The organism is Streptomyces crystallinus (assembly GCF_039521265.1).
Classification (GTDB): domain Bacteria; phylum Actinomycetota; class Actinomycetes; order Streptomycetales; family Streptomycetaceae; genus Streptomyces; species Streptomyces crystallinus.
Genome location: NZ_BAAACA010000012.1, coordinates 57,672 through 100,869 on the forward strand (window position 1 = coordinate 57,672; position 43,198 = coordinate 100,869).

General features: G+C 71.5%; 33 protein-coding genes, 1 tRNA gene and 1 riboswitch (1 of these 35 running past the window's edge). Of the genes, 25 read left to right on the plus strand and 9 right to left on the minus strand.

Translation table 11 applies throughout. The annotated features are described in order from the left end of the window. The 3 genes from ABD236_RS10190 to ABD236_RS10200 form a co-directional block, all read left to right on the plus strand. Window positions 1-4,102, plus strand: partial view of a LamG-like jellyroll fold domain-containing protein gene (locus ABD236_RS10190; protein ID WP_344072651.1) — the 3' end only. The gene continues 6,674 nt to the left of window position 1, outside the view; the window shows 4,102 of its 10,776 coding nt (coding positions 6,675-10,776); the start codon falls outside the window, past its left edge; the stop codon is at window positions 4,100-4,102. Window positions 4,103-4,106: 4 nt separating this feature from the next. Beyond that, a complete protein-coding gene (locus tag ABD236_RS10195; protein WP_344072653.1) occupies window positions 4,107-4,481 on the plus strand; it encodes a hypothetical protein in 375 nt (124 codons plus the stop codon). A gap of 112 nt (window positions 4,482-4,593) precedes the next feature. Then, window positions 4,594-5,454, plus strand: a complete 861-nt coding sequence (locus ABD236_RS10200; protein ID WP_344072655.1) for a glycoside hydrolase domain-containing protein — start codon at window positions 4,594-4,596, stop codon at window positions 5,452-5,454. Between the two features lie 19 nt (window positions 5,455-5,473). On the opposite strand, the gene ABD236_RS10205 is transcribed toward ABD236_RS10200, so the two are convergent. Continuing rightward, window positions 5,474-7,930: a YfhO family protein gene (locus ABD236_RS10205; RefSeq protein ID WP_344072657.1), complete on the minus strand. Its 2,457-nt coding sequence runs from the start codon at window positions 7,928-7,930 to the stop codon at window positions 5,474-5,476. Between the two features lie 190 nt (window positions 7,931-8,120). On the opposite strand from ABD236_RS10205, the gene ABD236_RS10210 reads away from it, so the two are divergent. From ABD236_RS10210 to ABD236_RS10275, 14 genes are all read left to right on the plus strand, one after another. After that, a complete protein-coding gene (locus ABD236_RS10210; protein WP_344072659.1) occupies window positions 8,121-9,110 on the plus strand; it encodes a glycosyltransferase family 2 protein in 990 nt (329 codons plus the stop codon). After that, window positions 9,107-9,541: a GtrA family protein gene (locus ABD236_RS10215; RefSeq protein ID WP_344072661.1), complete on the plus strand. Its 435-nt coding sequence runs from the start codon at window positions 9,107-9,109 to the stop codon at window positions 9,539-9,541. The genes ABD236_RS10210 and ABD236_RS10215 overlap by 4 nt, the downstream gene beginning before the upstream one ends. 68 nt (window positions 9,542-9,609) lie before the next feature. Beyond that, a complete protein-coding gene (locus tag ABD236_RS10220) occupies window positions 9,610-10,269 on the plus strand; it encodes a SurA N-terminal domain-containing protein (RefSeq protein ID WP_344072663.1) in 660 nt (219 codons plus the stop codon). Between the two features lie 44 nt (window positions 10,270-10,313). Further along, on the plus strand, window positions 10,314-11,273 hold the full coding sequence (locus ABD236_RS10225; RefSeq protein WP_344072665.1) for a nucleoside triphosphate pyrophosphohydrolase: 960 nt from the start codon (window positions 10,314-10,316) through the stop codon (window positions 11,271-11,273). Between the two features lie 164 nt (window positions 11,274-11,437). Continuing rightward, window positions 11,438-12,673: a cytochrome P450 family protein gene (locus tag ABD236_RS10230; RefSeq protein ID WP_344072720.1), complete on the plus strand. Its 1,236-nt coding sequence runs from the start codon at window positions 11,438-11,440 to the stop codon at window positions 12,671-12,673. A gap of 132 nt (window positions 12,674-12,805) precedes the next feature. Further along, entirely contained in the window at window positions 12,806-13,792 is a 987-nt protein-coding gene (locus tag ABD236_RS10235; RefSeq protein WP_344072667.1) for a transglycosylase family protein, read from the plus strand. A 260-nt stretch (window positions 13,793-14,052) separates the two neighbouring features. Beyond that, a riboswitch (cyclic di-AMP (ydaO/yuaA leader) is annotated at window positions 14,053-14,239 on the plus strand. A 2-nt stretch (window positions 14,240-14,241) separates the two neighbouring features. Continuing rightward, entirely contained in the window at window positions 14,242-14,916 is a 675-nt protein-coding gene (locus tag ABD236_RS10240) for a transglycosylase family protein (protein WP_344072669.1), read from the plus strand. 460 nt (window positions 14,917-15,376) lie between these two features. Beyond that, window positions 15,377-16,663: a phosphopyruvate hydratase gene (eno, locus tag ABD236_RS10245; protein ID WP_344072671.1), complete on the plus strand. Its 1,287-nt coding sequence runs from the start codon at window positions 15,377-15,379 to the stop codon at window positions 16,661-16,663. Between the two features lie 118 nt (window positions 16,664-16,781). Continuing rightward, on the plus strand, window positions 16,782-17,258 hold the full coding sequence (locus tag ABD236_RS10250; protein WP_344072674.1) for an FtsB family cell division protein: 477 nt from the start codon (window positions 16,782-16,784) through the stop codon (window positions 17,256-17,258). 56 nt (window positions 17,259-17,314) lie between these two features. Beyond that, complete coding sequence (locus ABD236_RS10255; protein ID WP_344072676.1) at window positions 17,315-17,851, plus strand: DUF501 domain-containing protein; 537 nt, start codon at window positions 17,315-17,317, stop codon at window positions 17,849-17,851. Next, window positions 17,848-18,762, plus strand: a complete 915-nt coding sequence (locus ABD236_RS10260) for a Ppx/GppA phosphatase family protein (RefSeq protein ID WP_344072678.1) — start codon at window positions 17,848-17,850, stop codon at window positions 18,760-18,762. The genes ABD236_RS10255 and ABD236_RS10260 overlap by 4 nt, the downstream gene beginning before the upstream one ends. 380 nt (window positions 18,763-19,142) lie before the next feature. Further along, window positions 19,143-20,522 carry an NAD(P)/FAD-dependent oxidoreductase gene (locus tag ABD236_RS10265; protein WP_344072680.1) on the plus strand — a complete coding sequence of 460 codons (1,380 nt, stop codon included), beginning with the start codon at window positions 19,143-19,145 and terminating at the stop codon, window positions 20,520-20,522. 205 nt (window positions 20,523-20,727) lie between these two features. After that, entirely contained in the window at window positions 20,728-22,026 is a 1,299-nt protein-coding gene (locus ABD236_RS10270) for a class I SAM-dependent methyltransferase (protein WP_344072682.1), read from the plus strand. Between the two features lie 199 nt (window positions 22,027-22,225). Then, a complete protein-coding gene (locus tag ABD236_RS10275; RefSeq protein ID WP_344072684.1) occupies window positions 22,226-23,461 on the plus strand; it encodes a phospholipase D-like domain-containing protein in 1,236 nt (411 codons plus the stop codon). 70 nt (window positions 23,462-23,531) lie between these two features. Here ABD236_RS10275 and ABD236_RS10280 read toward each other — a convergent pair whose 3' ends face one another. Beyond that, window positions 23,532-26,060, minus strand: coding sequence for an ABC transporter permease (locus tag ABD236_RS10280; protein WP_344072686.1), 2,529 nt, complete (start codon window positions 26,058-26,060; stop codon window positions 23,532-23,534). 60 nt (window positions 26,061-26,120) lie between these two features. Beyond that, window positions 26,121-26,891, minus strand: coding sequence for an ABC transporter ATP-binding protein (locus ABD236_RS10285; protein ID WP_344072688.1), 771 nt, complete (start codon window positions 26,889-26,891; stop codon window positions 26,121-26,123). Between the two features lie 399 nt (window positions 26,892-27,290). Between ABD236_RS10285 and ABD236_RS10290 the strand changes: the two genes are divergently transcribed. Together ABD236_RS10290 and ABD236_RS10295 are read left to right on the plus strand one after the other, a co-directional pair. Further along, window positions 27,291-27,372 (plus strand) — tRNA-Leu (locus tag ABD236_RS10290). A 380-nt stretch (window positions 27,373-27,752) separates the two neighbouring features. Beyond that, complete coding sequence (locus tag ABD236_RS10295; protein WP_344072690.1) at window positions 27,753-28,625, plus strand: Bax inhibitor-1/YccA family protein; 873 nt, start codon at window positions 27,753-27,755, stop codon at window positions 28,623-28,625. Window positions 28,626-28,780: 155 nt separating this feature from the next. On the opposite strand, the gene ABD236_RS10300 is transcribed toward ABD236_RS10295, so the two are convergent. Further along, window positions 28,781-29,011 carry a DUF4287 domain-containing protein gene (locus ABD236_RS10300; protein WP_101388640.1) on the minus strand — a complete coding sequence of 77 codons (231 nt, stop codon included), beginning with the start codon at window positions 29,009-29,011 and terminating at the stop codon, window positions 28,781-28,783. A gap of 135 nt (window positions 29,012-29,146) precedes the next feature. Between ABD236_RS10300 and ABD236_RS10305 the strand changes: the two genes are divergently transcribed. Beyond that, the gene (locus ABD236_RS10305; RefSeq protein WP_344072694.1) at window positions 29,147-29,470 is read left to right on the plus strand and encodes a hypothetical protein; all 324 of its coding nucleotides are present in this window, start codon (window positions 29,147-29,149) and stop codon (window positions 29,468-29,470) included. 40 nt (window positions 29,471-29,510) lie between these two features. On the opposite strand, the gene ABD236_RS10310 is transcribed toward ABD236_RS10305, so the two are convergent. The 3 genes from ABD236_RS10310 to ABD236_RS10320 all read right to left on the minus strand — a co-directional run bounded on the left by ABD236_RS10310 (window position 29,511) and on the right by ABD236_RS10320 (window position 33,921). Then, window positions 29,511-30,302 carry a hypothetical protein gene (locus tag ABD236_RS10310; RefSeq protein WP_344072722.1) on the minus strand — a complete coding sequence of 264 codons (792 nt, stop codon included), beginning with the start codon at window positions 30,300-30,302 and terminating at the stop codon, window positions 29,511-29,513. 291 nt (window positions 30,303-30,593) lie between these two features. Beyond that, window positions 30,594-31,814 (minus strand): acetyl-CoA C-acetyltransferase, encoded by a 1,221-nt coding sequence (locus ABD236_RS10315; protein ID WP_344072697.1) that lies wholly within the window; start codon window positions 31,812-31,814, stop codon window positions 30,594-30,596. Window positions 31,815-32,544: 730 nt separating this feature from the next. Beyond that, window positions 32,545-33,921: a cystathionine beta-synthase gene (locus tag ABD236_RS10320; protein ID WP_344072699.1), complete on the minus strand. Its 1,377-nt coding sequence runs from the start codon at window positions 33,919-33,921 to the stop codon at window positions 32,545-32,547. Between the two features lie 188 nt (window positions 33,922-34,109). Between ABD236_RS10320 and ABD236_RS10325 the strand changes: the two genes are divergently transcribed. After that, window positions 34,110-35,102, plus strand: a complete 993-nt coding sequence (locus tag ABD236_RS10325) for an SGNH/GDSL hydrolase family protein (RefSeq protein WP_344072725.1) — start codon at window positions 34,110-34,112, stop codon at window positions 35,100-35,102. Between the two features lie 321 nt (window positions 35,103-35,423). On the opposite strand, the gene ABD236_RS10330 is transcribed toward ABD236_RS10325, so the two are convergent. Further along, a complete protein-coding gene (locus ABD236_RS10330; RefSeq protein WP_344072701.1) occupies window positions 35,424-35,831 on the minus strand; it encodes a hypothetical protein in 408 nt (135 codons plus the stop codon). 143 nt (window positions 35,832-35,974) lie between these two features. On the opposite strand from ABD236_RS10330, the gene ABD236_RS10335 reads away from it, so the two are divergent. Next, on the plus strand, window positions 35,975-36,814 hold the full coding sequence (locus tag ABD236_RS10335; protein ID WP_344072703.1) for a MurR/RpiR family transcriptional regulator: 840 nt from the start codon (window positions 35,975-35,977) through the stop codon (window positions 36,812-36,814). A 435-nt stretch (window positions 36,815-37,249) separates the two neighbouring features. Here the strand turns inward: ABD236_RS10335 and ABD236_RS10340 are convergent, their stop codons facing one another. After that, the gene (locus ABD236_RS10340; protein ID WP_344072705.1) at window positions 37,250-38,563 is read right to left on the minus strand and encodes a type III PLP-dependent enzyme domain-containing protein; all 1,314 of its coding nucleotides are present in this window, start codon (window positions 38,561-38,563) and stop codon (window positions 37,250-37,252) included. A gap of 114 nt (window positions 38,564-38,677) precedes the next feature. Between ABD236_RS10340 and hutU the strand changes: the two genes are divergently transcribed. The 3 genes from hutU (at window position 38,678) to ABD236_RS10355 (ending at window position 43,127) form a co-directional block, all read left to right on the plus strand. Beyond that, window positions 38,678-40,339, plus strand: coding sequence for a urocanate hydratase (gene hutU / locus ABD236_RS10345; protein ID WP_344072707.1), 1,662 nt, complete (start codon window positions 38,678-38,680; stop codon window positions 40,337-40,339). 269 nt (window positions 40,340-40,608) lie between these two features. Next, the gene (locus tag ABD236_RS10350) at window positions 40,609-41,799 is read left to right on the plus strand and encodes an allantoate amidohydrolase (protein WP_344072727.1); all 1,191 of its coding nucleotides are present in this window, start codon (window positions 40,609-40,611) and stop codon (window positions 41,797-41,799) included. Continuing rightward, window positions 41,790-43,127 carry a formimidoylglutamate deiminase gene (locus tag ABD236_RS10355; RefSeq protein ID WP_344072709.1) on the plus strand — a complete coding sequence of 446 codons (1,338 nt, stop codon included), beginning with the start codon at window positions 41,790-41,792 and terminating at the stop codon, window positions 43,125-43,127. The genes ABD236_RS10350 and ABD236_RS10355 overlap by 10 nt, the downstream gene beginning before the upstream one ends. The last annotated feature ends 71 nt before the right edge of the window (window positions 43,128-43,198 follow it).

Sequence of the window (43,198 nt, forward strand, 5' to 3'; positions counted from 1 at the left end):
CGCTCCCGCCACCTGGACGTACGACAGCGAGGGCAACCAGACGTCGTCGACCACCCCGGGCGGACGCACCACCAGCTACCTGTACGACCAGCTGGGCCGGGTCGCCCAGGTCACCAGGCCCGACGGCGCCACCGTGCACAGCACGTACGACAACGCCGGCGAGCCGCTCTCGGTGACCGACGGCACCGGTGCCACCACCCAGGCGACCTATGACTACCTGGGCCGCCAGCTCACCTCCACCACGCTGGAGCGGTTCCCGTCCACCCGGACGCTGACCAGCACCAACTCCTACGCGGTGACCGCGGGCAACCCGTACGGCACGCATACCTCGTCGACCACGACGCCGGGCGGGGTGACCACCACGTACGGCTACAACCGCGCGGGCGACACCACGTCCGTCACGGACGCGGCGGGCAACACCACCCGGTACACCTACGACTTCGAGGGCAACCCCCAGAAGACGATCCTGCCGGACAACACCTGGACGGAGACCGACTACAACGCGGCCGGGCAGCCGACGTACAACAAGCAGTTCGACGCCGCGGACAACCTGCTCGCGCAGACCTCGGTCGGCTACGACCTGGTGGGCAACGCGGTCACCACGACCGATGCCCTCGGCCACACCTCCCGCTTCACCTACGACGCGGCGGGCACGGTCACCCAGGAGATCCAGCCGGTCTCCGCGACCGAGTCCATCACCACCAGCTTCGGCTACGACCAGGCGGGCCACCGCACCCGGTTCACTGACGGGCGGGGCAACTCCTGGCGCTACACCTACACCCCGTGGGGCCAGCAGGAGAAGGTGATCGAGCCGCAGACCGCGCAGTACACGTCGGCGGCGGACACCACGACCACCTTCAGCTATGACGCCGACGGCCGGATGGTCCAGGCCGTCAAGCCCGGCGGTACGTCGACGTCCCTGACGTACGACAAGAACGACCAGGTCCTGACCATGGACGGCCAGGGCGCGGACGCGGCGACCGCCACCCGCTCCTTCAGCTACGACAAGGCGGGCCGGGTCTCCACGGCGGACACCGCCGAGGCGGGCATCACGGGCCACACCGACCACCAGTCGGCCACCCACGAGGCGTTCGGCTACGACGACCGCGGCGACCTGCTCTCCGCGACCGGCTCGGCCGGCTCCTCCGCCTTCACCTACAACGCCGACTCGGCGCCGCTGACCCGCACCGACGCGGCCGGCACGACGAACTACGGCTACGACACCGCGGGACGGCTGTCCACCCTGGACGACGCGGCCACCGGCAACCGGCTGACCTACTCGTACGGCAAGCTGAACGAGATCTCCCAGATCAAGTACGGCGCCACCGGCCAGACCCGCACCTTCACCTACGACACCTCGCACCGGCTGACCGGCGACACCCTGATGCAGGGCGCCACCGGCCTGGCCTCCATCGGGTACGGCTACGACAAGAACGGCAACCTGACGTCGAAGACGACGACCGGGGTGCCGGGCGCGGCGAGCCACACCTACACCTACGACTGGGCCAACCGGCTCTCCTCGTGGAACAACGGCTCCACGACGACCAACTACGGCTACGACGCCTCCGGCAACCGCACCCGGGTCGGCGCGGACGTCTACACCTATGACGCCCGCGACCAGCTGACCTCGGACGGCAACCACACCTACACCTACTCGGCCCGGGGCACCATGACCCAGCAGGCCGGGTCGGACGGCTCCGTCGCCTTCACCACCGACGCGTTCGGCGCCCAGATCACCGCTGGCACCCACGCGTACAACCTGGACGCGGCCGGGCGGAACATCACCGACACCGACACCGCGACCCAGGGCAGCCGCACCTTCCAGTACTCGGGCGCGAGCAACACCATCGCCTCCGACGGCAACTACACCTACACCTACGACCCGTCGGGTTCGCTGGTCGGCGTCGGCAACGGCTCCTCCGGCAGCGCGCTGGCCCTCACCGACCAGCACGACGACGTGATCGGCACCTTCACGGCCGGCGCGAGTGCGCTGTCCGGCTCGGCGAGCTACGACCCGCTGGGCAAGGGCGTCGGCACCAACACCGTCCTCGGCCACCTGGGCTTCCAGTCCGGCTGGACCGAGCCCGGCTCGGGCGATGTGGGCACGGCCTCGCGCTGGTACAACCCGGCGACCGGCCAGTTCCGCAACAAGGACTCCATCTCGCTGAACCCGGTCCCCAACTCGGTGTCCGCGAACCCGTTCGCGTACGTCAACGACAACCCGCTCGCGGGCACGGACCAGTCCGGCAACTGCTCCTGGTACGACGTGGTGTGCGGCGCCAAGAAGGTGGCCCACAAGGCCGCGGCGGTCGTCCACCAGGTCGCGGCGCCGATCTACCACGCCGCCGTCCAGGTGGTGCACCAGGTCGTCGAGGTCGCCAAGCACGTGGCGAAGAAGGTCGTCCACCGCGTCCGTGACGTCTACCGGGCCACGGTGCGGGTGGTGCGCCGCGTCTACCACTACGCGGTACGCAAGGTGAAGCGCGTCTACCACGCGGCGGTGCATGCGGTACACACCGCGTACCACAAGGTCACCAAGACGGTGAAGCGCGTGGTCCACGCGGCGAAGAAGGCCGCCAAGTCGGCGGTGCACACGGTCGCCAAGGCGGCCCGCACGGCCTACCACGCCACCGTGAAGGCAGCGAAGACCACGGCCACGTTCGTGAAGCACCACGCGGCCGCGATCACCTCGTTCGTGGTCTCCACGGCGGTCTTCATGGGCTGCGAGGCGGTCACCGCGGGCGTCGGCTCCATCGGCTGCGCGGCGGTCGCCGGAGCGGTCGGCTCACTGGTCACGCAGGGCTTCGCCTGCGCCCAGAAGGGCGGCGACGCCTGCAGCCTCGGAGCCTTCGCGGGCTCCGCGGTGGAGGGCGCCGTCTCCGGCGCCCTGGGCGGAGTCCTCGGCAAGATAGGCGGCTCCCTCCTCGCGAAGGCGGCCCCCAAGGCGATGAAGGCCGTGGGCGGTCTGTTCGGGAAGGGCGCGGCTGCGGAGGAGACCGCGGCGAAGGACGCCACCGAGGCCGCGGCGGCGCGGGGGCAGGCGGAAGGGGCCGGGTCGCGCAGCGAGTCCGGCGTCGGCTGCAAGGTCCGCCCGCCGCACAGCTTCACCGGCAACACCAAGGTGCTGATGGCCAACGGCACGACCAAGGCCATCGACAAGGTCAAGGTCGGCGACACGGTCGCGAACTCGGCCCCCGGTGTCTCCGGCACCGAGTCGCACAAGGTCACCGACGTCATCGTCACGAAGACGGACCACGACTTCGTGGACGTCACGATCAGGGCGACGAAGCGCGGCGCGAAGGTCAAGCAGGCCGTCCGCAAGGCGGCGCTGGGCCTGGCGGCTTCGGCGGCGGTGCTGGGCGCACTGACGGCGACGCCGCAGCAGGCGCAGGCGGCGGAGGTGACCGCCAAGGGCGACCACCTCACCACCACGTTCCACCACCCGTTCTACGACGCCACGCAGTCGGCGTTCGTGGAGGCGAAGGACCTCCACGAGGGCGACGTCCTCCAGACCCCGACCGGCACGGCCGAGGTCACGGGCGTCCGCCTGTACCACGCGAACACGGTCACGTACGACCTGACGATCGGTGACCTCCACACCTACTATGTGGAGGCTGGCGATACCCCGGTCCTGGTTCACAACTGCAATACCGCGGTTCAGAACGAACTGGGCCAGATGCGGCAGGAAATGGGAATGGACACTGTCGCCAAGGAGGATGTAGACGTCGCGGCCAAGGTCAAGGGTGCGAAGAAGAACACCCTTGGCAAGATGGAATTCGACGGTGGTCGAGACGCTGTTTACGGTCAGAACGGCAAGCTTCCTCGGCCGGTCCCGTTCCCTGGCAAGGGAAACCGTATGACGGCGACCTCGTACGAGGATCATGCCGAAGGGGACATGGTCACCCAGGCTCTGTCCAAGGGCTACTCCGGTGGCAGCGCCACGATCTACACGGACCGAATCACCTGTAAGTTCTGTAGGAACTCCATGGCGGGTTATGCCGAACAGCTAGACCTGGATACGCTCCACGTCTTCGACCCAGTGGGTCACGTCGGTACGTACACCAGAAATCTCGGAAAGTTCATCCTCGCACCCGGAAGGTAGACCGATGTCCAACGTTGTGACCGTCGAGGTCTGGAACCCCTCGTACCAAAACTCCAAGGTTGATCTGGAGGCGCTCTCGCGGGTGTACGAATCAGTTCCCGAAAACACCTCTATCGGCTTGACGTTGGACGATGGTGAGGATGACTGTGTCATCGTGACCGTGGAAGCCGAGTTCTCCACGGTCACGATGCTCCGGGATCGCACCTTCTACAATCTTCAGATTTCTGACGATCCTGAGGATGTGGAGATCGATGTTGCTGGCGAGGAGATTTCCTGGCCGAAAGGCTGCCTTCTGCCTCGGGCCATGGGTGTCCAAGTCCTGCTTGAGGCGGGAGACCGCGAAACGGTGTGGAGCCGGTACACATGGGTCGAACAGTAAGATCCCCGCGTAGCGCCTAACGTACGCCCACAGGAACGAGAGGGGAGGAGGGTGTGTGCCTGGCACGCACCCTCCTCCCCTTCTGTCTGTCGTGATCAGTTGAGGAATCGATGTGGCTCGTCACCGTCTGTCCAAAAAACACCGCACCCTAGCCATGGCCCTCGGCGGCGCCGCGCTCCTCATAGGCGGCGCCCTCACCGCCCAGGCCGCCTCCGGGAGCGGCGCCACTACCGCCAGTCCCGCCCGCCCCGTCTCCCTCTCCAAGCCCGCCACCTTCACCGGCCGCGCCTTCGACACCTGTACCGCCCCCACCCTCGCCCAGATGAAGGCGTGGAAGACCGCCTCGCCCTACGGGGGCGCCGCCGTGTACGTCGGGGGTAGGAACCGCGGGTGTGCTCAGCCCCAGCTCACCCCGGACTGGGTGAAGGCGGTCAGTGTCGTGGGGTGGAAGCTCATCCCCCTCTACGTCGGCGCCCAGCCGCCCTGCAAGTCCGGCAGCAACCCCGAGAAGATGACGGCCTCCACCGCCGCCTCCCTCGGCGCCACCGACGGCGCCGACGCCGGGGCCAAGGCCGGTGCGCTCGGGATGCGGCCCGGCAGCCCGGTCTACCTTGACATGGAGGGGTTCGACCTCACGAACACCTCCTGCAAGGACACCGTCCTCACCTACACCCGCGCCTGGAACAAGGCCGCCCACGCCAAGGGCTACCGCACCGGCTACTACGGCTTCGCCTCCTCCAGCGCCGCCGCCGTGGCCGCTGCCTCGCCGGGCACCGACATGCCGGACGCCATCTGGTACGCGGCGTACGACGACACGGAGTCGACCACCTCCAACTACCCCTTCGGCACCAAGTGGTCGGGCCACCGCCGCGGCCACCAGTACGCCATCAACAAGAAGGAGACGTACGGCGGCGTCACGCTGACCGTCGACCGGAACGCCTGGGACGCCCCGGTCGCCGTCGTCGCCAAGTAGCGAGCAACGCCAAGGCGGGTCAGGGGTGCTCCGGCGCCCCGGCCCGCCGTTTGCGTACCACCAGCAGCCCACCCGTACCCAGCAGCCCAGCCAGTCCCGCCACCCCCGCCACCGACCCCGCCTTCAGCCCCGGCGGCCGGAACGTGCAGGAGACCGTGGATGGGGAGCTCCCGCTCAACCTCACCGACACCAGGCCCAGATACGCACCCGCCGCCTTCGACGCGCCCCCGTCCACCGCACACCGCCACCCCGCGATCCTCGGCATCGCGAACACCGCCGTCCCGGCCGCCCCGGCCGGCAGCACCGCCCGTACCCCGCTGTCCGTGACGTGCACCTCCGTCGCCCCCGTCGTCCGCAGCCGCTCCACCGCCGCCGTCAGCGCACCCCGGTCCAGACAGCCCAGTCGAGCCTTGGCGTACGCGGGGCGCAGCTCCACCCGCGAGGACGGGCCCGGCGAGACGCCCAGCGGGGCCAGCGCCGCCCGCCGCTTCGGGGCGCCGCCGCGGAACTCCACCCACTTGCCCGTCGTGCCGAGCCGCGCCCACCCCGTGTACTCCGGCGCCCACAGGAACGCCTCCTGCCCGGCCGCACACCCCTCGGCGACCGTACGCGGCAGCGTGTACACCCGTGCCCCCAGCAGCAACTCCTGATTGCGGAACGGGGAGGCACCGTACGTCGGGGCCCCCTCACCACCCCGCACCGTCACCAGCGGCGGCACCGGGGCGCGGGTGAGGGTCGCCGCCCCGCTCTTGTCCGCCCGCACCCGCGCCCCCACCGCGAACACCGCGTCCGTGACCGGGTTGTCCAGGCTCTGGAGGGAGCGGCCGCGCGAGGTCCAGCCGCCGCCCAGCGCCGTCAACGTCCTGGTGAGGACATCCGGCGTCAGGCTGCTGTAGTACGAGGCGCCCTCGCCGCCGATCAGCAGCGGGTCGTTGCCGGTGAGCTGGCGCCGGCCGGGGTCGGTGCGGTACGCGGGCCAGCCGTCCGCGCCGGACACCGCCGCCTGGCGCGCGTCGTGCGCCGAGCCCCACGCGGGGTAGCTGTCGAGCCGGTGCAGCCGCTCCCGGTCGCCGTACGCCACCGTCACCGCCGCCTGCGCGGTCTGCGCCCCGGCCAGCAGGACCACCGCGGCCAGTGCGAACGCCCGGCGGCCCCGCGCCCGCCCGGCCACCGCCAGCGCCCCGAGCACGGCCGCGAGCCCGCCCAGGAACAGGGGGTAGGACCAGGGCGAGACCAGCTCGCTGAAGGCCGCCCCGACGCCGATCGCGCCCAGCACCCCGCCCCCGCCGAGCAGCGCGCGCCGGTCCGGCAGGCCGTCCGCCACACAGATCCACGCCGCGATCACCAGGATCCCGCTCAGCACGAACGTCTGGCGGTACGGGCTGCCGTTCGGGGTCTGGAAGGCGTGCCAGGCCAGATGCGTCGGCTTCCACTGGAAGGAGAGCGCCACCAGCAGTGCGAGGCCCGTCCACGCGTACCGCTCGCGGCCCGGCACCGCCCGGTTGAACGCCAGCGCGCCCGCCAGCAGCAGCGCGCCCGTGCCCAGGAACAGCGCCGGGCTGGAGAAGCTGTACGTCGCCGGGAGCCAGCGGGCCAGGAAGTCGCTCCACGGGACCGGGGCGAACTCCTTGCTCCAGCCCGGGTACGCGTGCTTGGTGCCCAGGAAGACCGTGAAGAGAAGGGGCGCGGAGAGGGCGACGCCCAGCGCCGACGTCCAGGCCGCGCGGGCCAGGGCCCACACCCGGGCCCGTACCTCCGTCTCCTCCAGGAACAGCCGCAGCAGCAGGACCAGGCCCGCCCCGATCGTCGCCATGTACGCGGTGTAGAAGTTCGCCGTCCAGGCCAGCGCCACCACGACCGGGCCGACCAGCGTGTGCCTGCGGGTCCGGGCCCACTCGCCGACCAGGCAGAGCATCGGGAAGGCGATCAGCCCGTCCAGCCACATCGTGTTGTACGTGGCCTCGATCACCGACCAGCCGCACAGCGCGTACGCCGCCCCGAGCACCCCCGCCACCCAGCGCCGCCCCGCCCCGGGGCGCAGGGCGAACAGCAGGACCGTCATCGCGACGGCCGCCGCGGCCATCTTCAGGACCGTGATCACGTAGACCGCGAGGTCGATCTCGTCGCGCGGGAAGACCCCGACCAGCAGGGCGAACGGGCTGCCCAGATACGTACCGATGTCGGGCAGGAAGGAAGTCCCGTACCCGGACTGCCAGTTGACCAGCGCGCCGCCGTGGGCGCGGCCGTGCAGCAGGTCCCACAGATGGGCGTGGAACGGGACGAACTGGTTGCCCAGGTCGTTGACGCCACGGGTGTGGCGCCCGAAGGGGAAGGTCCGGGCGACGGCGTCGGCGGCGCACACCGCGACCACGGTGACCAGCGCGGCGAGGGCGGCGGCCCGCGCCCGGGGGCGGCCGGGCCCGGCCGCGACGCCGGGGGCGGCGGGGGGAAGCTGGACGGCTTCGAGAGTCGGCATGGGGATCCTCTGCTGTTCGCTGCCGTCGAATATGCCGGACCGCTGCGCGTAAATCAGTGGGCCGGGGATTCAGTTCACTTGATCGACGCCCCGTCGTCATTCGGTGAATCCGCCCCGGACGTCTGGCCCGGCTGTTCTTCCGTTGACTGCCACAGCCGTACTCCGCACTCCGTATCGACGGGGGAGAACCGTGCTCATCTCGATTGTCGTGCCCTGCTTCAACGAAGAGGAGATCATCGGCCGCTTCCATGATCAGGTGACCAAGGAAATCTCCCGGCTCGACGCGGAATTCGAACTCCTCTATGTCGACGACGGCAGCAAGGACCGTACGTTCGAGCTGCTCCAGGAGATCGCGGGCCGCGATCCGCGCGCCCGCTATGTCTCCTTCAGCCGGAACTTCGGCAAGGAGGCGGCGATGCTCGCCGGGCTGCGGCACGCCGCCGGGGACGCCGTGGTGATCATGGACGCCGACCTCCAGCACCCGCCGGAGCTCATCGGCCGCATGATGGAGCTGCACGCCCAGGGCCACGACCAGGTGATCGCCCAGCGCACCCGCAAGGGCGACCGCGTCACCCGCACCCTCACCGCGCGCCTGTACTACCGGCTGATCAACCGCCTGGTCGATGTGGAACTGGTGGACGGCGTGGGAGACTTCCGCATGCTCTCGCGCAGGACGGTCGACGCGGTACTCGAACTCACCGAGTACAACCGCTTCTCCAAGGGGCTCTTCTCCTGGGTCGGATTCCGCACCGCCACGTTCGGTTACGAGAATGCGGTGCGTGAGCAGGGGCGTTCCGCCTGGACCTTCGGAAAGCTGCTGAACTACGGCCTGGACGGGGTCATCTCGTTCAACAACAAGCCGCTGCGGGCCGCCGTCTATCTGGGCATGCTGCTGCTCGGGATCGCCACGGCGTATTCCGCGTGGATCGTCGGTGTCGCCATGGTGAACGGCGTGGACACCCCCGGATATGTCACCCTGCTCGTGGTGGTCACCGCGCTCGCCGGAGTGCAGATGGTGATGCTGGGCGTGGTCGGTGAATACGTCGGCCGTATCTATTACGAGGTCAAGCGCCGTCCGCACTTCCTGGTGGAGGCGACGAACGTCACCGGCCGCGAGCGGACCGTGCCGTCCCAGCCGGGGCGGCAGACCAGCGGCGACCGGGAGTTCGCCCGCCGATGAAACCGGGAACCGCCGCGCAGATCGTCCGGTTCGCCCTGGTGGGGGTGGTCAACACCGGGACGTACTACGGGCTGTATCTGCTGTTCCTGCCGTGGGTGCCGTATGTGGTCGCCCATGTGACGGCTTTCCTGCTCGCCATGGTGGGCTCCTTCTTCCTCACCTCGTACTTCACCTACCGCACCCGGCCCACCTGGCGGAAGTTCCTGCTCTTCCCGCTCACCAACGCGGCCAACTTCGTGATCACCACGACCGGGATGTACGTGCTGGTGGACCTGCTGGGTTTCAGCAGCACCTGGGCCCCGCTGGTGGCCGCGGCGGCCGCGATCCCGGTCACCTTCGTCCTCTCCCGGACGATCATGTTGCGCCCCGAGACCCCCGAGGCGGCCGAATCGTTGAGCGAACCAGTGGCCCGCGCCACCGAGACTGCCTAACATCGATCACCGCAAGGTCATAGGTCATCTGGTCGCTGCACTGTCGCACGATCCGCCGGGAGGCTCCTTTGCACCGCCGCCGTCGCACCGCACTCGCCCTCTGTGTCGCGCTCCTCGGCGCGGGCCCGCTCCTGACCGCCTGCGGCAGCGAGGCCCACCCGGGCGCCGCCGCCGTCGTGGGAGGCGACCGGATCCCGGTCTCCGCGCTCCAGGCCCAGGTCAAGGACGTCCGTACGGCGCAGCAGGCCTCGCCGCAGTCCGCCCAGCTGATCAAGAACACCGGCCAGCTCAGCCGCGCCAAGCTGCACGGCCTGATCTTCGACAAGGTGCTGGACCGGGCCGCCGCCGACGCCGGGGTGAGCGTGAGCCGCAAGGAGCTCCAGGAGGCCCGCGCCGCGATGGCCCGGCAGTCGGGCGGCGAGCAGGCGTTCGCGGCCATGCTCCTCCAGCAGCGCGGGGTCGCGCCCGACCAGATCGACGACGCGGTGCGCGAGCAGGTGCAGCTGACCAAGCTGGCCGCCGCGACCGGCGCCGACCTCTCCACCCCGCCCGGCCAGGCCGCCGTCACCAAGACGCTCACCGAGGCCTCGAAGAAGCTGAAGATCGACGTGAACCCGCGGTACGGCAGCTGGGACGACAAGGCGATCCAGCTCGCCGACACCAAGACCCCGTGGATCGCCCAGGTGACCAAGAACGCGCCGGACGAGCAGACCCCCGTCACCGGCTGACGGGCCGGGGCGGACGAGGGGAGCGGTCGGGGTAGGTTCGAGAGGTGACTCTCGAAGAACCCGGCCGCGTCGTCCTGCTCACCGCCAGCCACCGCGTGGCGCCCGGACTGCTGTCCTGGCCCGCGTGGCAGACGCTGCGCGCCGCCGACCGGGTGCTGTGCGCCGACCCCGGCCACCCGCAGCTGCCGTATCTGCGCGAGGCGGGCGTCGGGGTCGAGATCGCGGACCCGGACGCCCAGGAGCTGGTCGAGGCGTGCGCCGGCGGCCGTACCGTCGTCGTGCTGCCCTCCGGCGAGGGCGACCGCCGGCTCACCGACGGTCTGGCCCGCCTGGCCGGCTCCGGCCGGGTCGCCATGCCGGACCTGGAGCTGCTGCCGGGCTCGTACGACCTGCCGGGCGCCCGGCTGCTCGACCTCGTGCAGGTCATGGACCGGATCCGGCGCGAGTGCCCGTGGTCCTCCCAGCAGACCCACAAGGGGCTGGCGAAGTACGCCCTGGAGGAGGCGTACGAACTGGTCGAGGCGGTGGAGGAGGGCGACCGCGACGAGCTGCGCGAGGAGCTCGGCGATGTGCTGCTCCAGGTCGTCTTCCACGCGCGGATCGCCGAGGAGGATCCCGAGGAGCCGTTCTCGGTGGACGACGTCGCCGGGACGATCGTGGAGAAGCTGATCCACCGCCACCCGCACGTCTTCGGCGACGAGAGCGCCGAGACGCCGGAGGAGGTCAAGGAGCACTGGCTGCGGCAGAAGGCGGCGGAGAAGCGTCGCGACTCGGTGACCGAGGGCATCCCGCTCGGCCAGCCCGCCCTCGCCCTCGCCGCCAAACTGGCCTCCCGGGTGCGCACGGCGGGCCTCGAGGTGCCGCTGCCGGTCGGCGAGGGCATCGGTTACCGCCTGCTCGCCCTCGCGGTCGCGGCGGAGGCCGACGGCACGGACCCGGAGGCGGCCCTGCGGGCGGCGGCACGGGCGTACCGGGACGCGGTCCTGACGGCGGAGACGGGCTGAGAGCCGTGAGCCCCTCGACGCCGCCGGACCGGGCAGCGACCCCGACCGGCCAGGACCCCTCTTCCCCCGGCCCCTCTTCCCCCGACCCTTCTTCCCCCGGCCCCGCTTCAGCCGACCCCGCTTCCCCGGCGGCGCCGGAGCCCGCCGCGCCCGCCGCGCCCGAGATGTTCACCTGGGAGTTCGCCACCGACCCCTACCCCGTCTACGGCTGGCTGCGCGAGCACTCGCCGGTGCACCGGACCAAGCTGCCCAGCGGGGTCGAGGCGTGGCTGGTGACGCGGTACGCGGACGCCAAGCAGGCGCTCGCCGACCAGCGGCTCTCCAAGAACCCGGCGCACCACGACGAGTCGGCGCACGCCAAGGGCAAGACGGGCATCCCGGGCGAGCGCAAGGCCGACCTGATGACGCATCTGCTCAACATCGACCCGCCGGACCACACCCGGCTGCGGCGGCTGGTGTCGAAGGCGTTCACTCCCCGTACGGTCGCCGAATTCGCGCCCCGGGTACAGGAGTTGACGGACGCGCTCATCGACCGGTTCGCCGAGCGCGGCGAGGCCGACCTCATCCACGAGTTCGCGTTCCCGCTGCCCATCTACGCCATCTGTGACCTGCTCGGGGTGCCGCGCGAGGACCAGGACGACTTCCGCGACTGGGCCGGGATGATGATCCGGCACGGCGGCGGCCCGCGCGGCGGTGTGGCGCGCTCGGTGAAGAAGATGCGCGGGTACCTCCTGGAACTCATCCACCGCAAGCGGGAGAACCCCGGCGACGACCTCATCTCCGGTCTGATCCGGGCCAGCGACCACGGCGAGCACCTCACCGAGAACGAGGCCGCCGCGATGGCCTTCATCCTGCTCTTCGCCGGGTTCGAGACGACCGTGAACCTCATCGGCAACGGCGTGTACGCGCTGCTGCGCAACCCGGAACAGCGTGAGCGCCTCCAGGCCTCGCTGGCGGCCGGGGAGTCGGACCTGCTGGACACCGGCGTGGAGGAACTGCTGCGCTACGACGGGCCGGTGGAGATGGCCACCTGGCGGTTCGCCACCCGGCCGCTGTCGATCGGGGGTCAGGACATCGCCGCGGGCGACCCGGTGCTCGTCGTGCTCGCCGCCGCCGACCGCGATCCGGAGCGCTTCCGCGACCCCGACACCCTCGACCTCGGGCGCCGCGACAACCAGCACCTCGGCTACGGCCACGGCATCCACTACTGCCTCGGAGCACCGCTCGCCCGCCTGGAGGCGAGGGCCGCGCTGGCAACGCTGTTGCGGCGCCTCCCTGACCTGCGGCTCGGGGCGGATCCTGCCGATTTGCGCTGGCGCGGCGGCCTCATCATGCGCGGACTGCGCACCCTTCCGGTCGAGTTCACGCCCGCCGTAACTGACGGTACGTCAAAACTGTGACTTTCGCGTTATCGCGGGTGCATCGACTTGTGACAAGCGTTCGAGTACGGCTACGTTCACCCCTCGACTCGGCAAACCAGGCTCACCGCCAGGCCCAGCAGTCACAGACGTAGTCACACGGAAGGCCACAGCATGCGCTCCGGGAACGGACGGCACCGCCGACCCCGCCAGGCTCCCGCACTCGTCGTCGCGGCGGGGGTGACCGGCTCGGCCCTCGCCCTGCCGCTCTTCGCCGCGAGCGGCGCGAACGCCGCCTCCGCGACCACCTGGGACCGCGTCGCGGAGTGCGAGAGCGGCGGCGCCTGGAGCGCGGACTTCGGCAACGGGCTGTACGGCGGGCTCCAGCTCTCGCAGGAGACCTGGCAGACCTACGGCGGCACCTCCTATGCCGAGCGGCCCGACCTGGCCAGCCGCGCCCAGCAGATAGCCGTGGCCGAGAAGGTGCTCGCGGCGAAGGGCCCCAAGGCCTTCACCAGCTGCTCGTCGGTCTCCGGGCTCACCTCGGGCGCCGGTGCGCCGGCCGTCGACCCGGGCGCCACCCCCTCGCCGTACGTCCCCTCCGAGGAGGGGGCCGCGACCCCGGACGCCACCGCGACGCCGTCCGCGCCCGCGAAGAAGCCTCCGGCGTCCCGTACGCCCTCCGGCTCCGCCTCCACCGCTCCCAAGCCCTCCACGACGCCCTCGGCGCCGTCCACGGGTGCGAGCGGCAAGCCCGGCTCGACCGACGCCGGCGCCGGCGGTACGGCGAAGACCACCGACCCGGCCGCCGGCTCCGCCTCCGGCGGCAAGCACCGCGGCACGCCGGACCCGGCCGAGAGCGGCACCCCCGCGACCACCGAGCCGGGCAATACGGACAACACCCATGAATCGGGGCGACACGCCTCGCGAGGTGACGCCGACTCACGTGGCGCGGGCGACGTCCTGGGCGCCGACTACACCGTCCGCCCCGGCGACAACCTGTGGGACATCTCGCGCGCGCACAAGGTCGAGGGCGGCTGGTCCGCGCTCTACAAGGCCAACGAGAAGACGATCGGCTCCGACCCGAACCTGATCCTGCCTGGCCAGAACCTTGATCTGAACCTGGCAAAGACGGACAACCCGGCCCCGACCAAGGGGTAGTTCAGGGGTCTATGTCCGCTTCTGTGCAAGTGAGACATGGATCTCTTTCCGTCAACTGCCCTGTCCCGTCCGCCCGGTACGCGCGTTACGCCCCCGACCTGCGGAAACAGGGGGCGCGAAAGAGGCCCGAGGGGCGATTTCTCCCTGATGTGCCCCTTTGAACATCAGGGGTTGGTGTGTTTACGGTCGGAGCGCTCGTCACCACGGGCCCCTCCGACCGGAAACGCCGAATCCTGCCGTCGGTCGCGGGGGAACAGTCGACGCTCGATGCGCCGTAGGCAGGAGCGGGGGACCCAAGGTAAGCGCCGGGCCCGGCCGTTGGGGGACGTACACACGTCCCCGGCGGCCACGGGACCGGCTTGGGGTGAAGACGCGCCACTGGCGCGGCCGGGCCACTCACTCGCCCGAACCCGACAGCTCACCTCGCAGGCGTCGGTGAGGAGAACTCCATGCTGCTTTCTGGCAAGGGCAAGCACCGCCGCCCGTCCAAGGCCGTCCGCGTCGTCACGCTGGCGGGTGTCACCGGTGCCGCCGTCGCCGCCCCGCTGATGGCCGCGGGCTCCGCCTCCGCCGCCTCCGTCTCCACCTGGGACGCCGTCGCCCAGTGCGAGTCCGGTGGCAACTGGTCGATCAACACCGGCAACGGCTACTACGGCGGTCTGCAGTTCTCGCAGTCCTCCTGGGCCGCGGCGGGTGGCACCCAGTACGCCTCCCGTGCCGACCTGGCCACCAAGGGCCAGCAGATCGCCACGGCCGAGAAGCTGCTCGCCATGCAGGGTCCGGGTGCCTGGTCCTGCGCCGGTGCGGGCAACCTGACGGCCGGTGGGTCGGCCGCGGACGTGGACACGTCCGGCGCCGCGAAGAAGGCCGCGCCGAAGAAGGCCGCGCCCAAGGCGGCCCCGGCCCCCAAGCGGGAGTCCGCCCCCGCCTCGCGCGGCGAGTCCCGCCCCGCGCCGGTCAAGACCGGTGACGGCGAGTACACGGTGAAGTCCGGCGACACCCTCGGCTCCATCGCGGCGGCGCACGGCGTCAAGGGCGGCTGGGAGAAGCTGTACGAGCTGAACAAGGACGTGGTGAAGGACGCGAACCTGATCTTCGTGGACCAGCACCTCCACCTCAGCTAGCGCGTGCTGCCCGGTCTTTGTCTGCGGGTGTGTGGTGGGTTGCTCGCGCAGTTCCCCGCGCCCCTAAAGGACTGTGGCTGAGCTGGGTGCTCCGGCGCGGCCTACTACCTAAGGGGCGCGGGGAACTGCGCGAGCAACCACCCACTCAGCCGCAGACGAAGGCCGGGCCCTGGGGCGGAGCCCCCGGCCGCCCGCCGGAGGGCTTTCGGGAAGGGGTGGGGTGGGGGCCCAAAAACCGGCCCCCAAGATCCACTCAGCTGTCAGCTGAACCGGGCCCGGGGCCGCGCCCCGAGCAAAGTCCCGCCCCACACGGGGCGGGGCTTTGTTTTGTTCGGGAACATTTTGCCCCCCGTTTCGTCCCACGACCCGGTCGGTCGGCTGGCCGATGCCCCGGAGCCGGTTAGGCTCAGGGGTGCCGGACCACGCGGCCCGGCCCATTCGCGTCACATCCCAGAAGGAGATGCTCGTGCCGTCCATCGACGTCGTCGTAGCCCGGGAAATCCTGGACTCCCGAGGCAACCCCACGGTCGAGGTCGAGGTCGGCCTCGACGACGGCAGCACCGGCCGTGCCGCCGTCCCCTCGGGTGCCTCCACCGGTGCCTTCGAGGCCATCGAACTGCGTGACGGCGACCCCAGCCGCTACCAGGGCAAGGGCGTCGAGAAGGCCGTCCTCGCCGTGATCGAGCAGATCGGCCCGGAGCTCGTCGGCTACGACGCCACCGAGCAGCGCCTGATCGACCAGGCGATGTTCGACCTGGACGCCACGGACAACAAGGGCTCGCTGGGCGCCAACGCCATCCTCGGCGTCTCGCTCGCCGTGGCCCACGCCGCCTCCGAGGCCAGCGACCTGCCGCTGTTCCGCTACCTGGGCGGCCCGAACGCGCACCTGCTGCCCGTTCCGATGATGAACATCCTCAACGGTGGGTCGCACGCCGACTCCAACGTCGACATCCAGGAGTTCATGATCGCCCCGATCGGCGCGGAGTCCTTCTCCGAGGCGTTGCGCTGGGGCACCGAGGTCTACCACACCCTCAAGGCCGTCCTGAAGCGCAAGGGCCTGTCCACCGGCCTCGGCGACGAGGGCGGCTTCGCCCCGAACCTGGACTCCAACCGCGCCGCCCTGGACCTGATCCTGGAGGCCATCAAGGAGGCCGGCTACGCCCCGGGCAAGGACATCGCGCTCGCGCTCGACGTCGCCGCGTCCGAGTTCTACAAGGACGGCAAGTACGAGTTCGAGGGCCAGTCCCGCTCGGCCGCCGAGATGACCGAGTACTACGAGGGCCTCGTCGACGCCTACCCGCTGGTCTCCATCGAGGACCCGCTCTTCGAGGACGACTGGGCCGGCTGGAAGGTCATCACCGACAAGCTCGGCGCCCGCGTCCAGCTCGTCGGCGACGACCTGTTCGTCACCAACCCGGAGCGCCTGGCCCGCGGCATCGAGGAGGGCACCGCCAACGCGCTGCTCGTCAAGGTCAACCAGATCGGTTCGCTGACCGAGACCCTCGACGCCGTCGAGCTCGCCCAGCGCAGCGGCTTCAAGTGCATGATGTCGCACCGCTCCGGCGAGACCGAGGACGTCACCATCGCCGACCTCGCCGTCGCCACCAACTGCGGCCAGATCAAGACCGGCGCCCCGGCCCGCTCCGAGCGCGTCGCCAAGTACAACCAGCTGCTGCGCATCGAGGAGATCCTCGACGACGCCGCGGTGTACGCGGGCCGCAGCGCCTTCCCGCGCTTCAAGGGCTGACCAGCCCGAGACGGGCCAGTCCGGACACGGGCTGACCGCCCTGTCGTACGTACGTCCCCGGCCGCGGTCCCGTACCGTGTCCGGGGACGTTGTACGTACGTGAGGGGAGCGGGGCGACATGGCCAAGGGCGACCGGGACCGGTTCTCCACCGCGGCCCGGCTCAAGGTGCTCGGCGAGCAGACCGCGGCCCGGGTCTACCGCTCCCAGACCAAGCGCCAGGCGCGCCGCTCCCGGCTCACCGGCCGGGCCGCGCTGCTCGCCCTGGTGATGTGCTCCCTGGTGGTGGCCCTCGCGTACCCGATGCGCCAGTACGTGTCGCAGCGCGGCGACATCGCCGAGCAGCGCCGCAAGGAGCACGACGCGGCCGCGCAGGTCGAGCGGCTGCGCGACGAGAAGGCGCGGCTCCAGGACGACGCGTACATCAAGCGGCTGGCCCGGGAGCATCTGCACATGCAGTTCCCGGGCGAGACCGGCTACACCGTGACCGACCCGTCGGCCGGCAAGGGCCGCCGCGACGGCAAGGCCGCCACCGGCCGCCCCTGGCACCAGAACCTCTGGGACGGCGTGGACAAGGCCGACCGGCCCGGCAACTGACGACGTGAACCGCCAGCGACAGATCCAGACAGACAGAGACTGAGACAGACACCGCGATGGAAACGCCCCCGCCCCAGACGCCCAGCACCGAGCCGACCGAGGCGGACATCGCCGCCTTCCAGGAGCAGCTGGGCCGCCCGCCGCGCGGACTGCGCGCGATCGCGCACCGCTGTCCGTGCGGCAACCCGGACGTGGTCGAGACGGCCCCCCGGCTGCCCGACGGCACGCCGTTCCCGACGACGTACTACCTGAGCTGCCCGCGGGCCGCGTCGGCGATCGGCACCCTCGAGGCCAACGGCGTCATGAAGGAGATGACGGAGCGTCTGGCGACCGACCCGGAGCTCGCCGCCGCCTACCGCGCCGCCCACGAGGACTACATCGCCCGCCGCGACGCCATCGAGGTCCTGGAGGGCTTCCCGAGCGCGGGCGGCATGCCGGACCGGGTGAAGTGCCTGCACGTGCTGGTCGGCCACTCGCTGGCGGCCGGGCCCGGGGTGAACCCGCTGGGCGACGAGGCCATCGCGATGCTGCCCGAGTGGTGGGCCAAGGGCCCCTGCGTCACCCCCTGCGTGGCCGGGGAGGGCGAGAAGTGACGCGGGTCGCGGCCATCGACTGCGGGACGAACTCGATCCGTCTGCTCGTCGCCGACGCGGACCCGGCCACCGGCGAACTCGTCGACCTGGACCGCCGGATGACGATCGTGCGCCTGGGCCAGGGCGTGGACCGCACCGGCCGGCTCGCCCCCGAGGCCCTGGAGCGCACCTTCGCGGCCTGCCGCGAGTACGCGGCGGTCATCGAGGAGTTCGGTGCCGAGCGGCTGCGCTTCGTGGCCACCTCCGCCTCCCGTGACGCCGAGAACCGGGACGCCTTCGTCCAGGGCGTCCTGGACATCCTGGGCGTCGAGCCCGAGGTGATCACCGGCGACCAGGAGGCCGAGTTCTCCTTCACCGGCGCCACCCGGGAGCTGCACGCCGACGGCGACTACCTGGTCGTCGACATCGGCGGCGGCTCCACCGAGTTCGTGGTCGGCTCCCGCCAGGTGCGCGCGGCGCGCTCGGTGGACGTGGGCTGTGTGCGGATGACCGAGCGCCACCACCTGAGCGACCCGGCCACGCCCGAGCAGATCGCCGCGATAAGGGCGGACGTCGAGGCCGCCCTCGACCTCGCCGAGCGGACGGTGCCGCTGCGCGAGCCGCGCACGCTGGTGGGCCTGGCCGGTTCGGTGACCACGGTCGCCGCCATCGCGCTGGACCTCGACGCGTACGACTCGGCGGCGATCCACCACTCCCGTATCTCCCACGACGAGGTCAAGCGGGTCACCGAGCGGCTGCTCGCCTCCACCCACGAGGAGCGCACGGCGATCCCGGTGCTGCACCCGGGCCGCATCGACGTGATCGCCGCCGGCGCGCTGGTCCTGCTGGCGGTCATGGAGCGCACCGGCGCCTTGGAGGTCGTGGTCAGCGAGCACGACATCCTCGACGGAATCGCCTGGTCGATCGCGTGATGGGGGCTCCGGAGGGCTCCCGCGGGGCCCTCCGGACCACCCTCCGCAAGAAAGTTCGTGAAGTTCTTCACAAGGAAAACCCGCCGGTTGCCCTCGATTGGGGGCCGTAGGCCTCTCTTCTGTAGGTCCAGAGGCTCAACGGGGCGCGATCCAGGGGGTCGACCATGTGTTACGGACGTGTTTCCTGGCCCGGTGGTCTAGCCCGCGCGAGGGTGTGAGGGCCAGTTCAGGAGGGGTGAACAACGTTCTCCCCCACACCGTGGTTCCCTCTGTCCACCATGACCTCGGTCACGTGGGCCGCGAAGTGTAGCAGAGACCCCATCGGACCTTGTGAAGGGGCGCACGAGCGAGGCTCCACAGGGGGGTGGATACTCGATGGCATGAGCACCACGGAGCGTCCCCGAATCCTCGTCGTAGGCGGTGGGTACGTAGGCCTGTACGCGGCACGGCGCATTCTCAAGAAGATGCGCTACGCCGAGGCGACCGTCACGGTCGTCGACCCGCGGTCGTACATGACGTACCAGCCCTTCCTCCCCGAAGCCGCCGCAGGCAGCATCTCCCCGCGCCACGTCGTCGTCCCGCTGCGACGCGTCGTGCGCGGAGCCGAGGTGCTCACCGGCCGTGTCACCAGCATCGACCAGGACCGCAAGGTCGCCACGGTCGCGCCGCTCGTCGGCGAGGCCTACGAGCTGCCCTTCGACTACCTGGTCGTCGCCCTCGGCGCGGTCTCCCGCACCTTCCCGATCCCCGGCCTCGCCGAGCAGGGCATCGGCATGAAGGGCGTCGAGGAGGCCATCGGACTGCGCAACCACGTCCTGGAGCAGCTGGACAAGGCCGACTCCACGACTGACGAGGACGTCCGCCGCAAGGCGCTGACCTTCGTCTTCGTGGGCGGTGGCTTCGCCGGCGCCGAGACGATCGGCGAGGTCGAGGACATGGCCCGCGACGCGGCCAAGTACTACACCAACGTGAAGCGCGAGGACATGCGCTTCATCCTGGTCGACGCCGCCGACAAGATCCTCCCCGAGGTCGGGCCGCAGCTCGGCAAGTGGGGCAAGGAGCACCTCGAGGGCCGCGGGGTCGAGATCTACCTCTCGACCTCCATGGACTCCTGCGTCGACGGCCACGTGGTGCTGAAGAACGGCCTCGAGGTCGACTCCAACACCATCGTGTGGACCGCGGGCGTCAAGCCCAACCCGGCGCTGGCCCGCTTCGGCCTGCCGCTCGGCCCGCGCGGTCACGTCGACACCGCCCCGACCCTCCAGGTCCAGGGCACCGACTACATCTGGGCCGCCGGCGACAACGCCCAGGTCCCGGACATCGCCGCCCGCAAGGCCGGCGTCGAGAACGCCTGGTGCCCGCCGAACGCCCAGCACGCGCTGCGCCAGGCCAAGGTCCTCGGCGACAACGTGGTCTCCGGGATGCGGGGCTTCCCGCAGAAGGAGTACGCGCACGCCAACAAGGGCGCGGTGGCGGGCCTCGGCCTCCACAAGGGCGTCGCGATGATCGTCATGGGCAAGATGAAGATCAAGCTCAAGGGCCGTCTCGCCTGGTACATGCACCGTGGCTACCACGGTCTGGCCGTGCCCACCTGGAACCGCAAGATCCGCGTCTTCGCCGACTGGACCCTCGCGATGTTCCTCAAGCGCGAGGTCGTCTCGCTCGGCGCCATGGAGACTCCGCGCGAGGAGTTCTACGAGGCCGCCAAGCCCGCTCCGGCCCCGGCCGCCAAGGTCGAGGAGAAGGCCAAGGCCTCCTGACCCCGGTCAGCCTCCCGTAGCAACGCCCGAAGGGGCCGTCCGCCATCCGTGGTGCGGACGGTCCCTTCGGCGTGTGCGCCCCGCGGTCCTGTCACCTTCGCGCCGCCGGTGTACGCCCGTGGCGCTGTAGCGGGATGGCCGGTGCCCGGGGCAATGTTGTCCGGGTGCTGGGCATGTGGGGGCCGACTTCACGGAGGTGTGCGCCATGGCCGACGTCGCCACGCGGCTGACCGCTCTCGCCGGCGGGCTCCTGGGCGAGGACCTTCCGGTCCGGGTGCGCGCCTGGGACGGCAGCGAGGCGGGCCCGCCGGGCGCCCCCGTCGTCGTGCTGCGCCACCGCCGCGCCCTGCGCCGGCTGCTGTGGAAGCCGGGCGAACTGGGCCTGGCCCGCGCCTGGGTGGCCGGCGAGCTGGACATCGAGGGGGACCTCTATCTGGCCCTGGACCTGCTGGCCGGGCTGGTCTGGGAGCGCGGCGGGTCCGAGGGCGCCGGCCATCCCGTACGCGACCCGAGGCTGCGGGCGGCCGCCCGCGAGCTGCTGCGGCTCGGCGGGCCGCTGCCGCCGCCCGCCCCGCCCGCCGAGGAGGTGCGCCGCCGCACCGGACCGCTGCACACCAGACGCCGCGACCGGCAGGCCGTCAGCCACCACTACGACGTGGGCAACGACTTCTACGCCCTGGTGCTCGGCCCCTCGATGGTCTACTCGTGCGCCTACTGGGAGCACCCCGACGCCACCCTGGAGGAGGCCCAGCGCGACAAGCTGGAGCTGGTCTGCCGCAAGCTCGGGCTGAAGGAGGGCGACCGGCTGCTCGACGTCGGTTGCGGCTGGGGCTCGATGGCCCTGCACGCGGCCCGCCACCACGGCGCCCGGGTGGTCGGCATCACCCTCAGCGCCGAACAGGCCGCCCACGCCCGCAAACGCGTCGCCGAGGAGGGCCTGGCCGACCGGATCGAGATCCGGGTGCAGGACTACCGGGACGTACGGGACGGGCCGTACGACGCGATCTCCTCGATCGGGATGGCCGAGCACGTCGGCTCGGTGCGCTACCGGGAGTACGCGGACGACCTCTACGCCCTGCTGAAGGACGGCGGGCGGCTGCTCAACCACCAGATCGCCCGGCGCCCCGAGGGGAACGAAGCGGCGTACCACGTGGACGAGTTCATCGACGCGTACGTCTTCCCCGACGGCGAACTGGCCCCGCTCGGGCGGACCCTGGCGACCCTGGAGGACGCCGGTTTCGAGGCCCGTGACGTGGAGGCCCTGCGCGAGCACTACGCCCTCACCCTGCGCCGCTGGGTGGGCAATCTGGAGGCGGGCTGGGAGCGCGCGGCGAAACTGGCGGGCCCCGGCCGGGCCCGGGTCTGGCGCCTGTACATGGCGGCCTGCGCCCTGTCCTTCGAGCGCAACCGCATCGGCGTCAACCAGATCCTGGCGGTGAAGGTGCCGGAGGAAGGCACGTCGGGGATGCCGCTGAGGGCGAGGAGGTGGGGGAGCGCACCTTGATGCGCCCCGAAGGGGCGCACTCAGGGGCGCGGGGCTGTGTCATTTTGCGGCTCCGCCGCGCGGGCGCGACCAGCCCCCACCGGCCCGCAGCCGGAATGATACGTTCGGCAGCCGGGCGCCCCCAGGTGTCCGCATTGTCATGCATATGCCATAAATGGGAGTACGCGTGCACCGCCACCGCAGAACCTGGCTGCTGGGTATGGCAGTCGCCCTGATGTCCGCACTCGCCGCGCCCGGCGCGGCCAGCGCCGACACCCTCACCGTCACCCCCGGGGCGATCTTCAACGACCCGTCAGGCCCCACCGCCGACCAGGACCGCATCCGCGACCACGTCGTCTCCCTGGTGAACGACGCCCCCGCGGGCAGCACGGTCCAGATGTCGATGTACACCTTCACCGACGACGTGCTGCGCGACGCACTGATCGCCGCGAAGGACCGCGGCGTCGCCGTGAAGCTGGTCGTCGACTACAAGTCGCACAACTTCAAGCCCGACGGCACCGAGCTGACCAAGGGCGGCGAGTACGAGAACCTGGCCGCGGCGCTCGGCACCGACCGCACCAAGCCGTCCTGGATCCTGTCCTGTCCGCAGGGCCGCGGCTGCATCGCCAACCGCAGGCTGAACTCCAGCGACGACGGCTCGATCAACCACAACAAGTTCTTCCTCTTCTCCCACACGGGAGGCGCGGACAACGTCGTGGTGCAGACCTCGGCCAATATGTCGGGCACCCAGCGCACCGACCTCTTCAACAACGCCGTGACGCTCGTCGACGCCGGTCTCTACGCCAACTACCAGGCGTACTTCAACGACCAGGTGGCCAACGGCTCCGCCGGCACGAGCGACAACAACTACTACTCGACGCCGATCAGTTCGACCAACCCGAACTACAAGACGTACTTCTTCCCCCGCAAGGAGACGTCCGGCACCACCTACTCGACGGACCCGGCCACCGACACGGTCAAGCTGATCCTCGACAAGGTCACCTGCTCCGCCACCCAGCACTCCGAGGTGCGGATGGCCGCCAATCTGTTCTACCGCGACCAGATCGCCACCAAGCTGACCCAGATGGTCGATGCGGGCTGCAAGGTCTACCTGGCGGCCGACGGCAACCCCAACGGCGGCGGCACGGGCGTGCCGTCCCTGGGCAAGACCGTCGAGTCGATCCTGTACGGGCAGCTCACCCAGCGCGTGGAGTGCTTCGAGACGCCGCCCGCCGGGCACACCGTCAACATCGGCATCCACTCCAAGTACCTGCTGGTGAACGGCACGTACGAGGGCGTCGCCAACGAGAAGATCGTCTGGACCGGCAGCCACAACTACTCGTGGCAGGCGCTGCGCTCCAACGACGAGACCATCCTGAAGATCAACGATGACGCGGTCTACGACCAGTTCAAGGCCAACCACGACCGGCTGATGTCGTACTGCGCCGGCAGCTGACGTACGTACGCGAAAAGGAGGGGCCCGGGACGGCACACGCCGTCCCGGGCCCCTCCCGCTGTCTCTGCCGCTACTCCGTCTTGATCGCCGTCAGCATGTTCAGCCGGGCGGCGCTGCGGGCCGGCCACATGGCGGCCAGGACGCCCACCAGGCCCGCCAGGAACAGGAACAGTGCGATCCGGTCCCACGGGATCACCAGCGCGTAGGCCGGGATCGAGCCCTTGATGGTCTCGCCGACGGCCCAGGCGAGGAAGGTGCCGAGGCCCACGCCGATCAGTGCGCCGAAGACCGCGATGACGACGGCCTCCAGACGGATCATGCGCTTGACCCGGCTCCGGTCCAGACCGATCGCCCGCAGCATCCCGATCTCCTGCTGGCGCTCGAAGACCGACATGGCCAGCGTGTTCACGACGCCCAGGACCGCGATCAGCAGCGCCATCGCGAGCAGCCCGTACATGATGTTGAGCAGCGTGTTGATCATGCCGCCGAAGACATCGCGGATGTCCTGCTGGTCCATGAAGCTGATCGCCGGGTTGTTGCCGAGCGCGTCGACCAGCGCCTGCTCGTTGGCCTTGGTGGCGCCGCCGGACATCTTCACGAAGACGGACTCGATGTGCGGCCGGGTCTCGTGCGGGTCGAGCAGCGCGGTCGAGCTGAGCAGCGGCGCCAGGAACTCCTGCTTCTTGAAGACCGCGCCGACCGTGAGGGACGCCTTCTTCTTGTCGTCGAACTCCACCGGCAGCCGTGTGCCCGGCTTCCAGCCGTGCTTCTTCGCCGTCTCGTCGTCGATCGCGAGCTGCCCCCGGCCGAGGGTGGCGAGCGAGCCGGAGACCGTCTCGACGCGGAGCACCTTCTCGATGTCGCCCGGCGTGACCCCGTCGACCGAGCGGAAGTCGCCGTCGACCTTCAGATACGAGGCCTGCCTGGGCGAGGCCGCGACGACGCCCGGGGCCTTGCGCAGCTCCGGCACGACCGACCGGTCCAGCCGGTCGCCGCTGGCCATCGCCACCATGTAGTCGGCCTTGATGTTGTCCGTGGTCGTCTTGTCCACGGCCTTGCCGACCGTGATGCCGAGCACCGACAGCGCGGTGACCAGGGTCAGACCGATGGCGAGCGCGGAGGCGGTGGCGCCGGTGCGGCGCGGGTTGCGCACCGCGTTCTGGCTGGCGAGCTTGCCGGAGACGCCGAACACCTTGGCCAGCGCCGGGCGGACGAGTCCGATGACCGGGCGGGAGAGCAGCGGGATCAGGACGATGACGCCGACCAGGGAGAGGAAGGCACCGAGGCCGATCATCGTCTTGCCGTCCCGCCCGGCGGCCGCGCCGGCCAGGATCGCGGCGAAGCCGCCCAGGGTGACGATCGCGCCGATGGTGTTCCGTACGACCAGCGACTTGGTGGTCGCGGCGGCGTGCACGCTGTTCATGGCGGCGACCGGCGGGATCTTCGCGGCGCGCCAGGCGGGCAGCAGGGCGGCGATCAGGGTGACGATCACACCCACTGCGAGCGCGGCGACGACCGGGGTGGAGGAGACGACCAGCGAACCGGCCGGCAGCTTCACACCGAACGAGTCCATCGCGGAGCGCAGCCCCACCGCGAGAGCGAGGCCGAGCCCGAAGCCGACCACCGAGGCGACCGTGCCGACGACCAGCGCCTCGCTGAGCACCGAGCGCCGCACCTGGGCGCGGGAGGCGCCGACGGCGCGCATCAGGGCCAGTTCCTTGGTGCGCTGGGCGACCAGCATGGTGAACGTGTTGGAGATCAGGAAGATGCCGACGAAGAGCGCGATGGCAGCGAAGGCCAGCAGCGTCTGGCTGAGCGCGCTCAGCCCCTTCTCGATGTCGTCCGCCTCCTGCGCGGCGAGCGCCTGGCCGGTGCGGGCCGTGGCGTGCTCGGGCAGCGTCGGCAGGACCTGGTCGAGGAGCTTCTGGGCGTCGACGCCGGGCTTCGCCGAGACGTTGACCTTCTGGAAGAATCCCGGCTTGAGGTAGAGCTGCTGGGCGACCTTGGTGTCGAACAGCACCAGGCTGCCGCCGGCGTTGACCGCGCCGTCCTCGGTGGTGAACACACCGGCCAGGGTGTACGTCTTCACCGGCCCGTTGGTGGCGACGCGGATCCGGTCGCCGACCTTGTACCCGCCCTTGTCGGCGGTGTCCTCGTCGAGCGCGATCTGCCCGTCCCGGACCGGCCCGCCGCCGGTGGTGAAGGTGTACGCCGGGTCCTTGCCGTCGCGGCTCGGCGAGAAGTTCCCGCCCTTGTTCGACCAGCCCTGGCCGATCAGCTTGCCCTTCTTGTCGGCCACCGCGGCGAAGCCGTCGACGCGCCCGTTGACCGAGGTGACCCCGTCCAGGGCCGCGACCTGGTCCAGGGTCCGCCGGCCGATGCCCGGGTCCTGCTTGTCGTCGTCCCGGCTGCCGTACGACTCGATGGCCACGGCCACGTTGTCGTAGCTCTTGGCCGACTGGTTCTTGAAGGCGCTCTTGAGGGTGTCGGTGAAGACCAGGGTGCCGGAGACGAAGGCCACGCCGAGCATCACGGCGAGCACGGTCATCAGCAGCCTGGCCTTGTGCGCGAGCACGTTGCGCAGGGCGGTTTTGAACATGGGGCTTTTCTCAGTCCTGGGGTGGGAGCCGGGTGAAGGGGGCGAAGGGGGCCTTGCGGGTCAGCTCGTGCGGCCCTTGGTGTCGAACTCCTTCATGCGGTCCAGCACGCCGTCGGCGCTCGGGCGCAGCATCTCGTCGACGATCCGGCCGTCGGCGAGGAAGATCACCCGGTCCGCGTAGGCGGCGGCGACCGGGTCGTGGGTGACCATGACCACGGTCTGGCCGAGCTCGCGCACCGAGTTGCGCAGGAAGCCCAGGACCTCGGCGCCGGAGCGGGAGTCCAGGTTTCCGGTCGGCTCGTCACCGAAGATGATCTCGGGCCGGGAGGCGAGGGCGCGGGCCACGGCGACCCGCTGCTGCTGGCCGCCGGAGAGCTGGGTGGGCCGGTGGGAGAGCCGCCCGGACAGGCCGACCATCTCGATCACCTTGGCCAGCCACTCCTTGTCCGGCTTGCGGCCCGCGATGTCCATCGGCAGCGTGATGTTCTCGGCCGCGGTCAGCGTCGGCAGCAGGTTGAACGCCTGGAAGATGAAGCCGATCTTGTCCCGGCGCAGCTGGGTGAGCTGCTTGTCCTTGAGCGAGCCGAGCTCGGTCTCGCCTATCCGGACCGACCCGGAGCTGAACGAGTCGAGCCCGGCCACGCAGTGCATCAGCGTGGACTTGCCGGAGCCCGAGGGGCCCATGATCGCGGTGAACTCGCCCTGGTGGAAGTCGACCGTCACCCGGTCGAGCGCGACCACCTGGGTCTCGCCCGCGCCGTAGACCTTCGACAGCTCGGTGGCGCGGGCGGCCACCGCGGTGGCGCGGTGTGCGGTGGGGATGGTGGTCAACGGAGGACTCCTGTCGGACGTGCGGTGGGGACCCCTCCATCCTCGATGCCGCCGGGGCCCCGGAACGTCAGTCCCTGTGCCCGTTCCCGGGCCCTCTTGAGTCTTATACGAGCGCCGCTCGCCTCCTCCTCGGGTATGACACCGCCCCTTAGGAGGCCCCCGGCTGCTCCGGCCGCGCGGGCGGCCTGGGAGGGGGAGTCGAATTCGCGTCATTCCGTTACGCACAGTCCGGCTGACCGGTATGCCTGCCAACCGCCTCCGGCATGTGCCGCAGCGGTATGGGCCGTCCCTGACGCCCTCTCAAGCGCCAATAAAATAAGACAACATCGGCCATCGTTCCACCGTCCGGGGGAGCCCTCCCGATAGGCTCTTCGGGGGAACGTAGGAACCGCGCGACCAGCCCGGATGGTGGAAAGCAGACACGGCGAGCTTAAACCTCGCTGGCCCTAGGGCCGTGCCGGTTCAAGTCCGGCTCCGGGCACCTCTCGCCCCCCTCGGGGGAGAGCGTGAAGAACCGATAATTCGGTGCACAGAAGGACGCGCCGGACGTTCGCGGAAGCGTCAGTGCGGCCGATTACCGGCGAATGAGCGGCGCGTGGGCAAACAGTTCCCGTGCGCCCCTCCGGCCGCCCCGCCACGCGCCCTGCCGCCCGCCGCGAGGCAGCGCCCGGCCCGGCCGGGCCCACCCTCCACTTCCGGCCGCCGCGCCCGCGGCGCTCCCGTGGCACTCTTGTGACCGCCGACACCCTGGTGTAGGGCTCGTCCGGCGAGGAAAGATCCTCCCAGAGCACTAGGGTGATTGTTTTGCTTTCCCATTACCCTTGACGTCAAGGCCGCGCACGGCGGCCATGGAGGAGTGAGATGAGGAGCAGCAACCCGGTCTTCTCGCGACGGGGGTTCAGCCGCGACAACGGCTCCGCGGGCTTCAACACCGCGCCGCAGGCCGGGGGCAACCCGTACGCGCAGGCACCGACGAACCCGTACGGGACGAATCCGTACGCGACGAACCCCTACGCCCAGCAGGACACGCAGTACGGCGCCCCCCAGGCCCCGGCCCGCGGCGACGTGATGACGATGGACGACGTCGTCTCGCGCACCGCGATCACGCTGGGCGTGGTGGCCGCGGGCGCGGCCCTCGCCTGGGCCCTGCTGCCGGTCAGCTCGACCAGCTACGGGCTGGCGGTCGGTGCCGCCCTGGTGGCGTTCGTCCTCGCGATGATCCAGTCGTTCAAGACCAAGCCGGTCCCGGCGCTGATCATCGGCTATGCCGCGTTCGAGGGCGTCTTCCTCGGCGTGATCAGCGAGATGTACAACGAGCGCTGGTCCGGCGCGCCCTTCCAGGCGGTCCTGGGCACCCTGGCGGTCTCCGGCGCCACGCTGTTCGCCTACAAGCAGCGCTGGGTCCGCGTGACCGCGCGGTACGCCCGCATCGGTATGACCATCGCGATCGCCTTCGTCCTGGTGTCGGTGGTGAACCTGCTGGTCGTCGCCTTCGGCGGCGCCGACGGCGGCGGTCTGCGCAGCTTCGGCCCGCTGGGCTTCGCGGTCGGTGTGCTCGCCATCCTGATCGGCTGCTTCTTCCTGACGCTGGACTTCAAGCAGATCGAGGACGGCATCACCTACGGCGCCCCGCGCCAGGAGTCGTGGCTGGCGGCCTTCGGCCTGACCATGTCGCTCGTCTGGATCTACCTGGAGATGCTGCGTCTGGTGGCGATCCTCCAGGGCGACGACTAGACGCCCGTCACGCGCTGAGAAGGGGCCCGTCCGGCAGCAGCCGGGCGGGCCCCCGCGCATGTCCCCGGCTTCCCGGCCAGGAGGCCGGCCGGACAGCGCTGCGCCCCGCCGGGGGTCGGATGGCGGGGCGCAGCGCGAAGTCCCTTCCTGGAGTCCTAGAGCAGGCGGCGCGCGGCCCGCCTCAGGTCGTACTCATGGATGATCGCCTTGGCGTGTCCGTACGCGAGGTCGTGCTCGCTGCGGAGCCAGCTGACCTTCTCCTCGAACCGTACGAGGGAGGGGCCTTCGTCGACGGTGCGGAGCCAGTCGGAGACCTCACGACCGGTGCAATGGGGGATGCGGGAGAGCAGGTTGCGATGGGTTTCTTCGGAGAAGAGTTGGGACATCGGCGCCTCCGGACGCATTGCCTGGGGGTCCCCGGTTCGGGCCGGGCCGAGAACGCGGGGGACGGTCCTTCACGTCACCGTGCCTGAGCGTTCGCGTATTGGCAACAGTCCCGGGGCGGCGCGTAGGGTCGCGGAGTGCTAGATGTGACCCCGCTCCTCGCCGCCGTGGACCGCTTCGCCGACCGTCTGCGGGCCGCCCCCGAGAGCCGCCTGCGGCGCGGCGCCGCCGCCGAAGGCCTCGCCCTGGCCAGGGAGTTGTCCTTGCGCGCCCAGCGCGCGGAGGCCCCGCTCGCCGAGCCGCGGGTGATGCCCGACGCGGGGGCCTTCACGGTCGCGGACCAAGTGTCGGTGGCGGGGCGGGATTTGGCCGAGGCGCTGCGCACGGGCGCGGCCCCGGCCGAAGGTCTGGCCGAGGCGGTGGGGCTGGTGGGGGAGGCGGCGCAGAGGGCGTTCGGATAGCCCGACGCGCCCTGCCGGGGCCTGCGGCCGCTCCGGCGGCCTACAGGGACGCGATGACCCGGTCCGCCAGGATGTACACGCTCTCCTCGCCGCACGAGAACGTCAGCGCGTACGCCCCCGAGATGCCCGAGCCGCCGAGCAGCACCGGGGCGTCGCCCTCGCGCAGCGCCTCGGCGAGCCGCTCGGAGGTCTCCCGGTGGCCGGGGGTCATGCACAGCGTGGTGCCGTCGGCGAAGACGTAGACGTCGAGGGTGCCGAGCGGGCCGGGGCGGACGTCCGCGAGCTCCGTACGGGCCTCGGCCAGCTGCTCCAGGCGCGAGACCGTGGACTCGTGGTCGGCCACGACGGAGGTCTGCGCCGGGACGAAGTCCGGGTGCGAGGGGTGGCGGCGGCGGGCGGCGGCCAGCTCCGGGGAGTCCTCGGGGAACTCCTCGTACGGCTCGGCGCCCAGCTCCATGCCCTCCAGACCGACGAAGTCGGCCTGCCGGGGGAGGAACAGCGAGGCGTCCTCTCCGAGCCCCGTGAGGCCGCCCAGGAGCGACGGGGCGTCCGCCGCGTCGCGCGCCTCCTGCGCGGCCCAGAACGCCCGCGCCTCGGCGAGCTCGCGCTCACGCTCCTCGGCGAGCGCCTCGGCCACGGCGGCGCGTATCTCGGCGACCGGGGTGTCGCCGCCGCGCGCCTGGTGGGGCACGGTGGTGGACCGGCCGGCATGGGTGGCCGCGAGGTCGGCGCGCAGCGCCACGACCTGCCTGCGCAGCCCGTGGGCGGCGTGCAGGGCAGCAGCGCCCACGGCCGTGGCAGCGGCCGTGGTCAGCAGCAGGGCAAGAGACATGGCGCTCACTGACTTACTCCCGGATTCAAACGATTCCCCGACTTCCTACATCAGCTTGTCGGGTACCCGCGCCCCTTGTCAGTGCATTACGTCACGAATTGGACAGGTCTTTGTGCCTGGGGTTTACCCCCGTGACCCCTGTGACCTGCGGGAATGTCTCTCCCCCGGGACGTACGTCACATCCTGGGGGAGATTCGGTCACGAACCGGACGCGGTGGGGTTGAGGCGGTGCTGAAAGGTGTCACCCCGTCCGGGCGCCGCCCCTGCCCCCTGCCGCAGCGTAGGCCCTCGTCAGCTCAGGCGCTCGATGACCATGGCCATGCCCTGGCCGCCGCCCACGCACATCGTCTCCAGACCGAACTGCTTGTCGTGGAACTGGAGGGAGTTGATCAGCGTGCCGGTGATCCGGGCGCCGGTCATGCCGAAGGGGTGGCCGACCGCGATGGCGCCGCCGTTGACGTTCAGCTTGTCGAGCGGGATCTCCAGGTCGCGGTAGCTCGGGATCACCTGGGCGGCGAACGCCTCGTTGATCTCGAACAGGTCGATGTCGCCGACGGTCAGGCCGGCCCGCTTCAGCGCCTGCTTGCTCGCCTCGACCGGGCCGAGGCCCATGATCTCGGGGGACAGGCCGGTGACACCGGTCGAGACGATCCGCGCCAGCGGGGTCAGCCCCAGCTCCCGGGCCTTGGTGTCGCTCATGATGACGAGGGCTGCGGCGCCGTCGTTGAGCGGGCAGCAGTTGCCGGCGGTGACCAGGCCGTCGGGGCGGAAGACGGGCTTGAGGCCCTGCACGCCCTCCAGGGTGACGCCCGCGCGCGGCCCGTCGTCCTTGCTGACGACCGTGCCGTCGGGGGTGGTGACCGGGGTGATCTCGCGCTCCCAGAAGCCGTTCTTGATGGCTTCCTCGGCGAGGTTCTGCGACCGTACGCCGAACTCGTCCATGTCCTGGCGGGTGACGCCCTTGGCGCGGGCCAGGTTCTCGGCGGTCTGGCCCATCGAGATGTACGCGTCGGGGATCAGGCCGTCCTCGCGCGGGTCGTGCCAGGAGGCGCCGGAGGACTCCGCGACGGCGGCGGTACGGGCCTCGGCGTCGGCGAAGAGGGGGTTGTGGGTGTCGGGCATCCCGTCGGAGCTGCCCTTGACCGAACGGGACACCATCTCGACACCGGCCGAGATGAAGACGTCGCCCTCGCCCGCCTTGATGGCGTGCAGCGCCATGCGGGAGGTCTGGAGGGAGGAGGAACAGTACCGGGTGATGGTGCAGCCCGGCAGGTGGTCCATGCCCATCTGCACGGCCACGATCCGGCCCAGGTTGTGGCCCTGCTCGCCGCCGGGGAGGCCGCAGCCGAGCATCAGGTCGTCGATGTCGCGGGGGTCGAGCTCGGGGATCTTGGCGAGCGCGGCCTGGATGATCGTGGCGGTGAGGTCGTCCGGCCGCAGATCCTTGAGCGAGCCCTTGAAGGCGCGGCCGATGGGGGAGCGGGCGGTCGAGACGATCACGGCTTCGGGCATCAGGGCTCCAGAGGCTTTAAGCGGGCGGGCTCTCTGGGAAGTTACCCGTACGTACGGAATTGGTCATCGGGCGGCGCGTGTGATGCGGGCCTCTTTTCTAAGCGGTTGCTCAGCGCGGTGGCTGTGGCCCGGCCTTTGTCTGCGGCTGCGTGGTGGGTTGCTGGCGCAGTTGCCCCCACCCCGCCCCTTCCCGAAAGCTCTCTGGCGAGCGGCCTTCGTCTGCGGACCGTGGGCGGCTGGTCGCGCAGTTCCCCGCGCCCCTAGGGGGTCGCCCGCAGCCGGACCCCTCAGCTCAGCCACAGGCGCTTTTAGGGGCGCGGGGAACTGCGCGAGAAGCGACCACGGCTGGCAGACGAAGGCGGGTTTGGGGGCGCGGGGAACTGCGCGAGAAGCGGCCACGGCCCGCAGACGACCGAGGGTTTTCAGGGGCGCGGGGAACTGCGCGAGCAACCACCCACTTACCCGCAGACGAAGGCCGGGCGGATCAGGGGCGCGGGGAACTGCGCGGGCAACCCACCACCGGCCCGCAGACAAGGGCCGGGCGGATCAGGGGCGCGGGGAACTGCGCGAGCAACCACCCACTCAGCCGCAGACAAAGGCCGGGCGCAAGCAGGGGCGCGGGCAACCCGCCACTCAGCCGCAGGCAAAGGCCGGGCACAAAGCAGGGCGCGCCCCCCGGCCGTCCACGGACCGGCGGGGGGCGCGCCCCAGGGGCACAGCGGGGCGGCGGCTACTTCGCCAGGAACGCCAGGAGGTCCTGGCGGCTGACCACGCCCGTCGGCTTGCCCTCGACCAGGACGATCGCCGCGTCCGCCTCGCCCAGGACCGACATCAGCTCACTGACCGGCTCGCCCGAGCCGACCTGCGGCAGCGGCGCGCTCATGTGCTTCTCCAGCGGGTCGGAGAGCGAGGCGCGCTGCGCGAAGAGGGCCGCGAGCAGCTCCTTCTCCACCACCGAGCCGATGACCTCGGCGGCCATGACGTCCGGGTGCCCCGCCCCCGGCTTGACGATCGGCATCTGCGACACGCCGTACTCGCGCAGCACCTCGATCGCCTCCCCGACCGTCTCCTCGGGGTGCATGTGGACCAGGGACGGCATGCCGCCCTGCTTGTCCGCGAGGACGTCGCCGATGCGGGCGGACGGGCCCGCCTCCTCCAGGAAGCCGTGCCCGGCCATCCACTCGTCCGAGAAGATCTTGGAGAGGTAGCCGCGGCCGGAGTCGGGGAGCAGGACGACGACCACGTCGTCCGGGCCCAGGCCCTCGGCCACCCGCAGCGCCGCCACCACGGCCATCCCGCAGGAGCCGCCGACCAGCAGGCCCTCCTCCTTGGCGAGGCGGCGGGTCATCTGGAACGAGTCCTTGTCCGAGACCGCGACGATCTCGTCCGTGACCTGACGGTCGTACGCCGTGGGCCAGAAGTCCTCGCCCACGCCCTCGACCAGGTACGGACGGCCCGAGCCGCCGCTGTAGACCGAGCCCTCGGGGTCCGCGCCGACGACCCGTACGGACCCGCCGGAGACCTCCTTGAGGTACTTGCCGGTGCCGGAGATCGTGCCGCCGGTGCCGACGCCCGCCACGAAGTGCGTGATCTTCCCGTCGGTCTGCTCCCACAGCTCGGGACCGGTGGTCTCGTAGTGCGAGCGCGGGTTGTTCGGGTTGCTGTACTGGTCCGGCTTCCAGGCGCCGGGCGTCTCGCGCACCAGGCGGTCCGAGACGTTGTAGTACGAGTCCGGGTGCTCCGGGTCGACCGCCGTCGGGCAGACGACGACCTCGGCCCCGTACGCCCGCAGGACGTTGATCTTGTCGAGCGACACCTTGTCCGGGCAGACGAAGATGCACTTGTAGCCCTTCTGCTGGGCCACGATCGCGAGACCGACACCCGTGTTGCCCGAGGTGGGCTCCACGATGGTGCCGCCGGGCTTGAGCGCGCCGCTCTGCTCCGCCGCTTCGATCATGCGCACGGCGATCCGGTCCTTGACCGAGCCGCCGGGGTTGAAGTACTCGACCTTGGCCAGGACGGTCGCCTGGATGCCCGCGGTCACACTGTTGAGCTTCACCAGCGGGGTATTGCCGACGAGGCTGATCATCGAGTCGTGGAATTGCACCGTTGTCTCCGGGGTCTCCGTGATGGTGCCGCCAGCGTATGCGCACAGCGACCGCCCGTTCACCTCACCGCGGGATTGAGCGACACCCGTCACCGGGCAGGTAGCTGATGTACGGCTCCAAGGAGGTGGCGGTGGCTGGGAGTGTGTCGACCGTGTCGGCCGGGGTGTCGGCGGGGTCACGGGCGAGGGTGGCCCGCCGGATCGCGGCGGGCGCGGCGTTCGGCGGGGGCGGGATCGGGCTGCTCGCCACCGCCGCGGTGGGGGTGCTGCTCGCGGAGGCGGCACTGGCCAGACGGTCGGTGGGCGGCGGCTCCGCCCCGCACCCGCCGAGCGCCGACGGTCTGTACGGGGTGGCCTTCGCCAACGGCACGCCGCCGCTGCGGCTGGGCATACTGGGTGACTCCACGGCCGCCGGCCAGGGCGTGCGGCGGGCCGGGCAGACCCCGGGCGCGCTGCTCGCCTCGGGGCTCGCGGCGGTGGCGGAGCAGATGGTCACGCTGCGGAACGTGGCGCAGCCGGGCGCCCAGTCGGACGACCTGGACCGCCAGGTCTCGCTGATGCTGGCCGACCCGGCCCGTATCCCGGACGTCTGCGTGATCATGATCGGCGCCAATGACGTCACCCACCGGATGCACCCGGCGGCGTCGGTGCGCCATCTGGCGGGCGCGGTGCGGCGGCTGCGGACGGCGGGCGCCGAGGTGGTCGTCGGCACCTGCCCCGACCTCGGCTCGGTCGAGCCGGTCTACCAGCCGCTGCGCTGGCTGGCCCGGCGCGTCTCGCGCCAGCTCGCGGCGGCCCAGACGATCGTGGTGGTCGAGCAGGGCGGGCGGACGGTCTCCCTCGGCCATCTGCTCGGCCCCGAGTTCGAGGCGAACCCGCGCGAGCTGTTCGGGCCGGACAACTACCACCCCTCGGCGGAGGGGTACGCGACGGCCGCGATGGCCGTCCTGCCGACGCTCTGCGCGTCGCTGGGGCTGTGGCCGGACGCCGATCTGCTCGACGCGGACCGCGACGAGGACATCCTGCCGGTCGCCAAGGCCGCGGCGGAGGCCGCCGCCGAGCCCGGCACCGAGGTCAGCGGGGCCCGCGCGCCCTGGGCGCTGCTCAAGCACCGCCGCAGGCGGCGGCTGACCGCGACCGAGCCGTCGACCGCGCACCCGGCGCACCCCGCGCACCCCTGAGTCCCCTACGGCGCACGCCGGTTGCCGGGCCGTCATATCCGTCGTGGAAACGGTACGAGCGCGACATGTCCGCGCAGCACGCGCTTAACACTGCTGCGGCACAGTGGTGTTCGTCGGCAGGGGGGAACCCGGCCGGCACCACCAGCGGCGTCAAGGACCTCCGGAGCGGCTCCCGGACTTCTCGGACGCCCAGGACGCGGCGACCGGCCCTGACCCGGGACCGTGTCCCGCGCGGGGACCGCCGTCGTCCCGCCCCCCGGGAGACCGGGGGTGCGGCGGTCCCCGCGCCCACTCTTCTCAGCCCTCCTCAGCCGTCTCGCCTCAGTCGTCGTCGCCCCGGCGGCGCGGCCACGGCCACGGGCGGGCGGCGTGCACGGCGTTCACTCCGAAGATGCCCGCCCAGGTGACGAAGAGGCCGTTCAGCCCCGCGTTCACGGCGCCGATCGCGGACAGCGGGATGGCCAGGACCAGCGAGATCATGCCAAACCCGAAGCGCTCCGCGAAGCCGAGGTCCGGGTGCTGGCCGGCCGGGCGGCCGCCGCGCGCCACCACCATCTGCTGCTCGGCGAGCTGGCGCCGCACCCGGCGGTCGATCGCCGGGTCGAGCCGCTGCTCGACCTTCTCCAGGAACGAGTCGACGAGCGCGGGCTCGTACTCCTCGCCGAGCTCCCTGCGGGCCTGCAGGGTGGCGTCCAGTTCTTTGCGCAGTTCGGCGTCGCGGGCTTCCATGCTTCCTTACGGTACGGAGAAGGCGGCGCGGGCACAGTGGGGGTAGCCCCCGTACTTGCCCGTCTGCATATGGTCATGCAGAGTGCTGGGCGACTGAATATCGTGGGTGTGCGGGAGTCACGGGCGTGAGGAAGGGGGACGGCATGAGCGACAGCCCTGCCGCGCGGCTGCAACAGCTCTTCGAGGGGCGCCGGCTGACACCGACCCAGCGGCGCATCGCCCACTCGATGGTGCGCAGGGCCGCCGACGTGCCGTTCCTGTCCAGTGTGGAGCTGGCGGAGCTGGCCGGGGTGAGCCAGCCGTCGGTGACGCGCTTCGCGGTCGCGCTGGGCTTCGACGGCTACCCGGCGCTCCGCCGCCATCTGCGCGAGGTGGTGCCCGAGTCCGCGCCCAAGGAGGGCGAGGACGAGTACAACGAGTACCAGCAGGCCGTGCAGGCCGAGATCGAGAACCTGCGGCACCTGGCGGGGCTGCTGGCGGATCCGGCGCCGGTGGAGGAGGCCGGCCGGCTGCTCGCCGGGTCCCGTCCGCTGCCGGTCCTCGGCCTGCGGGCGGCCTCCTCGCAGGCGCGCGGCTTCGCCTACTTCGCGGCGAAGGTCCACCCGGACGTACGGCTGCTCGACGAGGGCGGCACGATGCTGGCCGACCGGATCGACGCGGCGTCGCGGGCGGGGGCGTCGGCGCTGCTGTGCTTCGCGCTGCCGCGGCATCCCCGGGAGGTGGTGGACGCGCTGGCGTACGCGCGGGGGCGGGGGCTGACCGTCGTCACGGTCGCCGACTCCGCGTTCGCGCCGGTGGCGCGCCACAGTGACCTGCTGATCCCGGCGGCTGTCGGCACGGGCCTCGCCTTCGACACGGCGTGCGCGCCGATGCTGCTGGGGCGGGTGCTGCTGGAGGCCATGTGCGACGCGTTGCCGGACGCGCAGGCGCGGCTGGAGGAGTTCGACGCGGGGGCCGCGGCGCGGGCCCTGTTCGTGGAGTAGCCCCACGACGCCCGGCCTTCGCCTGCGGGCCGGTGACCGGCTGCTCGCGCAGTTCCCCGCGCCCCTGTTCGGCCCGGCCTTCGTGTGCGGGTGAGTGGTGGGCTGATCGCGCAGTTCCCCGCGCCCCTGGGTAGGACGGCCTGTTCTGGCGGCCCTGAAAACCCGCTTTCGTCTGCGGGCCGTGGCCGGTTGCTCGCGCAGTTCCCCGCGCCCCTAAAAGATCCGTGGCTGAGCGGGATTCCCCGGCTGCGGCGCACCCCCTAGGGGCGCGGGGAACTGCGCGACCAGCCATCCACGGTCCGCACACGACCGAGGGTTTCCAGGGGCGCGGGGAACTGCGCGAGAAGCGGTCACGGTCCGCAGACGAAAGCGGGGTCAGGGGCGCGGGGAACTGCGCGAGCAACCATCCACTCAGCCGCAGACAAAGACCGGGCGTCACAGCGTCGCGTTGCCGCCCGATTCCGCCACGATCTCCTCGATCGTCTGCGGCGCGCGGACCACCGCGAAGTGGGTGCCGGACCGGGACACGGTGAAGCCGTAGACACCCGGCCGGGCAAGGCTGTTGTACGCGTAGTGGTGGGCGAAGCCGTACGCCCCGGTGTCCAGCACCGCCGCGTAATCCCCCTGATCCAGCCGCGGCAGCAGCCGCGCCTGGGCCAGCAGGTCGCCCGCGAAGCAGGCCGGGCCGGCCACGTCCTGGAGGACGGGCGGGCCGGACTTGGGGCGCCCCGAGGAGTCGTACGCCGCGATCCGCAAGGGCCAGGACGCCGGCGCGTACACCGTACGGGCCGCCACCTGGACCCCCGCGTGGGTGACCGCTATCGGACGGCCCCCGGCCGTCTTGGCGTACTCCACCCGCGCCAGCACCGTCCCGTGCTTGGCGAGCAGCGAGCGCCCGAACTCGGTCACCAGCGCGTACGACCCGTCGAACAGCCCGGGCACCTCCGTGCGCAGCAGCCGCGCGTACTCCTGGTACGTGGGGCTCGTCTCGTCCGAGGCGAAGTTCACCGGCAGCCCGCCGCCGAGGTCGACCGTGTCGATCCGGCGGCGGCCCACCCGCGCGTTGACCTCCTCGGCCAGCTCGTACGCGGCCCGCACCCCCTCGGCCATCAGCGTCAGCGGCACCCCCTGGGAGCCCGTGTGGGTGTGCAGCCGGGTGAGCCAGGGGCGGGCCGCGTACGCCGCCACGACCCACTCGCGCGCCCCCTCGTCCCGCAGCCCCACCCCGAACTTCGAGGTGGCCGTCGCCGTCGAGAGCGCACTGATGGACCCCGCGCCCAGCTGCGGGTTCACCCGCAGGCCGAGGGGTGAAGCGGTCGCGGAGGCGGCGACGAGCGCGTCCAGGCGGGCCAGCTCCTGGGGGTTGTCGGCGTTGACGGCGACGCCCAGGGCGAGGGCCTCGCGCAGTTCGGCGGGGGTCTTGGCGGGCGAGTCCAGGACCGTGCGCTCCGGGCCGATCCCGGCGGCGCGGGCCAGTGCCAGCTCACCGGGGCTGGCGACCTCCGCGCCCAGCCCCTCGCCCGCCAGCAGGCGCAGCACGGGCACCAGCGGACACGCCTTGACGGCGAAGGCATGGAGCACGGGCGCGTCGGTCACGGCGGCGAAGGCCGAGGTCAGCGCGGCAGCGGAGGCCCGGATGCCGGTGACGTCGAGGAGGGCGGCGAGCGGGGCGTCCGGGCCGACGAGCCCCTGTTCCACGGCCGCCCGCACCGCCTGGTCGCGGCGCGCGGCCGCCTCTGTGCCGTCCATGGGATCCAGCCAAGCACCGGGTGCGGCGGCGCGCAGACGTACCGATGTATTGACTAGTTCTATTCAGGGAGACAGGATGTGAATATCTGAGTCACGTCGTGAGGAGGCCTCGCCATGTCAGGACCCCGCCCCGTACGGGCACCGCGCGGTACGGAACTGAGCGCCCTGGGATGGCAGCAGGAAGCCGCCCTGCGCATGCTCCAGAACAACCTCGACCCCGAGGTCGCGGAGCACCCCGACAAGCTCGTCGTCTACGGCGGCACCGGCAAGGCCGCGCGCGACTGGCGCTCCTTCGACGCGATGGTGCGTACGCTGCGGACGCTGAAGCAGGACGAGACCATGCTGGTCCAGTCCGGCCGTCCGGTCGGTGTGATGCAGACCCACGAGTGGGCCCCGCGCGTCCTGATCGCCAACTCCAACCTGGTGGGCGACTGGGCGAACTGGGAGGAGTTCCGCCGTCTGGAGGCCCTCGGGCTGACCATGTACGGGCAGATGACCGCCGGTTCCTGGATCTACATCGGCACCCAGGGCATCCTCCAGGGCACGTACGAGACGTTCTCCGCCGTCGCCGCGAAGAAGTTCAACGGCACCCTGGCCGGGACGATCACGCTCACCGCGGGCCTCGGCGGCATGGGCGGCGCCCAGCCGCTCGCCGTGACCATGAACGACGGCGTCGCGATCTGTATCGACGTCGACCCGCGCGCCATCGAGCGCCGGATCGAGCACCGCTACCTCGACGTCAGGGCCGACAACCTGCGGCACGCCCTCGAGCTGGCCATCGAGGCGCGCGACGCCCGCCGCCCGCTCTCCATCGGCCTGCTCGGCAACGCGGCGGAGCTGCTGCCGCAGATGCTGGCCGAGGGCGCGCCGATCGACATCGTGACCGACCAGACCTCGGCGCACGACCCGCTGGCGTACCTGCCGGTCGGCGTCGACTTCGACGACATGGCCTCGTACGCGGCGAAGGACCCCGCGGGCTTCACCACCCGCGCCCGGGAGTCCATGGCCAGGCACGTCGAGGCGATGGTCGGGTTCATGGACGCGGGCGCCGAGGTCTTCGACTACGGCAACTCGATCCGCGGCGAGGCCCAGCTGGCCGGGTACGACCGGGCGTTCGCCTTCCCCGGCTTCGTCCCCGCGTACATCCGCCCGCTCTTCTGCGAGGGCAAGGGCCCGTTCCGCTGGGCGGCGCTGTCGGGTGAGGCCTCGGACATCCACAAGACGGACAAGGCGATCCTCGACCTCTTCCCGGAGAACGAGTCGCTGCACCGCTGGATCAAGATGGCGGGCGAGCGCGTCCACTTCCAGGGCCTGCCCGCGCGTATCTGCTGGCTCGGCTACGGCGAGCGGGACCGGGCCGGTGAGCGCTTCAACGACATGGTGGCGTCGGGCGAGCTGGCGGCCCCGCTGGCGATCGGCCGCGACCACCTGGACTGCGGCTCGGTGGCGTCCCCGTACCGCGAGACCGAGGCGATGCTCGACGGCTCGGACGCGATCGCGGACTGGCCGCTCCTGAACGCCATGGTCAACGTCGCCTCCGGCGCGTCCTGGGTCTCCCTGCACCACGGCGGCGGCGTCGGCATGGGCCGCTCCATCCACGCGGGCCAGGTCACGGTCGCCGACGGCACGGCGCTGGCGGGCGAGAAGATCCGCCGCGTCCTGACGAACGACCCCGGGATGGGTGTGATCCGGCACGTGGACGCGGGGTACGACATCGCGGAGTCGGTCGCGGACGAGCGGGGCGTGCGGGTCCCGATGCGGGAGGGTGACGCGTGACGGGAAGCGGCGCAGGTCCGGTGGGCGGCGAGGGCGGTACGCCGACCGCGGGTTCCGCTGTGCCCACCCGTTCCGCCCCAGCGGAACGACTGCCCACAGCGGAGCAAGGGTCCGGGGCGCCGCCCCGTGGCGGGGTGCAGGGGCCGCAGGCCCCGCTCGGGGGTCCGGGGGCGCAGCCCCCGGGTAAGCCCACCACTGCCCCCACCCACCCCCACCCGCGGAGCGTTTCGGGAAGGGGCGGGGTGGGGGAGGCTCCCTCGTTCCACGAGATGTGGCGCGACCTCGCCCCCGTCGGCCGGGACACCCGCACCCGTGGCTACCGCCGCTTCGCCTGGACGCCCGCCGACGCCGAGTGCCGGGCGTGGTTCCGGGCGCAGGCCGAAGCCCGCGGGCTGACCTACGAGGTCGACCGGAACGGCAACCAGTGGGCCTGGGCCGGTGACCCCACCGCCGGGGACGCCGTCGTCACGGGCTCGCACCTGGACTCCGTACCGGACGGCGGCGCCTTCGACGGCCCCCTGGGCGTCGTCTCGGCGTTCGCCGCCCTGGACGAACTGCGCAGGCGCGGCGCCGTCCCCACCCGCCCCCTCGCCCTCGTCAACTTCGGCGACGAGGAAGGCGCCAGGTTCGGCCTCGCCTGCGTCGGCTCCCGGCTCGCCGCCGGGCAGCTGACCGTCGAGGCCGCGCACCGGCTGCGCGACGGCGACGGGATCAGCCTCCCGCAGGCGATGGAGGCCGCGGGCTACGACCCGGACGCCATCGGCCCCGACCCCGAACGCCTCGCCCGCATCGGCGCGTTCGTCGAGCTGCACGTGGAACAGGGCCGCGCCCTGGACCTCAGCGGCGACGCCGTCGGCATCGCCTCGGCCATCTGGCCGCACGGCCGCTGGCGGTTCGACTTCGCGGGCGAGGCCAACCACGCGGGCACCACCCGCCTGGTGGACCGGCGCGACCCGATGCTCACCTATGCCGAGACGGTCCTCGCCGCCCGCCGCGAGGCCCAGCTGGCGGGCGCGGTCGCCACCTTCGGCAAGATCTCCTGCGAGCCGAACGGCGTCAACGCCATCCCGTCGCTGGTGCGCGGCTGGCTGGACTCGCGCGCCGCCGACCAGACGACCCTGGACACCGTCGTCACGGCGGTCGAGCGGGCGGCCCGCGAGCGCGCCGAGCGGGACGGCGTGGACCTGACCGTCGTACGGGAGTCGTTCACGCCCGTCGTCGAGTTCGAGCACGCCCTGCGCGACGAGCTGGCGAAGATCCTCGGCGGGCACACGCCCGTCCTCGGCACCGGCGCCGGACACGACGCCGGGATCCTCTCGGGGACGGTCCCGACCGCCATGCTGTTCGTGCGCAACCCCACCGGCGTCTCGCACTCCCCGGCCGAGTTCGCCGGCGAGGACGACTGTGTGGCCGGGGTGCTCGCACTCGCCGACGTACTGGAGGGCCTGGCGTGCAGGTGACGTCGTACTGGCTGGAGCACGCCTGGCTCGACCCCGAGGTCGAACCGGGCGTCCTGGTGGAGGTCGCGGACGGGCGGATCACCGCCGTCCGCGCAGGAGTCGAGGCGCCGCCGCCCGGCGCCCTCGCCCTGCGCGGCCTCACCCTGCCGGGCCTGGCCAACGCCCACTCGCACGCCTTCCACCGGGCCCTGCGCGGCACGGTCCAGGTGGGCTCGGGCACGTTCTGGACCTGGCGCGAGACGATGTACGCGGTCGCCGCGCGGCTCACCCCCGAGTCGTACCACGCGCTGGCGCGGGCGGTGTACGCGGAGATGGCGCTGGCCGGGATCACGGCGGTGGGCGAGTTCCACTACCTCCACCACGCGCCGGGCGGTACGCCGTACGCCGACCCGAACGCGATGGGCGAGGCGCTGATCGCGGCCGCCGCGGACGCCGGGATCCGGATCACGCTGCTGGACACGGCGTATCTGTCGGCCGGCTTCGGCGAGCCGCCCAACGCGCACCAGCTGCGGTTCTCGGACGGCACCGCGCAGGCGTGGGCCGAGCGGGTCTCGCTGCTGAAGCCGCGCGACGGTGTACGGATCGGCGCGGCGATCCACTCCGTACGGGCGGTGCCGGCGGACCAGTTGCGTACCGTCGCGGCGTGGGCCGAGGAGCGGGAGGCGCCGCTGCACGTGCACCTCTCCGAGCAGATCGCGGAGAACGAGGCGTGTCTGGCCGCGCACGGGTGCACGCCGACGCGGCTGCTGGCGGACCACGGGGTGCTGGGCGCGCGGACGACGGGCGTGCACAACACGCACCTCACCGACGAGGACATCGCGCTGCTCGGCGGGTCGGGGACGGGCACCTGTATGTGCCCCACCACCGAACGCGACCTCGCCGACGGCATCGGCCCGGCCGTCGCCCTCCAGCGCGCCGGCTCCCCGCTCTCGCTGGGCAGCGACAGCCACGCGGTGGTCGACCTCCTGGAGGAGGCGCGGGCGATGGAGCTGAACGAGCGGCTGCGGACGCGGACGCGGGGGCACTGGACGGCGGCGGCGCTGCTGCGGGCGGCCTCGGCGGACGGTCACGCGGCCCTGGGCTGGGCCGACGCGGGCCGCCTCGCCCCGGGCGCGCTCGCCGACCTGGTGACCCTGGACCTGTCGTCGCCCCGCACGGCGGGTGCGGTGCCGCGTCTCGGCGCCGAGACGGCGGTGTTCGCCGGGTCGGCGGCGGATGTGCGGGATGTGGTGGTCGGGGGGCGTGCGGTGGTGCGGGACGGGGTGCATGTGGGGGTGCCGGACGTTGGGGCGGCCCTGACGGAGGCGATCACGTCCCTACGGGATTAGCCCCCCACCCCGCCCCTTCCCGAAACTCTCCGAGGGGTGGAGTTCGTCTGCGGGCCGGTGGGGGCTGGTCG

What these genes read in the sequence shown, in the direction of transcription:
- ABD236_RS10280 (WP_344072686.1), bottom strand. Translation starts at nt 26,060, where the DNA reads ATGTTCAAAACCGCCCTGCGCAACGTGCTCGCGCACAAGGCCAGGCTG.
- hutU (WP_344072707.1), top strand. Translation starts at nt 38,678, where the DNA reads ATGTCAGGACCCCGCCCCGTACGGGCACCGCGCGGTACGGAACTGAGC.
- ABD236_RS10300 (WP_101388640.1), bottom strand. Translation starts at nt 29,011, where the DNA reads ATGTCCCAACTCTTCTCCGAAGAAACCCATCGCAACCTGCTCTCCCGC.
- ABD236_RS10255 (WP_344072676.1), top strand. Translation starts at nt 17,315, where the DNA reads ATGGAAACGCCCCCGCCCCAGACGCCCAGCACCGAGCCGACCGAGGCG.
- ABD236_RS10250 (WP_344072674.1), top strand. Translation starts at nt 16,782, where the DNA reads ATGGCCAAGGGCGACCGGGACCGGTTCTCCACCGCGGCCCGGCTCAAG.
- ABD236_RS10215 (WP_344072661.1), top strand. Translation starts at nt 9,107, where the DNA reads ATGAAACCGGGAACCGCCGCGCAGATCGTCCGGTTCGCCCTGGTGGGG.
- ABD236_RS10340 (WP_344072705.1), bottom strand. Translation starts at nt 38,563, where the DNA reads ATGGACGGCACAGAGGCGGCCGCGCGCCGCGACCAGGCGGTGCGGGCG.
- eno (WP_344072671.1), top strand. Translation starts at nt 15,377, where the DNA reads ATGCTCGTGCCGTCCATCGACGTCGTCGTAGCCCGGGAAATCCTGGAC.
- ABD236_RS10205 (WP_344072657.1), bottom strand. Translation starts at nt 7,930, where the DNA reads ATGCCGACTCTCGAAGCCGTCCAGCTTCCCCCCGCCGCCCCCGGCGTC.
- ABD236_RS10195 (WP_344072653.1), top strand. Translation starts at nt 4,107, where the DNA reads ATGTCCAACGTTGTGACCGTCGAGGTCTGGAACCCCTCGTACCAAAAC.
- ABD236_RS10240 (WP_344072669.1), top strand. Translation starts at nt 14,242, where the DNA reads ATGCTGCTTTCTGGCAAGGGCAAGCACCGCCGCCCGTCCAAGGCCGTC.
- ABD236_RS10330 (WP_344072701.1), bottom strand. Translation starts at nt 35,831, where the DNA reads ATGGAAGCCCGCGACGCCGAACTGCGCAAAGAACTGGACGCCACCCTG.
- ABD236_RS10350 (WP_344072727.1), top strand. Translation starts at nt 40,609, where the DNA reads ATGTGGCGCGACCTCGCCCCCGTCGGCCGGGACACCCGCACCCGTGGC.
- ABD236_RS10235 (WP_344072667.1), top strand. Translation starts at nt 12,806, where the DNA reads ATGCGCTCCGGGAACGGACGGCACCGCCGACCCCGCCAGGCTCCCGCA.
- ABD236_RS10295 (WP_344072690.1), top strand. Translation starts at nt 27,753, where the DNA reads ATGAGGAGCAGCAACCCGGTCTTCTCGCGACGGGGGTTCAGCCGCGAC.
- ABD236_RS10265 (WP_344072680.1), top strand. Translation starts at nt 19,143, where the DNA reads ATGAGCACCACGGAGCGTCCCCGAATCCTCGTCGTAGGCGGTGGGTAC.
- ABD236_RS10310 (WP_344072722.1), bottom strand. Translation starts at nt 30,302, where the DNA reads ATGTCTCTTGCCCTGCTGCTGACCACGGCCGCTGCCACGGCCGTGGGC.
- ABD236_RS10230 (WP_344072720.1), top strand. Translation starts at nt 11,438, where the DNA reads ATGTTCACCTGGGAGTTCGCCACCGACCCCTACCCCGTCTACGGCTGG.
- ABD236_RS10315 (WP_344072697.1), bottom strand. Translation starts at nt 31,814, where the DNA reads ATGCCCGAAGCCGTGATCGTCTCGACCGCCCGCTCCCCCATCGGCCGC.
- ABD236_RS10275 (WP_344072684.1), top strand. Translation starts at nt 22,226, where the DNA reads ATGGCAGTCGCCCTGATGTCCGCACTCGCCGCGCCCGGCGCGGCCAGC.
- ABD236_RS10270 (WP_344072682.1), top strand. Translation starts at nt 20,728, where the DNA reads ATGGCCGACGTCGCCACGCGGCTGACCGCTCTCGCCGGCGGGCTCCTG.
- ABD236_RS10335 (WP_344072703.1), top strand. Translation starts at nt 35,975, where the DNA reads ATGAGCGACAGCCCTGCCGCGCGGCTGCAACAGCTCTTCGAGGGGCGC.